General features: G+C 68.5%; 34 protein-coding genes and 2 pseudogenes. 12 read left to right on the top strand and 24 right to left on the bottom strand.

The window, feature by feature from the left end; all coding sequences use genetic code 11:
* From KBI5_RS11525 to KBI5_RS26310, 6 genes and pseudogenes are all read left to right on the top strand, one after another.
* Positions 1-273, top strand: a pseudogene (locus KBI5_RS11525) (IS110 family transposase); the annotation flags it as partial.
* Between the two features lie 92 nt (positions 274-365).
* On the top strand, positions 366-1,181 hold the full coding sequence (locus KBI5_RS11520) for a homoserine O-succinyltransferase (protein ID WP_085015221.1): 816 nt from the start codon (positions 366-368) through the stop codon (positions 1,179-1,181).
* The gene (locus KBI5_RS11515; RefSeq protein ID WP_023841229.1) at positions 1,156-1,707 is read left to right on the top strand and encodes a hypothetical protein; all 552 of its coding nucleotides are present in this window, start codon (positions 1,156-1,158) and stop codon (positions 1,705-1,707) included. Before KBI5_RS11520 ends, KBI5_RS11515 begins: the two co-directional genes overlap by 26 nt.
* Positions 1,704-2,426, top strand: coding sequence for an iron-containing redox enzyme family protein (locus tag KBI5_RS11510; protein WP_011436430.1), 723 nt, complete (start codon positions 1,704-1,706; stop codon positions 2,424-2,426). Before KBI5_RS11515 ends, KBI5_RS11510 begins: the two co-directional genes overlap by 4 nt.
* Positions 2,423-3,652, top strand: a complete 1,230-nt coding sequence (locus KBI5_RS11505) for an O-succinylhomoserine sulfhydrylase (protein WP_085015220.1) — start codon at positions 2,423-2,425, stop codon at positions 3,650-3,652. The genes KBI5_RS11510 and KBI5_RS11505 overlap by 4 nt, the downstream gene beginning before the upstream one ends.
* 70 nt (positions 3,653-3,722) lie before the next feature.
* Positions 3,723-3,890 (top strand): hypothetical protein, encoded by a 168-nt coding sequence (locus KBI5_RS26310; RefSeq protein WP_157858559.1) that lies wholly within the window; start codon positions 3,723-3,725, stop codon positions 3,888-3,890.
* A gap of 42 nt (positions 3,891-3,932) precedes the next feature.
* Here the strand turns inward: KBI5_RS26310 and KBI5_RS11500 are convergent, their stop codons facing one another.
* Positions 3,933-5,234: an MFS transporter gene (locus KBI5_RS11500; RefSeq protein WP_133057010.1), complete on the bottom strand. Its 1,302-nt coding sequence runs from the start codon at positions 5,232-5,234 to the stop codon at positions 3,933-3,935.
* 101 nt (positions 5,235-5,335) lie between these two features.
* On the opposite strand from KBI5_RS11500, the gene KBI5_RS11495 reads away from it, so the two are divergent.
* Positions 5,336-6,349 carry a helix-turn-helix domain-containing protein gene (locus KBI5_RS11495; protein ID WP_023841230.1) on the top strand — a complete coding sequence of 338 codons (1,014 nt, stop codon included), beginning with the start codon at positions 5,336-5,338 and terminating at the stop codon, positions 6,347-6,349.
* Between the two features lie 414 nt (positions 6,350-6,763).
* On the opposite strand, the gene KBI5_RS11485 is transcribed toward KBI5_RS11495, so the two are convergent.
* The 5 genes from KBI5_RS11485 to KBI5_RS11465 all read right to left on the bottom strand — a co-directional run bounded on the left by KBI5_RS11485 (position 6,764) and on the right by KBI5_RS11465 (position 11,018).
* Positions 6,764-7,366, bottom strand: coding sequence for a phosphonate degradation HD-domain oxygenase (locus KBI5_RS11485; RefSeq protein ID WP_011436426.1), 603 nt, complete (start codon positions 7,364-7,366; stop codon positions 6,764-6,766).
* Entirely contained in the window at positions 7,363-8,142 is a 780-nt protein-coding gene (locus KBI5_RS11480) for a phytanoyl-CoA dioxygenase family protein (RefSeq protein ID WP_011436425.1), read from the bottom strand. The genes KBI5_RS11485 and KBI5_RS11480 overlap by 4 nt, the downstream gene beginning before the upstream one ends.
* Before the next feature lie 93 nt (positions 8,143-8,235).
* Positions 8,236-8,901, bottom strand: a complete 666-nt coding sequence (locus KBI5_RS11475) for a GPR1/FUN34/YaaH family transporter (protein ID WP_085015218.1) — start codon at positions 8,899-8,901, stop codon at positions 8,236-8,238.
* Between the two features lie 108 nt (positions 8,902-9,009).
* A complete protein-coding gene (locus KBI5_RS11470; protein WP_023841231.1) occupies positions 9,010-9,849 on the bottom strand; it encodes a 2-oxoglutarate and iron-dependent oxygenase domain-containing protein in 840 nt (279 codons plus the stop codon).
* Positions 9,846-11,018, bottom strand: coding sequence for a cobalamin-independent methionine synthase II family protein (locus KBI5_RS11465; protein ID WP_085015217.1), 1,173 nt, complete (start codon positions 11,016-11,018; stop codon positions 9,846-9,848). Before KBI5_RS11465 ends, KBI5_RS11470 begins: the two co-directional genes overlap by 4 nt.
* Before the next feature lie 247 nt (positions 11,019-11,265).
* On the opposite strand from KBI5_RS11465, the gene KBI5_RS11460 reads away from it, so the two are divergent.
* Positions 11,266-13,479 (top strand): PQQ-binding-like beta-propeller repeat protein, encoded by a 2,214-nt coding sequence (locus KBI5_RS11460; RefSeq protein WP_198537642.1) that lies wholly within the window; start codon positions 11,266-11,268, stop codon positions 13,477-13,479.
* 159 nt (positions 13,480-13,638) lie between these two features.
* Entirely contained in the window at positions 13,639-15,783 is a 2,145-nt protein-coding gene (locus tag KBI5_RS11455; protein WP_198537640.1) for a SpoIIE family protein phosphatase, read from the top strand.
* A gap of 108 nt (positions 15,784-15,891) precedes the next feature.
* On the opposite strand, the gene KBI5_RS11450 is transcribed toward KBI5_RS11455, so the two are convergent.
* From KBI5_RS11450 to KBI5_RS11390, 14 genes and pseudogenes are all read right to left on the bottom strand, one after another.
* Positions 15,892-16,935, bottom strand: a complete 1,044-nt coding sequence (locus KBI5_RS11450) for a trypsin-like peptidase domain-containing protein (RefSeq protein ID WP_011436419.1) — start codon at positions 16,933-16,935, stop codon at positions 15,892-15,894.
* A 139-nt stretch (positions 16,936-17,074) separates the two neighbouring features.
* Positions 17,075-18,166, bottom strand: coding sequence for an enolase C-terminal domain-like protein (locus KBI5_RS11445; RefSeq protein ID WP_011436418.1), 1,092 nt, complete (start codon positions 18,164-18,166; stop codon positions 17,075-17,077).
* Between the two features lie 352 nt (positions 18,167-18,518).
* Positions 18,519-18,920, bottom strand: coding sequence for a hypothetical protein (locus KBI5_RS26985; protein WP_051623852.1), 402 nt, complete (start codon positions 18,918-18,920; stop codon positions 18,519-18,521).
* Between the two features lie 123 nt (positions 18,921-19,043).
* Positions 19,044-19,250, bottom strand: coding sequence for a hypothetical protein (locus tag KBI5_RS25250; protein WP_023841235.1), 207 nt, complete (start codon positions 19,248-19,250; stop codon positions 19,044-19,046).
* A gap of 179 nt (positions 19,251-19,429) precedes the next feature.
* Positions 19,430-20,488 (bottom strand): SDR family oxidoreductase, encoded by a 1,059-nt coding sequence (locus KBI5_RS11435; RefSeq protein ID WP_085015222.1) that lies wholly within the window; start codon positions 20,486-20,488, stop codon positions 19,430-19,432.
* Between the two features lie 43 nt (positions 20,489-20,531).
* Entirely contained in the window at positions 20,532-23,627 is a 3,096-nt protein-coding gene (locus tag KBI5_RS11430) for an FAD-binding and (Fe-S)-binding domain-containing protein (RefSeq protein ID WP_023841237.1), read from the bottom strand.
* 216 nt (positions 23,628-23,843) lie between these two features.
* Complete coding sequence (locus KBI5_RS27805; RefSeq protein ID WP_023841238.1) at positions 23,844-24,101, bottom strand: hypothetical protein; 258 nt, start codon at positions 24,099-24,101, stop codon at positions 23,844-23,846.
* A gap of 302 nt (positions 24,102-24,403) precedes the next feature.
* Positions 24,404-25,015, bottom strand: coding sequence for a wax ester/triacylglycerol synthase domain-containing protein (locus tag KBI5_RS11420; protein WP_035732345.1), 612 nt, complete (start codon positions 25,013-25,015; stop codon positions 24,404-24,406).
* A gap of 332 nt (positions 25,016-25,347) precedes the next feature.
* Entirely contained in the window at positions 25,348-26,604 is a 1,257-nt protein-coding gene (locus KBI5_RS11415) for a DUF2254 domain-containing protein (RefSeq protein ID WP_241882829.1), read from the bottom strand.
* A 133-nt stretch (positions 26,605-26,737) separates the two neighbouring features.
* A pseudogene (locus tag KBI5_RS11410) lies at positions 26,738-26,866 on the bottom strand (response regulator); the annotation flags it as partial.
* Positions 26,867-27,024: 158 nt separating this feature from the next.
* Positions 27,025-29,805, bottom strand: coding sequence for a type I polyketide synthase (locus KBI5_RS28385; protein ID WP_085015213.1), 2,781 nt, complete (start codon positions 29,803-29,805; stop codon positions 27,025-27,027).
* Between the two features lie 24 nt (positions 29,806-29,829).
* Positions 29,830-30,897 carry an OzmP gene (locus KBI5_RS11400; RefSeq protein WP_198030999.1) on the bottom strand — a complete coding sequence of 356 codons (1,068 nt, stop codon included), beginning with the start codon at positions 30,895-30,897 and terminating at the stop codon, positions 29,830-29,832.
* 131 nt (positions 30,898-31,028) lie between these two features.
* A complete protein-coding gene (locus tag KBI5_RS11395) occupies positions 31,029-35,246 on the bottom strand; it encodes a non-ribosomal peptide synthetase (RefSeq protein WP_085015212.1) in 4,218 nt (1,405 codons plus the stop codon).
* A 428-nt stretch (positions 35,247-35,674) separates the two neighbouring features.
* Complete coding sequence (locus tag KBI5_RS11390) at positions 35,675-36,010, bottom strand: TetR/AcrR family transcriptional regulator C-terminal domain-containing protein (protein WP_023841243.1); 336 nt, start codon at positions 36,008-36,010, stop codon at positions 35,675-35,677.
* A gap of 47 nt (positions 36,011-36,057) precedes the next feature.
* On the opposite strand from KBI5_RS11390, the gene KBI5_RS11385 reads away from it, so the two are divergent.
* The gene (locus KBI5_RS11385) at positions 36,058-36,705 is read left to right on the top strand and encodes a DUF4386 domain-containing protein (RefSeq protein ID WP_198537649.1); all 648 of its coding nucleotides are present in this window, start codon (positions 36,058-36,060) and stop codon (positions 36,703-36,705) included.
* Between the two features lie 65 nt (positions 36,706-36,770).
* On the opposite strand, the gene KBI5_RS11380 is transcribed toward KBI5_RS11385, so the two are convergent.
* The 4 genes from KBI5_RS11380 to KBI5_RS11370 form a co-directional block, all read right to left on the bottom strand.
* Positions 36,771-37,595: a L,D-transpeptidase gene (locus KBI5_RS11380; protein WP_235463098.1), complete on the bottom strand. Its 825-nt coding sequence runs from the start codon at positions 37,593-37,595 to the stop codon at positions 36,771-36,773.
* Positions 37,596-37,617: 22 nt separating this feature from the next.
* A complete protein-coding gene (locus KBI5_RS26305) occupies positions 37,618-38,595 on the bottom strand; it encodes a hypothetical protein (RefSeq protein WP_157902485.1) in 978 nt (325 codons plus the stop codon).
* A gap of 680 nt (positions 38,596-39,275) precedes the next feature.
* Positions 39,276-39,413 (bottom strand): hypothetical protein, encoded by a 138-nt coding sequence (locus KBI5_RS26300; RefSeq protein ID WP_157493373.1) that lies wholly within the window; start codon positions 39,411-39,413, stop codon positions 39,276-39,278.
* Complete coding sequence (locus tag KBI5_RS11370) at positions 39,406-39,612, bottom strand: hypothetical protein (protein ID WP_133057009.1); 207 nt, start codon at positions 39,610-39,612, stop codon at positions 39,406-39,408. Before KBI5_RS11370 ends, KBI5_RS26300 begins: the two co-directional genes overlap by 8 nt.
* A gap of 283 nt (positions 39,613-39,895) precedes the next feature.
* On the opposite strand from KBI5_RS11370, the gene KBI5_RS11365 reads away from it, so the two are divergent.
* Both KBI5_RS11365 and KBI5_RS11360 read left to right on the top strand, forming a co-directional pair.
* Positions 39,896-40,795, top strand: a complete 900-nt coding sequence (locus tag KBI5_RS11365; protein ID WP_011436401.1) for a MurR/RpiR family transcriptional regulator — start codon at positions 39,896-39,898, stop codon at positions 40,793-40,795.
* Between the two features lie 630 nt (positions 40,796-41,425).
* The coding region (locus tag KBI5_RS11360; protein WP_241882827.1) for a transposase at positions 41,426-41,838 on the top strand (413 nt) is incomplete at its 3' end.

The following is a 41,838-nucleotide window of genomic DNA, read 5'->3' as shown; positions in this document are numbered from 1 at the left end:
GCCGCGCACGCCGCCGCCCGGAGCAAGGACACCTACCTGGCGTCCCACCACGCCCAGGTCCGTGGCCGCCGCGGTGTCCTGAAAGCGATCGGCGCGACCCGCCACGACATTCTCATCGCCTACTGGCACATCATCGCGAACAAGACCGTCTACCAGGACCTCGGCGGAGACTGGCATGCCCRCCGACGCCGGGACCCTGAACGCCGCCGGAAGAACCTCGTCGGCGAACTGGAGAAACTCGGCTACACCGTCACCATCACACCAGCGGCATAGCCGCTACCCCAGACAGAAAGGAACACCCGCAGCACGYGCACCGAATACCGATAAGACCAGCGTTGGAAGCCCGGCTCCCAGCGCCTTCCCGCATGCCCGGAACCAGCCCCTCCGCGGTCCAGCAATTCACTCCTCAGAAGGACCCGGGCTATCCGGTGATCGAGCGGATTCTCGACCTCAGCCGGAGACGGAATTTCTTCACTGTGTTCTCCTGTCTGTCTGCGCATTTAGCCCTCCACCAGATGTGCGGCGTGYAGCGCCGCCGACTGGCACACAAGAGGGTCGGYGTGCTCGACCATCAGACCGTCGCACGACGCGGCCCGCTCACCGTCGGGCTGCCCGACGTCGTCACCATGCCGCATTCCCGATGGAACACTGTGGACCGTGACGAACTCGTCGCCTGCGGCGTGCGCCTGGAGCTGCTTACCGGTGGCTCTGACTGGGCGGTAGCGACCAGTCAGGACGGGGTCCGTCAGGTCTTCGTCCAAGGTCACCCGGAGTACCTGCCCGACATGCTGCTGCGGGAGTACCGCCGCGACGTCCGGGTCTTCCTCACGGACCCTGACGCGCCGTACCCGCCGATCCCGGAGGGCTACCTGGCCGATACCGCAAGCCGGCGGCTCGCCGCGTTCGCCCGGCGCGCCCGCAGCCAGCGCTCTCCCACGCTGGCCACACAGCTGCCCACTGTCGGGCCGCTGCCTGACGTCGCCCGGCGGTGGACCGCGGAGGCGACCGCCATGACCGCGAACTGGATCCGCAGGGTCGCCGACGGATCCACCGGGAGGATCAATGACCCACCTACCCGACCAGCCGCCGGACGGCACCAGGATGACCTGGTCCTGGCCAACGGATGTTCGTCCGTACAGTACGGACCTCGCCTCGATGCTGGCCGCGAGCGTGATCGATGACGGCATCCTCGGCTTCACCGAGCCGGTTACGCCGGCCCAGGGCGTGGGCTTCGCGGAGGACCTCGCCCGTCGGGTCGGCACAGGCGAAGCGCTCGTCCTGCTCGGCCAGGACGACGAGGGCGTCTGCGCGATGTGCGTCGTCGCCCTGAACTCGATGCCGAACTGCCGGCATCTCAGCGAGGTCAGCAAGGCATACCTGCGTCCCCGGATCCGTCGCACCGGTGCGGTGATCGAGCTCGTGTTCGCCGTCTGCGAGCGACTCGCCGACGTCGGGGTGGAGCGCGTTCTCATCGACGTCCGCGAAGGCTCCCCAGCCCACCGGGTCTGGAGCGGCTTCGGGTTCACCACCTACGGCGTGCTGGACGACTACAGCCGAGTGCGGGGCATCAGCCACCGCGGCCTTTACATGACTCACGCCGTGTCCGAGCTACAGGCCGTCACGGCCGACCGGCTGGCCCGTCGTGCCGATCCCACTCGCCGCCACACCACCCCACAAGCCGCCATCGCAGAGAGGACGAGCCGATGACGCTCCCGCGGGACAGGTTCAGGGCGTCCCTGGAGGAGACCCTGCACCAGCACCTCACCATCGCCCACCCGGTGTTCGGGCTTCTACTGGACGCGGACAACCCTCAGCCGCGTTTCCTCCAGCAGGTAGCGCTACAGGGCTACCAGCTCACCAAGCACTTCCTTACCTACGTCGAGCACCTGTTCTTCTACTGCCCGCTCCCCCGGCACAAGCGGCGCCTGCTGCACAACCTCTACGAGGAGGAGACCGGGCGGATCTCGAAGACGCGGAACCACGTCAAGCTGATGCAGGACTTTCTGCTAGCGATCGGGATCGACGACGAGACCCGGGATGCCGCCGTCGCGCTGCCGACGACCCAGGAGCTGATCGACTACCGGCTCGCGGCGGTGAAGGATCCGGATCGCTATCACGTCGGTGCCGCCGCGGTCACCATCGCGAGCGAGGGGCAGAACCTGGAGAAGCTAGGCAGCGAGAGCCGCGACATCCTGTTCGGTCGGGTGTACGGGCTCGAGCCGAGGGACCTGCTGTTCTTCTCGGTGCACCAGGTCGAGGACATCACCCACACTCAGCAGGGCCTCGACCTCGTCGCAGACCTGTGCACGACGGAGCAGATGCAGCAGGAGGCGCTCTACGCCGTAGCGCATACCTGCGAGCTGTTCTACGGCATGTACGAGGGCATCTACCAGGAATACCTGGCCGGACGGCTGCTGCCCGCATGACGCCTCCGTCCTCCAACCGTACGGCCTCCGGCACCCGCCGCGGACTGGCGACGGAGGCGGTGCGTGCCGGCCATCGCCAGTCCGTTGACGACCAGCACAGCGAGGCGCTGGTACTCACGTCGAGCTACCTGTTCGACGACTCGCACGACGCGGCGGAGAAGTTCGCGCAGCGGCGCCCCGGCAACGTCTACGTCCGGTTCACGAACCCGACGGTGCGCGCGTTCGAGGAGCGCGTCGCGCGGCTGGAGGGTGCCGAGTCCGCCGTAGCGACCGCGTCCGGGATGGCCGCATTCTTGGCGGTGTCGCTCGGGCTGCTGCGCGGCGGGGACCATGTCCTGCTTGCGGAGGGTGTCTTCGGCACCACGACCCGGCTCTATGCTCACTATCTGGACCGGTTCGGCGTCATGACGACCGTCGTTCCGGTGACCGACCCGGCCGCCTGGGCGCGCGCAATGCGTGCGCAGACCAGGATGCTCGTCGTTGAGAGCCCCACGAACCCGGTAATGGCCGTGGCCGACATCAGGTACCTCGCAGAGCTCGCACATGCCGCCGGCGCGCTGCTGCTGGTCGACAACACCCTGTGCACCCCGGTGTTCCAGCAACCGATCGTGTTTGGCGCAGACCTCGTTCTGCACTCCGCCGGCAAGTACATCGACGGTCAGGGCCGCTGCGGCGGCGGCGTTGTCGCCGGCCGCGCGGGCCTGATCTCCGAGCTGCACGGTGTGCTGCGCACCGCGGGCCCGAGCCTCAGCCCGTTCAACGCGTGGATCTTCCTGAAGAGCCTGGAGACGCTGCCGGTGCGGATGCGGGCGCACGACGCCAACACGGCGGTGGTGGCTGCCTGGCTAGCCGACCAACCGGACGTACGGGCGGTGCACTACACCGGCAGCGCGGATCACCCGCAGCGGGAGCTGGTAGCCGCCCAACAGTCCGGGCACGGCGGAGTGATCAGCTTCGAGCTGTACGGCGGCCAGCAGGCCAGCTGGTCGTTTGTCGACCGGCTTGAGCTCGTGTCGAACACGACAAACATCGGGGACACCAAGTCGATGATCACCCATCCGGCAAGCACCACCCACGGCCGGCTCACGCCGGCACAGCGCGACTCCGCCGGCGTCACCGACGGCCTGCTGCGCCTATCGGTCGGCCTGGAGGACGTCGAGGACATCGTCGCCGATCTGGCCCGGGCGTTCGCAGCGACCAGGCCTRCCGGGGCCCGCGCCCGATGAACCCGCAGCCGACAGCCCCGCAGGCGCCAGGCCAGTTCGATGAGCAGGTACTCGGTGCGCGGAGCCCTCGGTGCCGGCTACCTGGTCCGCCGGCGCCCCGGACAACGCCGTGACGAAGCTGGCCGCGGTGCTTGCCCGGCTCGCCGGGCACCGATTCCCGATCATGCTGACGCCGGAGAAGCGGGTGTTGCTGGAGACCATAAGTCGGCGGCCCGGCCCGAAACGCCACGGCGTGTGATCCCGGTTTTTCCAGGGCTCGACAGGGTGCCACGCAGACCGCTCATTGCCGGGAAGCGCCGGCGGGGAGGGCCGCCGGGCGTGGCGCGGGCAGCCGGGCGATCAGCAGGAACGACACCCCGACCAGCAGCGCCTCGCCCATCGCGACCTGCGTATAGGAGTTGTACGAGTCGGCGACCAGCGCGCCCAGCTGGCTGGAGAGAGCGGCGCCGATGCTGTGCAGCGTCCACAGCAGACCGAGGCCGGTGGCCCGGGCGCCCTCGGGCAGCACCCGGCCAATCCACAGCGTGGTCGCGACCACCGTCGCCAGATAGCTCGCCCCGAAGATGACCCCGAAGGCCAGCGAGGCGGTTACGGTCGCGTCGAAGGCGACGAGCACCATCGCCCCGCCGCGCAGCGCGTAACCGACAAGCAGGGTCTGCCGGACCCGGCCCCGGTCACACCTTCGGCCGGCGGCCAGTGAGCCAAGGATCTCGAAGACGCCCAGCATGGCGAGGGTGCCACTGACGACACCCGGGCTCATGCCATGTTCGTGCAGATCGGTGACCAGGTGAACGTCGACAAACGCCATCGTGATCCCACAGCCGGTGAACGCGACGGTCAGCGCCAGGAACACAGGGTTGGCGGCTGCCAGCCGCAACCGGTCCCCGAAGCCGAGCCGCGCGTCGTCCGCGGTCCCGGGTGTGCCCGGCGTCGCCGTAGGCGCCGGCTCGTCCTGGCCGGACAGCCGATACAGCAGCAGCGCAAGTGGGGTCAGCACGAGGAGCATCGACAGACCGGCGACGACGAAGACGGCCCGCCAGGACGCGAACGCGCCGAGCCACACCCACAGCGGCACCAGCACGATGAACCCGACAGCCGGGCCGTTCGTCATGACCGCGTACGCCAGGCCCTCCCCGCGGGCGGTGAACAGCTCGCTGGCAAGCTTTCCCAATGGAACGTACGAGAGCATCGTGAAGGCGAAGGCGCCGAGCACGCCGTAGACGGACGCGAACAGCGACACCCCCGGCGCCGCCGCGCAGATCAGGAAGGCGGCACCGGCGAGCACCGTTCCGCTGACCAGCACGGCCGCGCCGCCGAACCGATCGGCCAGCACCCCGACGACCGGGCTCGCCACCGCGATGACCACAGCGAAGACCGTCGTCGACCAGGCGAACGTCCCGCGGCTGACACCAAGGTCCACTGCGATCGGCGAGAAGTCCACTTGAATCGTGTTCTTCAACGCCGACCCGGCCAGCGACAGCGTGAACGCGAGCGTCGCGGCGAAAATCAGCGCCGTGTTCCGCCGGCTACGACCAGCAGGGGACGCGACTTCAGGTGCGTCGGCGGCGTCTCGAGTCGTCATCGGGTCCGCATCCTTCGGGTCGGCCCGGCGGGGCAGCGGCTTGCTGGACACGAGGCCAGAGTGCCGGGCGCCGAGTGCGCAGCGGAATAGGCTGTTCTGCCGTGCTGCATAAGGAAACGGCCACTCGCCACGCCGTGGTGGCCCTCGCGGTCCCGGCCACCGTCGCGATGGACCTCGCGATCCCGGCCCAGGTGTTCGGCCACCTGGACCTGGCCGAGCATTACACGTTCACGCTGTGCACGGAGCAGCCTGGCTCGCTGCCCACCACCACCGGCTTCGCCTTGGAGGTGGCGCACGGGCTCGCCGCGCTGGATGCCGCTGACACCGTCGTCGTCCCCGGGTACGCCCCACTGGTCACACCCGCACCAGGGGTGCTCGACGCGCTGCGCGCGGCTGCCGACCGCGGCGTCAGACTGATGTCGGTGTGCACCGGAGCGTTCGCCCTCGCTGCCGCCGGGCTACTCGACGGTCAGCGGGCCACCACCCACTGGGAGGACGCGGGCGACCTCGCCGCCCGCCATCCGACGGTGCAGGTGGACCCGAACGTTCTCTACGTCGACGGGGAGCGGATCCTCACCAGCGCCGGAGTGTGCGCGGGGATCGACCTGTGTCTGCACATACTGCGGCGCGACCTCGGCAGTGCCGTCGCCACCCGCGTCGCCCGCCGGCTGGTGGTGGCGCCCCATCGCGCAGGCGGCCAAGCCCAGCTGTTACGCCGCCCGGTGCCCGGTCCAAAGCCCGGCTCTGGCGGTCCTGGCAGGCTGGCCGCGACCTGCGACTGGGCGCTGGAACGGCTCGCCGAGCCACTGTCCGTCGCTGATCTCGCCGGCCACGCTGGCTACGCGACGCGCACGTTCGCCCGGCGCTTCATCGCCGAGTACGGCGTCACGCCCAGGCAGTGGCTGCTCGCCCACCGGATCGCCGAGGCGCGGCTGCTGCTCGAGGTGACCGACCTGCCGGTGGATCGGATCGCCGCCCGTTGCGGACTGGGGACCGCCGCCAACCTGCGGATCCACCTCGCCCGCGACGCCGCCAACACGCCGTCCGCCTACCGCGCCTCCTACCAGGGCCGCCCGCGCCGAGCGAGTGGGCGTGCCGACGAACTCGCCCCGTAACAGCCGGGTCCAGACGAAGTACCGGCGTGGCGTGTTCGATGAGGCGATGCTCGACGCCTGCGAACGGACGATGCGCGGCGTGTGCGCCGACTTTGGCGCGACCCTTGCCGAGTTCACCGGCGAAGCGGACAGCGACACCGTATCAACGGCGGCAGGCTCACCCCTCATTCACGGGTTGTTCACCCTGGCCCGCACCTGGCGGCAGCGCCAAGTCATATCTTGGCCGATTTCGCTGACTTCGCAATACGAAAGCGCTGGTTCCATCTACCCAACGAGCCGGGGACAGCCCATCACGAGCTGGACTTCCGCGTCGGCGGGCACGAGTATCGCCCGCGGCACGGGCCTGACCCGCACAGAACAGTACGCGTTCCTCGCCTTCACGGATGACGGGCGGTCAGGGGCCATACCCGCCTGTCAAACCACCGCGGAAGCCTCATTGACCAGCCGGCAGACAGCCGGACGCCAATGGTCAAGTTCCGGTACCGCGACGCCGGCTCGCTTGGCGTTGTCGTCCCATCGACGCAACGCGATGGCGAGGTCGGCATGTGGCAGGCAAAGGAAGGCATCGACTTCTCTGCCAGTCATCGGGCCGCCTTGGACGCGTAGGCTTCGGGTGGAGGCTACGGACAGGCTGTTGGCGTAGGCGGGGTCGGTGGCCACGAGATAGCGCTTGGCTTTGACGTGCAGCGCGACCGGAGTGCCGATATCGGGGCCGAACCATCGGGTCAGGTAGCGTGCTCCGACGATTTCGTGATGGAGGTCTTCGGCGAGGAAATTGTGGTGCGCGTCGTGTTCGTCGAGGAGGAGATGGCCGATATCGTGCAGCAGCGCGGCGACCTGCGCGGCCTGGTCATAGCCGTCGGCTTCGGCGAGGGCGGCGGTTTGCCGGGCGTGTTCGAGTTGGGTGACGGTTTCGTCGTATTGACTTTGGCCAACGGCGGTGAGGTAGGCGAACAGTTCATCGCAGAACTCGTCCGCGCCAGTGAAGGTGCCGTGGAGGAGCCGGTCGGTATTCATGCAGATTCCTCGGCGCCCCGGGCGCTGACGTGGCTGTCGCCGGTGAAGTGGCCGATGAGGCTGATTCGGTCGGTGCCGGCGGCTAGGCGGTGCTGCTTTTCCTGGTAGTAGTGGTGGCGGTGGTCACCGTCGGAGGCTGCGTTGTAGGTGAGGTAGATGGCCCGGCGACGATGTGGTGAGGTGTTGACTCCGGAGCGGTGCGGGACGTACCAGTTGAACCAGAGCAACGACCCAGCGCGGACGGGGACGGGTTTCCAGAGGAGGGTCTCGGCGAGACTGGCGGGGATGCAGCCGACATCGTCGGTGGGGAGCGGCTCGTGGTGCATGCCTTCGACGACGTCCAGGCAGCCATTGTCGGTGGTGGAATCGTCGATAGCGATCATGCAGGTGATGGTGGACCGGACAAAGGGGTAGGCGGGCGCGTCCTGGTGTGGGGCGAACCCGGCGCCGCCGGGTTCCTTATAGTTGATCTTTTCTTTGTAGAGGACGGCGGGCTCGCCGAGCAACATGCTGGCAATGTCGAGCAGCGTGCCCCGGGTGAGCAAGGCACGCATGCCGTCATGGAAGGGCACGATGTTCTCGGTGCGGCACCGCACCGAGAATCCGTCCCCGGTGGTCTCGTCGTACTGCAGCAGACCGTCCTCGCGGCCCGGCAGGGCCTCGATCTCRTCGACCCAGCGTCGCACCTCCCGCAGGCGCTCCGGGCCAAGGAAGCCGTCCATGAGAAGAACGCCACTGGCCTGCCAGGTCGTGAGGTCAAGGGAATCGGTCAGCAACGTGAGCCTCCGAGGAGCCGGTCAACCAGAACGTCTGTGTAACTCTTGTATCAAGAAGAGACGCTGTGATGCAACTTTGTTACAGCGACCGAGTCAAGATACGAGAGGCTTACCGAGAGGAAGTCCACGGCCACCGGTCTCGCTCCACATAAGATCGACATACAGGTAGACGGCGACGGCAACGAAGGCGAAGACCACGTACCCGCCGAGATGGATGAAGGTGGTGTTGGCCTCCAGGGTGCCGACGAGCAGCAGGACGAGGGCGACGTCGACCAGGCCGAGGAGCAGGGTGAAGCTCCAAGGTAGCCGTATGGTGACCAGAGTGAGCATGGCAATGGTGACCAGCCARYAGATCAGCCAGATGGCTTGCGTGTGCACGATCTGGGCATCGGGGATGYCGTACCAGTTGTGCCCGAGTCCGAGGGCGAGTGCGGCGTAGCTGGCGTAGAAGCCGAAAAAAACGGCGAACAGGCTAGCCGAGGCATTTTGCCCGAGCGCGGCGGCCCAGACGGTAGCCAGCAGCAGCCCGATCGAGGTTGCGGCGAGGATGGTCGGGATGCCGGCGGCGGCGGCCTCGGCGGGCACGTAGCCGGCGTCGACCAAGCCGAGTCCGAGCGCGCCAGCGATGGTAATCGGGATGCCGACGATGCCGGGGTTGCCTCGCAGCGGGTTCGTGACCGGTGGGTCGGGCGGGGTTTCGGCCTCGGTCAGTAGCGGTACATGCGTTGCCACCGATGCGGGCGGGGCATCAACGGTCATGGCGGATCGCCTTTCTGTTCAGGGGATGACTGGGCGCGCGTGGGAGCCGTGGGGCGCGGGGCGCGCGGGCCAGCACGAAGGCGGGTTGCGGTGTGCCGGTGGATCAGGTCAGCTCTCGGCGGCGAGCAAATCTGCGTGGTGGAGTTGCGCGACGTCGGCGTGGGCACGCAGCCGCACCTTGAGGATGTTCTCGCCGTAGGTAGCGAGGATGGGGTTGTCCGGGTCAGCGCTGTGTCCGCCCGTTGCCTGGGCGGCAAGTTCGGCGGGCAGGTCGATGGGAGTGAGGGTGGCGTCCAGGCGCGGGTTGAAGAAGTAGATAACCGAGAATCGCCGCACGCCAGCGGGTGGGCTGATGACGCGGTGGACGGTGGCCTTGAGGTAGCCGTGGGTGGCGAGCTGCAGCATTTCGCCGAGATTGACGACCAGGGCGCCGGGCAGATGCGGGACGTCGAAGAAGCATCCGTCGCGCTCCACCTGCAGTCCACCGACGGCGTCTTGCAGGACGAAGGTGAGCAGCCCGAAGTCCCGGTGGGTGCCAACGCCTTGATGATCGCAGCCAGGTCCGGACGGAGGGTAGTGGATGGCTTTGATGGTGGCCTCGCCGAGGTCGATCTCCTCGCGCCGGTCGGCCCGACCGTTCGTGAGTTCACCACCCAGTGGGGTGTAGCCACGGAAGTGTGGCGACCGGGTCATCGCGATCGCCATTCGATCGGCTTCGGGCAGAGCGAAGAACGCTCGGGTGACCTCCTCGACCTCCCGGAACAGGGTGTCACCGATGCCGTGCCCCACCAGGTAGAAGAAACCCACGTCATGGCAGGTCTCGCGCAGTCGCTCAAGGAACCGGCTGCGCACCGCGGGATCAGTGCCAGGGTCGAACTCGCGCAGGTCGAGCACCGGCAGCGCCGCGTCGTGCTCGGTCGTGCTGTGGGTCGGGGTGGTGCTGGTCATGACCACAGTCGATCGCTGGCCAGTCGAGCGCCGGCGGTGAGGGATTCGAKTTTCGCCCAGGCCAGGCTCTCGTCGACGGCGAGGAAGGTGGCGAAGGACGCGAAGCCGCAGTCGGTTCCGGGGATGACGCGCTCGCGGCCGACGATGTCGGCGAAGCGGGTGATGCGCTGGGCGATGAGTTCGGGGTGTTCGACGTAGACGCTGGAGGTGTCGATGACACCCGGGATGAGGACCTTCTGCTCGGGAATCTTCGCGTCGGCCAGCACCTGCCATTCATGTGCGTGGCGGTGATTGGCGGCCTCGAATACCAGCCCATCGGCCTTGAGCTGAATGATCGTGTCCAGGATGACGTCCAGGCCGACGTCCTTGTGGTGCGGGCCCTGGTAGTTGCCCCAGCACAGGTGCACCCGCACCCTCGCCGGGTCGATATTGCGTAGCGCGTGGTTGATCGCCTCAACGTGCACGCGCAGCCGGTCCAGGAATCCCTGCTCGGACAGGTGCGCGTACTGGATGTGCCGACCCATCGCCAGATCCGGGGCGTCGATCTGCAGGACCAGCCCGGCTGCGGTGATCGCCTCGTACTCGGCCCTCATTCCTTCGGCCAACGCGAACAGGTACTCATCCAAACTGGCATAGAACTGGTTCGGAAGATAGAGCGCGATAACTCCAGGTGACGCGGCATTCATGAACCGCTCGGTCGGCTGACCCGATCCTGCCGAGATTGAGCTGACGCCGGCTGCGAAGTTGGCCAGATCGGTATYGAGCAAGGCGGTGCCGGTGTAGCTGATCGGACCGGTACAGGTCGGTGTCGCGGTCTCCAAGCCGGCCAGGGAACGTTCGGCCATGCCAGGGTAGTCGTCCAGATCAGCGATCGACAGGCCGCCGCCCTCGGGAACGGCAACGTCCACGTCGAAACCGGTGAGGCGTTCTTTGACGTAGGTGGCGTACCCGATCTTGCTCATTTCGCCATCGCTGATCACGTCCAGCCCGACCTGCGCCTGATGGCCGACGACCACGCCAACCGCGTCCGCGATCCGCTCGGGCAGGTACTCGGCGTCCGCGACCGAGAGGGTCTCCTGTTCCCGGGCCCGGATCAGCTCGGCCAGCCCGGCCGGTCGGGGCAGGCTGYCGGTGTGCGTGGTCAGGATGCGGTCGCTGCTGAGTTTCATGACAGTTCCTCCATCAAGTGGACTAAGCGGTACAGACGGTTCCGGACAGCACCGGCCACCCGGACAGCCTCGTCGAGGCCGCCCCCTGTGACTGCGGTGGCAGCGCGAGGCCGGGTGGGGTCATGGCGGTGACACTGACAGGCCAAGGGAAACTTTATCTAAACAACATCTTACTTCCGTAAGGAAATTACATACATAATGATGCGAAGGGTTGTAAATGATCTATTGTCGGAGACTAGACTCAGGCATGCAGATCATCGGCGCCGTGCTCACCATCCACGGCAACGCGCTCGCAGGGATCGCGGTAAGCGACGGGCGGACCTGGACATTCACTCGCGACGACGGCTCGTTCAGCCTCCGCACCGTGCCGGGGCGCCCGGTCTGGGCCCGGCGCCCCAACGGCTGGACGGGCCGCTGGTGGCAGCACCCGGCAGCGGGGGAGCCGGTGCTGTTTCAGCTGCACCCAAGCCGCACCGGCAGCGATCCACAACCACCCTCGGCTCCCTCAGGGGAGCTGCGATTCGCGCACATCACGGACACGCATGTCAGCGCGATCGACGGCGACCCGTCCCAGGCGGTCGAGCTCGCCGCCCGCTACGGCGACCAGACGGACACCACCAGCGGCCTGCACCACGCGCTGCGGACCGCAGCCGACCACGGCGCGGCATTCGCCGTGATCACCGGTGACCTCACCGACCACGGCACACCCGAAGAGTTCAGGCGCGTACTCGACTCCCTCGCCGCAGCGCCGCTGCCGGTAGAGATCGTGCCGGGTAACCACGACCATTACGGCCACCGCCACCAACCCCACCCCAGCGACACCCCCCACGGTGGCGGGTTTCTCGGCGCGGCTACCCTCACCCGCTACGAGCAGGCCATGGGCCCGCGCTGGTGGTCAGCTGACCTGGCCGGCGTGCACCTCCTCGCCCTGGACTGGTTCAGCGCCTGGTGCGCGATCGATGACACCGATCAGCAACGCTTCATAATCACCGATCTCGCCACCCGAACCCCCGGGCTGCCAGTCGTCGTGCTCACCCACGACCAGCCCGACCACGACACACTCGAACTGATCCGCTACAGTGCCGCACCCGACAGCCTCCTCGCCGTCCTGTCGGGACATTGGCATGCCGACGCGCAGCGCAACGTCGGCGGCTGTCACCTGCTCAGCACGCCCGCARCCAGCTTCGGCGGACTGGACTGGTCACCACCGCAGCTCCGCCTCATCACCCTCACCCCCGGCTTGAGAACTATGGATCTACGGCACGACACGATCCCGGCGCTACCGAAACCGCCACGGTCACCGACCACGTCTCGCGCCGATGCCCCGGCCTCGCCCCGCACCACCAGCCACTCGATCGGCGCCCATCAACATCTGGGCACCCTCGCGACCATCGCCGGCACCGTCATCGCACCGAGCACCGACACCCACGGCGCAGGACACCTGACCCGCCTACACCCCTCCAACACCGGCAGTAACGACAGCCGAGTCGACGTGCTGTGGACGGTGCGCGCCGCAGACGACCCCATCACCGGCGTTCTCGCCGGCCATGACCAGATCCTGGCGTGCAGCCATGCGGGCACCCTCACCGCGCTCGCCCCAGCCACCGGCGCACCCCATTGGACCCGACACCTCCCACACCGGCAGCGACGCCGGCTGCTAGCCACCCCCATCCTCACCGCGGCGGGCCGGCTGATCGTCGGTGACGTCGGCGGCGTCACCTGCCTGGACCTCGACACCGGGGATATCGCCTGGCACCGCGACCAGCTCGGCCAGGTCGACACCCTGCTCACCTACGGAACCGGTCTGGCCACCGACCGCTTGGCCGTGCTGCCCCTCGGCGGCCCCACCCCGGGCCTGACCGCCCTGGACCTGCGCGACGGCACCATCACCTGGACCGATCCGCCCGGCACACCACCGCCCTCCAGCTCGCTGGTCGCCATTGACGGGACCGATGCGCTGCTGCTCCGTACCGCCGGACCCACCCTCGAGCGGCTGAACCTCTCCACCGGCCAGACTCGGTGGCGCACCACCCTGACCGGCCGCTTCTCCACAGCCGCTCCCCTGGTCACCGACGAGGCAATCGTGCTCGTCACCGGCGACGGCATCGCGCACCGGCTCGACCCGGATCACGGCGGCATCCTCGACCGCCAGCACCTGCACGGGCTGCGCCCCGCCTACGGTCCCTACCGGTCCACTGGTACCGGCGCGCCCACCACTGCCGTCCATACCCCACTCGGACCGATGATCGTGCTGCTCGATGGCAGTATCTGGCAACTGGACAGCCCCGCTGGTCCGCTGCTGGTCGGCGACGTCGCGGCGCCCGTCACCACCCAGCCTGTCCTGCTCGGATCGAACACCCTCGTCGTGCTCAGCACCGACGCGGTCGTTCACCTGCTCGACATCAACGCCACCGCAACCCGCCCCATGCTTGCCGGTCCGGCATCGCGGTCTGCCTCATGACCAGCGCCATCCGCAACCGAATTCTGGCACCTACCCGCGGGACCGCCACCCACCGTAGTCCCAGGCCTGATTTGATCCTAAGTTCCTGGGTATTAGACCAGGAGATGATCATTCCACACAGGGGGATGTGATTTAATGACGTCTGAGCCGAGGAGAACCTTGTCGGACGTTTCGTCRGACTACGCACTGGATGCCGGTTTCGATTCGCTACTGGGCACGCAACTGATCGATTTCAGTCCGACGGCGATGGTAATTATCGATCCGGATCTGCGGGTGCGACGGAGCAACCGGTCCTTTCGGGAAATATACGGCCTGTCTCCCGAGCAACTGGCGGGAACATCCATCCCCGAGCTGCTGCCGGATATGGACCCGCGGGTGTGGAAGCTTGCCCGGTGGGTCCTGGCCAGCGGTGAATCAGTTGAAGACACGGAGATCATCGGCAGGAGCGTGGCTTTCCCGCAGGAGGAACGCACCTGGCGCTTTTCGCACTTTCCGCTCCGGGACCGTGAGGGGGTGCCCGCGGCGGTTGGCGTGACGCTGGTCGATGTGACGGATCAGCGCCGTGCCGAGCGAAAGCATGCGGAAGCAGAGCGGCGACTGCGGCTGCTCACCCGGGCGAGCACACTCGTCGGGCGATCCCTGGAACTGGACGCCACACTGGCGAGTATAGCCGATTTTATGGTACCGGAATTCGCCGACACCTGCAGCGTGTACCTGCTCGACGAACCCCTTGACACAGACGCCCGACCGGAGCTGTTGGAATTGCGGCGCGCCATAAAAACACGCGTTTCCGGTCCGCCCCTGCAAAGTTGCGACATCCCGTTCTCAGCCGCCGGAGAGATCCTTTACTGCCACCGAAACTCTCCGATCTACCAAGCCTTTGCGTCGGGTCGCCCGTTTCACCACGCGGCCGACGATGAATCGTTGATCAGCGGATATCAGACTCCTGGATTCCTCGACTACTTCCGGCGGCTGCTGCTGCGTTGGGGGATCGCGGTGCCCCTGCTGGTGGGGCGCTACTTTCATGGGGTCATGGTTGTACATGTCGGCGTTTCCGGGCGTACCTACACCGACGACGACGTCGAGATGGCCGCCAACCTTGGTGGACGTATCTCAGCCGCCATCGCCAATGCCCGCGCGTACGCTCGCGAGCGGGAGGTTTCTGTCACGCTGCAGCGCAGCCTGCTTGCACCCGACATCCCGGCCGTGGCCGGAATGGACATCGCCTGGYGGTACGAGCCGGGCTCCCTTCCCGGCCGGTCGCCCTGCGCCGAGCCGGGTCCGCCGATCGACGCCGAGGTGGGCGGGGACTGGTTCGACCTCATCCCGCTCTCGGCGGGTCGGGTAGCTCTCGTCATCGGAGACGTGGCCGGCCGCGGTGTGACCGCCGCCGCCGTCATGGGTCAACTCCGCACCGCCAGCCGGGCGTTCGCCTCACTCGATCTGCCCGCCGACGACGTACTCACCCACCTGGACAACCTTGCCCAGACCATCGGGGCAGGGCCTGACGGTGCCTTGGCGAGCTGCGTCTACGCGATCTTTGAGCCCACCACCGCGACGATAGTCCTCGCCAACGCCGGCCACCCCCCTCCCGCCCTGCGTGATCCCGATGGCCGGGTCCGCCTCCTGACCGGCGGGGGCGGCGCGTTTCTCGGTGTCGGCGGGCAAGTTTTCGTCCAGACCTGCTACCCGTTCCCCGTCGGGGCGACGCTCGCGCTCTACACCGACGGCCTCGTCGAGTCACGCGATATCGATATCTTCCAGGGAATCGGCCGGCTACAGCACGCTCTCGCGGACGCCGGCACCGCGGACGCCACCGCCGACCGGCTGATGCGCCTGGTCGATCAGGCCAATCGAGACGACGACGTGGCGCTCCTGCTCGTCCGGGCCGCCGCGGCCATCAACACTCGCACCCTTACCATCCCTCTCACCCTCGACCTCAGGGCCGTCGGACAGGCTCGCCACGCCGTCAACGCCGCGCTGCGTCGCTGGCAGCAGCCCGAAACCATCGAGACCGCGGAACTACTGGTGAGCGAGATCGTCACCAATGCGATCCGCTATTCCCGAGTCCCCGGCGAACTCGTGCTCCGCAGCGTCCCGACGGCCCTCTACATCGAGGTCTCCGACAGCGACAGTCACCTCCCCCGTGTCCTCCACCCCAACGAGCAGGAAGAACACGGTCGTGRCCTGATCCTCGTCGATGCACTCGCTGCCCGGTGGGGCACCCGCCCTACCCACTCCGGCAAGACGGTCTGGTGCCAACTCGACACCGGCACTGACACCGGCCCGGAAATCTTCACCTAGATCTCGTCCACGAACCCGCTGTCCCCAGGCGCGTGACGGCGCGTCGATGCATCCTCGGAAGCCCCGGGCCGAGCCCCGAGGTGGGACGCCGCATCGGCGGCGAAGCTCTCAGCCGGGCCGGTCGGACACCCTGACCTGCACTGTGTGGTCCCTGCCGTCTCGGTGGACGCCTAGCGTCACCATGTCACCCGGGGATACCTCGCGCAGCCTGGCGGAGAACTCCCCGGCGGAGGCGACCGACTTGCCGTTAAAGCTACGGATGACATCACCGGGTAGAACACCTGCCTTGCCCGCGGGCCCGCCGCGCACGACGGCCAGCACGAGCGCCCCGGCACGCACGTCCAGTCCGAGCCGCTCAGCGATCGCCGAGGTGAGGGTGGCGAGCTGGACRCCAACGAAGGCGTGCTTCACGGTCCCGGTGCGCAGCAACTGCTCAACGGCGTCAACCGCGGTCGCGGACGGTATCGCGAAGCCCAGCGACGAGGCTCCGGTCGACGGTGGGATGTAGGCCTCGTTGATGCCCACGACCCGGCCCTGGCTGTCCAGCAGCGCCCCGCCGGAGTTACCGGGCGAGATCGCCGCATCGGTCTGGATAAGGTCCACCAGCGGCCGCCCCTGCCCACCCTGCTGACCGGATACGGGCAGGTTCCGGTTCACGCCGGAGATGATCCCGGCGGTGACGCTGTTCTCGAATCCCAGCGGGCTGCCGATCGCCACCGCCAACTCGCCCACCTGGGGCAGATCCTTACGGAACGTCGCGGCGGGTAGGCCGGTCCGGTTCACCTTCACCACGGCGATGTCGCTGATCTCATCGGCGGCCTGTACCCGACCGGCCACCCGGCGGCCGTCGGCGAAGGCCACCTCGGCCTTTCCACCGGATGCCTGGGCAATCACATGCTGGTTGGTGACGATGACACCGTCGGCGCGGTAGACGATGCCGCTGCCCAGCTCGTTCCCGACCAGGATGGTGACAACGGACGGCTCGACGTCGGAGACGATGCCCGCAACGGCGCCGAGCCCGGCTCTGTCCGCGGCGGCGGCCCGGTCCGCCGTCGGCGAGCCGGGCCCGCCGCCAGTACCGCAGCCGGTGGCGCCCACCAGCATCGCGGCAGCGGCGACGATCCCACTGATCCAGCCGGTCAACCGGCTCACGCTCCTGCCATACCCGCCAGAAGCTCCTGCCATACCCATCAGAACAGCCCGAACGCACAGCGGGCGGGGCCGGCGCACACAGCCCAGCGCATCGACCCGTCCGGCCCGGTGCTGTGGTCCGCCTCGCCGTACGCCGCGGTCATCGGACCCGGAACCGTTCGGCGTCCCGCTGCCGCACCGACAGGCCCAGGCCGCACCGCGACCGATCCGGGACCAGCGTCCCGTCCGGCCGCGCATCGAGGACCCCGTCGAACAGCAGATGTTCGACCCGGACGTGGTCGTGGAAGTACTCGAGGTGCCGCAGATGCCACACCGCGGTGCAGGCGTGCACGCTGACCTGCGGCGCACAGTGGGCGGACAGGTCGATCCCCCGCGCGTCGCACAGCGCCGCCGCCCGCAGGAACCCGCTGATGCCGCCGCAGCGGGTGACGTCCACCTGCAGGCAGTCGACAGCACCCGCGGCCAGCATCCGTTCCAGACCGGACAACGTGTAGCCGTACTCGCCGGCCGCGATGTCCATCCCCGCCGGGCCRCGGTCCCGCAGCAGCCGCAACCCCTCCAGGTCGTCGGAGCTGACCGGCTCCTCGAACCAGCGCACATCCTGCTCCGCGAAGATCTCCGCCAGCATCAACGCCTGCTTGCGGCTGTACGCCCCGTTCGCGTCCACATAGAGCTCGACGTCGGATCCGACTGCCCGCCGGGCCACAGCCACCCGCTTCCGGTCCTCCGCCGGGTCCCGGCCGACCTTCATCTTCACCCGCGGGATACCCGCCGCCGCCCAACCCGACAACTGATCGCAGAGCTGGCTGTCCGGATAGGACGTGAAGCCGCCACTGCCGTAGATCGGGACCCGGTCGTGCACCGCGTCCAGCGCCACCACCAGCGGGACACCGAGCAGCCGCGCCTTGAGATCCCACAGCGCTATGTCCACCGCCGAGATCGCCTCTGCGGCCATGCCGGGACGGCCGATGTTCCGCACCGCCGCCTGCATCGCCGACCAGCAGGCACCGACCCGCAACGCGTCCCGGCCAGTCACCACCGCCGCCAACTTTCCCGCGACGACATCCGCGGCAGCGAGATGGCAGTAGGTGTAGCCCAGACCGGCCTGGCCGCCGGTCCGGACCGTCACCACCACCAGGGTGACGGAACCCCACTCCAGCGTCCCGTCCGACTCGGGCTGCTCGGTCGGCACCAGGTAGGCGGCGACCTCCACGCTCTCAACCGCTGGCATGCCTGCTGTCTCCCCGAAACCGCGGCCCGCCACGCCTACCCGGTCGCCCAGGCTGCTGCCCCGGGACGGGGTGGGCGAGGTTGGCTTCCGTGGCCACGGAAGATCCGCCAGGCTCGCGGGGCTGGGCGGCCCTCCGGCACGAAATCCTCCTCCGAACGTTCACCTTGGCTGGCGAAGCCAGGAGACAACCTCGGCCCCCGCGACCCGCCGGTCACCTCAAGGCACCGGCGGCAGCCGCACCAGCCTTCGGCGGGACCGAGTCACCAGGGCGGTGCCGGCTCTGCCGGCGAGCGCCCAGGCGGTACTGCGAGACTTGCAGGCCAGTCTGATCAGCCAGATCCGGACAGGCTGGCTATGGCTGGCGGCAGCGCCGATGCTGGGCGGCTGCGCCCTCGGTCTGGCCGGGGCCGTCGCCCGCACCCCGCGCGGCCCGTCCCCTCGCCGCGGAGACCTCCTGCAGGGTTGGCTGCTCGGCCGCGAACGCTGACGCCGCGAACGCCGACGCCACCACGGAGTCGGCCAAGGCCAGCCGGCGGTGCCCGGGAACGGCCGCGGCGAAAGCGAGCATGCTCGCGGCATGCAGGCAGTCCGCAGCGACGCCAAGCCGGCCCGGCGGTAGCAGGCTCTGGACGAGATGGCGGGCTCCCAGCACCCGCACGGCTGCCGGCCGGGCGCGGCTGGAGGAGTGGCCGCCCGCGGCCCGCAGAACCAGCCCGGGCTGCGCCACCAGCAGGATCCCCCACCCGGTCCGCATGGCCCTGAGCGCCGCCCACCCGGTCCGACCGATCCGCCACATTGTTGGTCCCGCACATTGTTGGTCCCGCGGCTGGTTCCAGGCCGCGGGACACCGCCTCGGTTGCCACGATCCGTACCGTGGTCAGGTCCCCTGTTCGGACCGCTCCCGCTGCTCGTGGCCTTCGGCTTCCCTCTCGTGGGCCTGAGCCTGAGCCCGGGCCTCTTCCGCCTCGCGCTGCTCCCGGCCCTTCTCCTCCTGCTGCTGCCCCTCCTGCCGCAGCCCTTCGCTGCCGGTCACATCGGCTGCCGCTTTCTTGATCTTGCCTTTCGCCTCTTCGAATGCGCCCATGAGTGAGTGTTCCCTCCTGACTGACTTTTTTGGCAATCTTGGTGCCACCTACGGCGGCCGATCTGCACGGGCCGCCAAGGTAAGCGTTCCCACCTGGGCGGACGTTCTCCCCTACCGCTGGGATTCGTCAGGCAACCGAAAGATCAACAGGCTGGCCCGGCGCGCCCGTCGCCGGCCCCCTACCGGTGCCGGGGCATCCGGTCGGCCCCGACTCCCATGCCGGCCCCGACTCCCATGCCGGCCGCGGTGACCACGGCGGCCGCGGTGACCACGGCGGCGAGCACCCCGCGGCGGTGCTGGCTGAGCCAGAGTTCCGGGCTGTGGGCGTGGGCGCGGTCGTCGAAATCGCCGTGCGCGCCGTGGTCGCCGGGCACCGGGTAGAAGATGTTCTCGCCGAGCATCGGGTTGTGGTCGTCGGGTGCCTGCTGGCTGGCGTAGCCGGTGCGGGCGAGGTAGCGGTCCAGCAGGGCGGGCGCGATCCGGTTGCCAAGGATGGTGGCGACGGTGGAGACGCCGACCCACATGCTGCGCCGTGGGTGCTCGGCCGCGTGGACCACCGCACGCGCGCCCACCTCGGGCTGGTAGATCGGCGGGACGGGCCGCGGGTGGTGACGCAGCCGGGAGCACACCCAGTTGAACTGGACGGTGTTGAGCGCGGGCATGTGTACCATCACAACCCGCACGTTGCTGCCGTCGTGCAGCAGTTCGGTCAGCACCGACTCGGTGAAGCCGACGATGGCGTGCTTGGCGCCGCAGTAGGCCGACTGCAACGGGATACCGCGGAAGGCGAGGGCGGAACCCACCTGGATGATCACCCCGTGGTCACGTGCCATCATGTGCCGCAGCGCCGCACGGGTTCCGTTGACATGGCCCAGGTAGGTGGTGACTGTGGCGCGTTCGAACTCCTCCGGGGTGATCTGGGGAAAGGGAGCGAAGACGCTGGCCATCGCGTTGTTGACCCAGACGTCGACCGGCCCCAGCTCCGCGCGCGCCCGCTCGGCGGCCTCCTGCACGCCCGCGGCGTCGGCGACGTCCGCGGGCAGCGCGAGGCCGCGCCGGCCCGCCGCCGCCACGTCCGCTACCGCACCGGCCAGACCATCCTCGCCACGGGCCAGGACACCCACGTCGTAGCCGCGGCGCGCGAACTGCCGGACGATCGCCCGACCGAGCCCCGCCGAACCCCCGGTGACCACCACCACTCCGCGCCGGCCGCCCGGCTGGTCAGCTGATCTCCGCATCATCCCTCCGTCCAGTGCCGCGATACGTCCAGTGCCGGGATATTCAGTGGTCACGGATCCGCTGTCCCGCGGCGCGGGCGGCCAGGCCGCCTGCGGCCGCCGCGGCAACGCCGAGACCGGGCAATACCGCCAGCGACGCGGCCCGTGGCGACGAGGGCCGCTCGACAGCCTGCTCCGGCCGGGCTGCCGGCACGTCGCCGAACCGGGCCATGGCCACCACTTCGGCGAGATGGACGGCCTGCCGCCCACCGGCCTCGCCCTGCTCGATCTGTGTGCGGCAGCTGAAGCCGTCCGCCAAGACCAAGGCGCCGTCGGGCGCGTCGCGCAGGGCGGGAAACAGCACCCGCTCCCCGCAGGCCTGTGACACGTCGTAGTGGCCCCGCTCGAAGCCGAAGTTGCCCGCGAGTCCGCAGCAGCCCGAGTCCAGCACCCGCGGGTCCATCCCCATCTCGCGCATCAGCGCGGTGTCCGCGTTGAAACCCAGCACCGCGTGCTGGTGGCAGTGGGTCTGGACCATCGCGGGCCGGCCCAGCGACGGAGGTTGCCAGCCGGGCGTTCGGTCGTACAGCAGCTCGGCGAAGGTCAGGGTCTGCTGGCGCAGCCGGGAGACGTCGGGGTCGCGCGGGAACAGTTCCTCGGCGTCTGAGCGGAAGACCGCCGTACAGCTCGGTTCGAGCCCGACGATCGGCGTCCCGGCCCGCAGGTACGGATGCAGCAGCCGGGTCGTGCGCCGCAGCACCCGCTGCGCGGTGGCCAGCTGGCCCGTGGAGATCCAGGTCAGGCCGCAGCACACCGTCCCGCCGGGCGTCACGACCCGCCAGCCGGCGTCCTCCAACACCTCGATCGCCGCCTGCCCGATGTGCGGGTGGAAGCGGTTGGTAAAGGTGTCCGGCCAGAGCACCACCTCGCCCCGCCGGCCGGATCCTCGCGGCCCGCGCCGGGCGTACCAGGCCTGCAGGGACTCGGACGCGAACGGCGGGATGGCCCGTGCCCGGGCCACCCCGCCGGCGAGCTTCACCAGGTCGGTGAGCCCGGGCGCGGTCGCGAGCGCGTTCACCGTCCGGGGCGCCAGGGAAGCGAGCCTGGCGGCCAGCGGCAGCCATCCCATCGAGTAATGAGCCAGCGGCCGGATGCGCCCCGCATAGTGGTGGGCCAGAAACTCGGCCTTGTAGGTGGCCATGTCCACGTTCACCGGGCAGTCGCTCTTGCAGCCCTTGCAGGCCAGGCACAGGTCGAGCGCGTCGCGCACCGCTGTCGAGCGCCAGCCGTCGCGGATCGGCGAGTCCGGGTGGCCCGCCAGCATCTCGAACAGCAGCCGGGCTCGGCCCCGAGTCGAATGCTCCTCCTCCCGGGTGACCATGTAGGACGGGCACATCACACCGCCGCCCTCGCGGCGGCAGCGGCCGACCCCGACGCAGCGCAGCACCGCCCGGCTGAAACTGCCCCCGTCATGTGGGTAGCGGAAGAAGGTCTCCGTCTCGGCGGGTTCCCAGTCCGCGCCCAGCCGCAGTTTGTCGTCAATCGGATAGGGAGCCACGACCTTGCCGGGGTTCATCCGGTTCCCCGGATCGAAAATCGCCTTGAACTGACCGAACGCGCGGACGATGTCCGCGCCGAACATCTTCGGCAGCAGCTCGCCGCGCTGCTGGCCGTCGCCGTGCTCCCCGGACAGCGACCCACCATAGGAGGCGACCAGGTCCGCGGCCCGTTCCAAGAACTCCCGATAGCTGCCCACCCCAGAGGCGGTGACCAGGTCGAACGGGATCCGGCTGTGCACGCAGCCCTGCCCGAAATGGCCGTAGAGCGACGCCTCGGAGAACCCGAACTCGCCGTACAGCTTGCGTAGGTCGCGCAGGTAGTCGCCGAGCCGGTCCGGGCTGACCGCGCTGTCCTCGAACCCGGGCCAGGTATCCGGCAGGCCCGGCACCCGGGTAGTCGCGCCCAGTCCCGCCTCCCGCACCTCCCACAGCTCGGCCTCCCGGGCCGGGTCGTCGAAGAACGACGCCACCGGCGGATGCGGCGAGGAGCACAGGTCGTCCAGCATCGCCCGGGCCTTGCGGTCGGCCTCCTCGGTTGTCTGGCCGCCGAACTGCACGAGCAGCCAGCCGGCCGATCCCTCGGGCAGCAGCGCCAACGCCTCCGGGTACAGGTGCTTCTCCCGCTCGAAGTGGATCAGCCTGTCGTCCAGGCCCTCCAACGCGATCGGGTCGTGCGGCAGCACCCGCCGTACCGCGTCCCCGGCCGCGGCGATGTCCGGGTAGCCGAGCACGACCAGCGACTGTGCCGGCACCACCGGCACCAGTTCCAGCTCGGCCCGCAGCACCGTGACCAACGTCGACTCGCTGCCGACCAAGGCCCGCGCGACATGGAAGTGCTTTTCTGGCAGCAGGCTGTCCAGGTTGTAGCCGGACACCCGCCGCGGCACCTCCGGATAGCACCGCCGGATCTCGGCCAGATAGTGGTCCCGCAGCTCCCGCACCTGCCGGTACACCTGCGCCCGACGGCCTCCCGCACGCACGGTCTCGACATACTCATCGTCGGATGTCTCCCCCACCCACATCCGGGTCCCGTCATACAGCAGCACCTCCAGGCGGGCGATGTTGTCCACCACCTTGCCGGCCCGCTGTGCCGTCGACCCGCACGAGTTGTTCCCGATCATCCCGCCGAGGGTGCAGTGGTTGTGCGTGGCCGGCTCCGGCCCGAACCGCAGCCCATGCGGCGACAGCAGGTCGTTGAGATGGTCCAGTACAACGCCCGGCTCCACCACGCACCGCCGGCCATCCGGATCCACCGACAACAGCCCGGTGCAGTACTTCGACCAGTCAATCATCACCGCCGCGTTCGTCGACTCCCCCGCCAGGCTCGTCCCCCCACCCCGCGACAGCACCGGCGCGTCATGCTCCCGGCACACCGCGACCGCCTCGGCACCCGCCTCCACCGACCTCGGTACCACCACCCCGATCGGCACCTGCCGGAAATTGGACGCGTCCGTCGAATACGCCCCCCGGGTGCCGGCGTCGAACCGCACCTCACCATCCACCCGCGCCGCCAGATCCCGCTCCAACGCCGCCGCRCTCACACCACCAGAACGCATCGCCCGGACCCGCCGTACCGGGTCAGGAAGCCGGACCGCGGTCATATCGGCCGCCCCGCGCCCATTCCCGCGCCAGGCCTGATCCCCAGGTCGATCGGGAAGTCGCGCATACCCACCCCTCTCCTGCGAGCGTCCCGCACCGACTCTCCGTCAGGCACTCTCCGTCAGGCACTCGACAGGCCACCGCCTCGGCCATTCCCGCACCGGCGACCGGCCAACCATCCGCCCCCACCCACGGCCGCTCCCGGCTACACGCCGTCCTTACGGGTCACCGGCATCGCCCGGGCGACGCCAGCCGCGGCCAGCCCACTCGATCGAGATTGGGCGCCCCTGGTAGCCGGCCGAGGCGGACCCCGTCCCAGGGGCGCGCGCCGGGGCGCTCACCTCGCGACGCAGCTGGTCCAGCCCGGCGGACAGCCGCCCGGCCAGGTCCGCCGTCGGCGGCACAAGGCTGGGATCCGTCGTCACCGAGAGGCAGAGTTCGTCCTGCCAGCCGAGTGCCCCCACCGCAAGCGGCACGCCTTCGGCGAGGGGGGACCAGCGGGTAGGTGTCGAGCAGTGGCAGGCCGACGAACTCCCGCGGGCCCGCCGCGCCTGGAAGGTTCGATACGATCATTCCAATATGCCGACCCTGATAGACGCTGCGAGCCGCGGGTCCGCGCAGCGGCGCCGGCAGGGCACCTATCACCCGCAGGGCCGCGCCGGCCGCGAGGATCCGCCCCGGGCGCCGCGCCCGCCGGCCACCGGCGGTAATCGCCCGCAACCGCCAGGACACTGGCATCGGGTCGAGCGGCAGGTCAAGCTGCACCGCCGTGGTCGCGTTACCCAGGTCGTCGCCGATGGCGGTGCCTGTCGTGCGCAGAGAGATCGGCGTGATGGCACGGACCGCCGCACCGCACGGCTGGCCCTGCTCGGCCAGCAGCTGGGCCAGCCTGTGCCACCATGGCGAGCAGGACGTCGGTCACGCGGGCGTTCGCGGCCCGCGCGACTGCCCGAACCTCGGGCAGTCGCAGCCGCACCATCCGCACCCGGCGAGCCGGTCCCGATCGCCCAGACCAGGGGAAGGGGGGCGCGGCTCCGTCCAGCCCGAGCCGCACCATGCCGGTGGTCACGGCCGCCCATCGCGCGGGCGCGGGCGAGGCGGACAGCGAATCCGGCCGCACGGCTCCGGGCTGCCGGGTCACCTCGCGGACATGCCAGGACAGGTCGATACTCCGGGCCAGTTCCCATCTGTAGCCGGACAACGGCCCCGGCGACACGACTCGTCGCAACATCGGGGGAATATCCGCCAGGCGCCGAGCGACATGGGCGCGGATGTCGGCGAGCGTGGGCGAGGAGCTGCCGGGGAGGAGTCTCAGAACCGCGACGCCCCCGACCTGCTGCGGGCTGCGGGGGCCTTCCACCTCGAGGAAGAAGGCATCGGTCGCGGGCATTCGGCGCCGTTCCCGCGGCTGGCTGTATCCCGGCCCCTCCGGACGAGCTCGCGCCCCCGCCCCGCCGGGGCCTGCAACTCACCTTCCTGATCATGATGGCTCCCATGGTGGCCGCCGGCCTCGTCGGTCTCCGGGCGCTACGCACCTATCCCCGAGACGTCACCACAGCCGCGCAGTACGAGGACCGCCACCACTGACCGCGGCAACCGCCAAGCATCCCCGATCGCACACCTCATCCATCAGCACACCCATCGGCGACGTTCACCGGCGGTGAGAAGGTGACGTCTGGGCAGTCACGGGAGGGGATGCAACGGGACATCTAGCCGTCCCGGTCAGCCTTTCCTGGCGGCGAGGCGGCGCTCCAAGCGGGTGACGCGGCAAGCGATGCGCGCCCGGTGCTCAGGCCGAGCCTGCTCGTACACGTCGCGCAGCATGAGGCGCAGCCGGGAGAGCACCCGTGGGGAGTCCTGCGCCCACCGGCTAATGTCGTCCACGCCGATCCGCAGGTAGTCCTCGAGATCGGGTTCCGGCACCACGAGCCGCGGCTGGCCGTCCCGGTCAGTATGGGCCCGGGGCGTCAGGTGCCGCGTGACAAGCCGGCGTAGCAGATCATGCACCTGATCGACCGCCGCCACCGCGGTCGTATGGTCGTTCATGGCTGGTGACAGGGCGCGTTCCGCGATATCGGCCAGCTGCCGGAAGCCGAACGCAATGTCCTGCTCCATGCTCCGCTCGATCTCGATATCCACCGCGTCAATCACGGCCTGCCGGTCGAGGTCTCCGCGGAGGCCGTCGGCGGGGCCATCGTGCACGGTGAACAGCGGCATCCCGGCAGCAACGAAATCACCGATCTTTGGCACGAGCACAACCAGACAATTAGCCTGCGAGGCAGCCCGAACCACCGGTCGGTCTCGCACCACGGCGATAATACCGTTCCGCGGGGCGCTTATGATCTTATATCTTGGGCTGCGCGCGGCCGTCGGCAGAGGTACCGAGGATACGGAGCCGACGCCATCGAAGCGGYGAGCGATGCATCGGCGGGTCTGCGTGCCGATCGAGGCCAAGATCTGCGACACCCGGACCGCATTGGTCACGTGGTGGATATAAGCGATGAAGAGCACAACGCTGATGAGTACCAGCAGAACCGACAGAGTGACAGCCGTCCGCGGCACAAACGACCGGGCCGTGTCCGCGCCGCGGACCGAGCGCAGGACCGCCAGCGCATAGACGAAAGTCGCAACGAAGACACCCAGTGCCAGTTGGGTGAGGCGATCCTGAAGGAAGGTCCGCAGCACCCGAGGCGAGAACTGGCCACTGGTCAGCTGCAGCGTCACGATCGTGATCGAGAACACCAGCGCGGTAAACGAGATCATGGAGGAGGCGACCGCGGACAACACGGATCGTGCACCGTCCGGCCCGCCGCTGAACAGGAACGGCAGCGCGGCGGACAGCCCCCGCTCATCCAGCCAGGGAACCGAAACGGCAAGACCAACCGCCAAGGCGGTACACAGGGCCGGAATCGTCCAGAAGCTGGTCCACAGCCGGCGCGCGCGGGACCGCCACATGCCTTGTTGCCGCGCGGACAGCATGGCCAGGAGATGCCCGTCAGCTGCCCGGCTGACCCGCAGGTGAGGCGCGCGTCGCGGCCGTCCCGAAGGACCACCCCCTCCGCGCAACGGATCTCCAGGGGGCCGACGGTCAGCGCCCGCGGCTCACCAGGCCCGGCAGGTCCCCTGAGGTACGCAGGCGACGGCACACCTCCAAACCATCCATGCCCGGCAACATCAGGTCGAGCAGAACGGCGTCCACCGGATGCGCGGCAACCTCCACCAGGGCCGCCTCGCCCGTAGCCGGCTATCGTCGCCCCGCCCAAGCCGTTACCATCGACCTTCCCACCCAGCAGATGAGCCACCCTTGCGGGTGCGGGTTGGCTCTCGGGATGCCGAGACACGACACGTCGAACGACACCGGCGGCCTGTCCCGGAGGCATCCGCGCCACGGACCGCCGGCTACCCCGTCAGGGTGCCTGGGCCGGTGCCGGGCAGGTCCTGCGATGCCGCCAGCTTTTCCACGTAGGCGCGGATAGTCGGATGATCGGTGAAGACCGAGGCCCGGACGTCCTGCTCCAGCTCGGCACCCAGCCGTGCCGCGATCTCGATCAGATTCAGCGAGTCCAGCCCCAGCGTGAAGAGGTTCTGATCCGGGTCCACCTGTGCCGCATCGTCCAGTCCGAGCATTTCCGCGACCTGATGTTGGATGAAATCGATGACAAGTGCGGGTCTCTCGGCGTCCCGTGCCGTCTCCACTCGGTCGCGCAGCGTCCCCTCCGCCGGCGCGGGGCCGGCATCGGTTCCTCCGGCAGTCGCCGGAAACGCGTGCTCGTCCGCCTCGACCCAGTAGCGCCTGCGCTGGAACGGGTAGGTCGGCAGGGGCACGCGCCGATGTCCCTGGCCAGCATGCAACGCCGACCAGTCGAGGCTGACGCCGCTTGTCCACAGGCGCCCCGCGGTCGCCAGCCACACGTGTCGGGCGTCGTCGTCGGGACGGGTGCCAGCGTCGGGACGGGTGCCGCGCGGGTCCATCTCCAATGGCACAACCTTCCGCCCGGATGATGTCTCGCGCCGACCGTCGAGCAGGAGGGCGAGACGTTCCTCGGCGTCGGGAGTCTCGTCACGCGGCCCGACCCAGCCCGCCGACGGCACCGGCGCACCCACGTCCAGCCAACCGTTGACTGCCGCGGACCACACGGGGTACCGGGGGGCCGCTGGCGTGAGGTTGCCGGCCGGCTCGCCGTGCGCCTGCGCCCAGGCCAGCCCGAGCGCGGACTCGAGGGGGAAGATCCCGGCGAGGCAGGCGGCGACCAGATCGCCCGAGCCGAACCCCACCAGCGCGCTCGGACGCACACCACATGCCGTCCAGAGCTCGGCGAGAGCGTACTGCCCGACGAAGGCGGCGACGGCGTCGCCATGCCGCGCACGCAACAACGACGCCGGGTCGGGTGTCCGCGGCCTCACCCCGAGAGTCTTGAGGGCCACCGCGCACCGGTCGACCGCGTCGCGGAACACAGCGACGTCGCGGTATACGGCGGCGTCGCGGTACAGGCCGGCGAGAGGGGTGTCGTCGCCGTTCTCCATAAGACGGTGCGCGAAAACGAAGACTACGTCGGCCTCGCCGTCGGCAACCTGCCCGGTGGACACGCGGTCGGGCTCCCCGAGCGCGAGCGTCAGTGCGGCGTCGTGGACGTCCCGGCACACCAGCGCCCGTCGGTACGCACGTGCCCGGCGTCCCACCGCGAGCGTGTACGCCACGTCGGCGAGGTCGAGCGTCTCGCGGTGCACGCGCAGATGACGCGCCAGATTCTCCGTTGCCTCCTCGAGCGCCGCGACCGAGCCGGCAGAGATCATCAGCAACTGCCAGCCGTCCGAAGGCGGCACCCCGGGCTCGCGTTCGCGGGGCGGCGGCTCCTCAAGAATCACATGGGCGTTCGTGCCGCCAATGCCGAACGAGCTCACGCCGGCACGTCGCGGGGCTGTGCCCGATGCCGGCCACTCCTGGGACTCCGTGGCGACGCGGAAGGGATTGGCGTCGAAGTCGATGTCGGGATTGGGTTTTTCGAAGTGCAGGCTCGGCACGATCCGCCGGTGTCGCAGCATCAGCGAGGTTTTGATCAGTCCGGCGATCCCGGAGGCCGCGTCCAGGTGGCCGATGTTGGTCTTGACCGAACCGATGGCGCACCGGGCGCCTGCCCCTGTCTGCCGCAGGAACACGTCCTGCCGCAGGAACACGTCGGTCAGGGCGGCGAGCTCGACCGGGTCCCCGAGCGGGGTGCCGGTACCGTGGGCCTCGACATAGGTGATCGTCTCGGCGGCGCAACCGGCAAGAGCCTGAGCCTCGGCGATCACGGCGGCCTGGCCCTGCACGCTGGGAGCCGTGTAGCCGGTCTTCGCGCCGCCGTCGTTGTTGACCGCGCTTCCCTTGATGACCGCGTGAATCCAGTCGCCGTCGGCGAGCGCGTCGGCCAACCGCTTCAGGACCACGATGCCGACACCGCTGCCGAGGATCGTGCCCTGCGCTCGGGCGTCGAAAGCCCGGCACCGGCCGTCCGGCGACAGGATCATTCCCTCCTGGAAAAGGTAGCCCTCGGCCTGTGGCACCTTGATATGGGCCGCTCCGGCCAACGCAAGATCGCACTCTCCGCCCAGCAGGCTCAGGCAGGCCAGATTGACGGCCACCAGCGAAGTGGAGCAGGCGGTGTTCACGTTCACCGCCGGGCCCCGCAGGTTCAGCTTGTAGGCCACGCGCGTCGCCAGGAAGTCCTTGTCGTTGCCTATCATCAGCCGGTAACGTTCCAGCGTCGACCCGTGGCGGAAACGGCCGGAGAGGTTGCGTAGAAGGTAGGTGTTCAGCCCGGCGCCGGCATAGATACCGATCGGTCCGGGGCAGGTGTCCGGGTTGTAACCGGCGTTCTCAAGCGCCGTGAGCGCGCATTCGAGGAAGTGCCGTTGCTGTGGGTCCAGGAGCTCCGCCTCCTCGCTCGTGATCCCGAAGACCTCGGCGTCGAACATCTCGATGTCGGCCAGTATCTGCCCGGCCCGCACATAGCGCGGGTCCGCCACGAGTGCGGGGCCGACGCCGGCTGYCAGCAGTTCGGCCTCGGTGAAGAAGGTGGTGGTCTCACGCCCGTCACACAGATTCTGCCAGAATTCCTCGACGGTATCGGCCCCGGGAAAACGGCACGCCATCCCGATAATAGCGATGTCGGAATCCCGGACGTCGTCTGGTCGTTCCATCGTCTCCCCCTTCAGCGCAGACTCTCAGTCGAGTCGGATGCCCATGTCCGCGGCCACGGTACGCAGGTCGAGGAAACTACGGGCGACATACCGGGCGGCGTCCTCGCCGGCATCAAGCTGCTTGAACACCTCGACGAGGGCCTCCTCGTGCGCGCCGGGGTCCCCCTCCCCTGCCGCGATCTCGAACACGATCGCCCTGAGTCGGTCCTCGACCTCGGCCACATCGACCGATCGGGGGAACTTGACACTGTAGGTGGACCGGTCGTAGTCCTTGTTTCGGTTGACCGCCCGCACATAACTCGACGCGTTCAGCTTGTAGAACATACAGCCCCAATTCCTGAACGAGTAGTAGTTGAGTAGCGGAAAAAGCGTGCAGTGGGTCTCGAATGGCGAGGATTCGTAAATTCCTTTCGCCTTCAGCTCCGCGACGATCCGGTCGGGGTCGTATTCGTCGCGTAGGGCGACGAAGGGAAAGACAATCTTCGGCAGCTCACGCTCGTCGGCGAACAGTAGTTCCTCCAGCCCGCCCGAGAAGAACTCGCCGGTCCGGTCCCGGCCGAAGATCTGGTAGAAGTTCTTAACGATCTTCCGGACGTTCGACTCCATCGTGAGCGTCTGTTGCGGGTCCGCGCACAGGATGATGTAGGGGATGTTGTTCCGCCACGCGTGCAGGATTGCCCGGATGACAAAGAATGACCGGCACGAGACACAGGGAAGTTTCTCGTCCAGGTACTTACCCGGCCGCTCCGGGACCGGTCGGTTGAACACCTCCCTCATCATGTCCTTTATCTTGTCGGACCGGTCGGTGACGAAGGTGGCCGGGATCCTCTCCTGGGCAAGCCGCATGTTCGCTGCGGCATGGCTGCTCTCGAAGGGAATTTCGAAGGTGTAGGAGACGACTCTTTTATGGTACTCGTTCACGAACTTGTCCAGCATGTACGTGCTGTCCTTGCCACCGCTGTACATCAGCAGGCAGTCGTAGGGACCACGCTCGTTCGGCCCGCTGTTCGCGAACTCCTCGTAGGTTCTGGACACGTAGGTGAAGTTCTCGAACATCTCGACCGCGACGTCGAGGCTACACAGGTTGCACACGCCATCATTGTCAAGTGATATTCCCGGATGACCAGCGTTCAGTGAACAGATCTTGCAGCGGACCATTCCTCACCTTCCCAGCCGAGTTTTCGAACGCGTCGCCGACGGGCCCGCCTCATGCGCCGGGTGCCTCATGCGCCGGGTGGCTGGCGGGAGCTGAGACCACCACGTCTGCGCCTGAGGCCCGCGAGTGCTGACCGGGAACGCCCCCCGGATTCTTCGGGTGCCCCAGCTCGTCCGGGAGGGTGTGGCGCGCCGGATCCGGCGTCACCGGACCGGCGTGGCGCAGCGGTGGACAAGTATGCCGCCAGTCCCCGGACAGTCGGATAGGCGAACATGTCGACCCGCGTAAGCGACTCGGACAGCTCCGCCTGAAGCCGGATCAGAACCTGCATGAGCAGCAACGAGTTACCGCCGGCGTCGAAGAAGTTCTCGTCGATTCCGACCTCCGGCACCCCCAGGACACCCCGCCAGATGCTGGCGACTGCCGCCTCGAGCTCGCTACGGGGCAGGACCCGCTCTCCGCCTGCGGGCGGGAGAACCTCAGGCGGCCCCGGTAGGGACCGACGATCGATCTTGCCGTTGGCTGTCAGCGGCAGACGTGTCACGGTCACGAACGCAGCCGGGATCATGTAGGGAGGTAGTCGGGTACGTAGGTACCGCCGGAGTTCCTCCGGCCGCGCGCCGAGGCCGGATTCGGCCGAGACGAGGTAGGCCACCAGCTGGCGGTTACCGGGGGCGATGTCGCGTGGGCAGACCACCGCCTCAGCGATGCCGTCATGCCGGCGCAGAGCTTCTTCGATCTCACCGGGTTCGATGCGATATCCGTGCAGCTTGACCTGGTTGTCGACCCTGTGGAGGTAGTCAATCCGGCCGTCGGGCAAGTGGCGCACGATGTCCCCGGTCCGGTACATGACGGCGGACTCGTCCGGTCCGAACGGGTCTCGGACGAACCTTTCCCGGGTGAGCTCCGGCTCGCCGAGATAGCCCGCGGCCACCCCGTCCCCACCGATGTACAGCTCGCCGGGTACCCCGGGCGGCACCGGCTGAAGCCATCTGTCGAGGACGTAAAACCGGGTATTGGCGATCGGTCGCCCGATCGTAACCTGCCGACCCGGCTCCACGCGGTCGACCGAGGACCAGATCGTCGTCTCGGTCGGGCCGTAGAGGTTCCACACCTTCGCAACCCGCGCGAGAAGGCCGTCAGCGAGGTCGCGAGGCAGCTGTTCGCCTCCGCACAGGGCCGTCAGGCCACGGTCACCCTCCCAGGCCGCGGCGATCAGCATCCGCCAGGTCGCCGGGGTCGCCTGCATGACCGTCGGGCGGCTCCGCTCGATCCGTCTCCGCAGTTCGAACCCGTCACTGGCGACATCGGCGGGTACCACCTCGACCTGCCCGCCTGTCACCAGCGGCAGGAGAAGCTCGAGGTAGGCGATGTCAAAGCAGACCGTGGTCACCGCCAGCAGGCGGTCGTACTCGGTAAATCCTGGAGTCCGCGCCATCGAGCACAGAAGGTTCGTCAGGGCCCGGTGGCCGACATCCACCCCCTTGGGCCGGCCGGTCGACCCCGACGTGTAGATTACATAAGCACGACCCTCCGGTGACCCTCGGTCATATTTTTCCTCGTCAGATTCCTCGTCATGTTCCTCGCCCGGACCGCCCCCGGCTGTCGCGATCACATCCCAGTACTGATCGAGCGTGACGACGGTCGCCGGGCAGTCCCGGACATCGGGCTCCAAACTCGTCCGGGTGAGCAGCAGTGTCGACCCCGAACTGGTGAGCATCTGAGTGATGCGGTCGGGTGGATACACCGGATCCAACGGCACAAAGGCCGCTCCGGATTTCATCACGCCGAGTACAGCGACAACAATTTCTTCCGACCGCTCGAGGTAGATGCCGACAAGGCTGCCGGGACCGATGCCGTGGCGACCGAGGAACGCGGCGAGGCGCGTCGACCGTCGATCAAGTTCGCCGTACGAGAGACTGCGATCAGAGCAGACGACGGCGGGTGCCTCGGGACGGCTACGTGCCTGCCGTATGAACAACTGATGCGCGCACAGGTCGCGCGGGTAGTCGGCGTCCGTGTCGTTCCAGGTGACAAGCACACGTTGCGTGTCCTCGGGCGACAATAGCGGGAGCTGGGTCAGATCGGCCGTCGCGGAGCCCGTGAGGGCCTCGAGGAACGCGACGAACATGGAGCGCATCGTGTCGGCCGCACCAGTTTGCAGGACGTTCTCGGCGATGAGCCAGCGGCATCCCTCACCGTCTCGCGGGATCTGCGCGAACAGCACGGTCGCGGACCGCGGCTCGGCAGCGACATCGAGATTGTCAACCAGCTCGACGGCGACCGGCATGCCGCGCTCGGCCCATGGCGCGCACGCACGTAGCTCCGCGTGACGAACCCCTAGGTCGCGGGGGTGGCCGCTACGCCCGCTGAACAGGCGGAGCTGCCTGGCCACCTCACGGCGGAACTCCAGGAAACCCCGGCTCTCGTTGAGCGAGGGCACCCGGAACGGCCGATGGCGGGCAAGCGGTATGCCATCCCCGCCCGAGGCGTCGGATTCGGCTTCCCACGACAGGTCGACGTCCGGACCGTCCGCACCGCTGAATCGAACCAGGAAGGCCAGCAGCACCGTGAGCAACCATTCGGACCTATCGCGCCCCCGGCCGTCACCATCCCGTGCGGCCATCTTCTCCTCCACGCCGGCGAGATCAGCGGGGACGGGGAATCGGATATCCCGGTACCGGTGCGGCGGATCCGCGACCGGATTACGGCGCGGGAGGTCGAGCGGCTCGACGGACATCAGGCGCCGTACCCAGTCGGTCTCGTGCTCGACAACTCCAGCCGGCTCCCCCGGCTCCCCCGGCTCCCCCGGCTCAACCGGCTCAACCGGTCCGACCGGCCCGGCCAGTCCCTTCGTCCGCCGGCCGGCCAGCTCCTCCGGGGCAAGTTTCGGAAGCGCACCGAGGGGGACCTCCGGGGCGGCAACCATCGCCTCCAACAACCGCCGAACCTGGGATCCCATCCGTTCTACCGTCTTGTCGGTGAAACGGCGGCGGTCATAACCGATCCTGAGGATGAGGCGGTGGTCGTGGTTCGCATAGAGAGTGAGCGGGTAATTCGTCTGCTCCTCCAGACGGAATTCCCGGTGCCGCCAGGAACCCCCCAGCGACCGCAGCCGGGTAGCAGGCAGGTAGTTCTCAAAGATGAGCAGACTCTCGAACATCGGGAGCGAGGCCGGAATATCACTCCAGGTGTGGATACGGGTCGGCGAGGTGTGCTCAAACTCTCGCAGCGCCAGCTGATGCCGTCGCAGCCGCTTCAGCAGCTCGATCACGGTCATCGTGCTCGGGGCGACGACGCGGAATGGCAGCGTATTGAGAAAGAGACCAAGCATGTCCTGGGCGCCGTCCAGGAATCCGCGACATGCCCGGGTTGTACCGAATACTACGTCATGGCGGCCACTGAGCTGTTGCAGGAGGACCGTCCACGCCGCCTGCACGACGTTATTAGCGGTTACCTGTTGCTCACGGACCAGGAGTTCCAGTGCCCTGGTCATCTCTTCCGAAAGCTCGGTCTCCACGGCCGTCAGGACGTTCTCACCGGGGTCGGGGACGCGGACCACGTCGACGACGAATGGCGTGGGCTCCGTAACACCAGCCAGATCGGCACGCCAGAACGACTCCGCTGCGACAAGGTCCTGCTCGGCCAGCCAGGCGACGTAGTCCCGGTACGGGCGCGGACGGGGACGCTCGGCCCGGCGCCCGACGAGCAGGTGATCGTACCGTTCGAAGAGTTCCGCGCTCACCATGAAAAGGGAGCGCCCGTCCATCAGTGCATGATGGGTCGTCCAGACGAACTCGTATTCATGATTATCCATGCGGAAGACCGCGAACCGCATCGGGGGCCCGGCCGCGAAATCGAAGGACCGGCGCTTGTCATCGTCGAGGTATTCGCGCAGGCTCTGTTGCCGAGTTGCGCTGTCCAACTGCCTCCAGTCCCGCGCGGGCAAGGACACATCGACATCACTGCTGACCACCTGGCTCGGACCGTCCGGATGGTCCAGCAGAAGCCTGGTCCGCAGCATCGGATGCCAGTCGAACAGGTCCCGCAGTGCCTGCTCGAACACCGCCAGATTCAGCTGCTCCCGCAACGTGAACAACTTCTGCAGAACGTAGAATCCCTCGCCGGGAGCGCTGCCACTGTGCAACAGCATTGYGTGCTGCACCGCCGACAGCGGAATCCTTTCCACGTCTCCGCCCGACCGCACGGCTCCCGACCCGAGGCGGCGCGCGCTCGTCGGCGCCACCGGACCTGGCGAGGTGCCGCGCCCTTCCGGGTTGTGCATATCGAGCCTCTCGTAACGTTGGGTCGACTTTTCCGACCGGAGGTCTGGCCCCACGGCGAGGCTATGTGGAAAGCCGACCTGGCCCAGACTACTGGAATTCGAAACGGCTTCCTCTCGTCGCCACGAGCAGGTCAACCTGCCGAGCACCACTTTCAACCGGTACTGTGGCCCACGCCACGAAGGTCGTCAACACTTATTACACAGCGCTATCGATTCATTCGAGATGGCGATCGAGCAGCACCGAACAGCGGCTTTATCCACCTTCATTCCGACGCCATTCCGACGCCATTCCGACCGATTCATTGGCCGTTCACCGCCCGGCCAGGAGGTACCGCTGAAATCCCGACAAGATTTTCGATGCGGACGCGCGAGAAGCGCCACTGAAAATATCCCACAGCCTTGACTCCGCGCCGACGAACTGCCCGCGCTCAGGGGTCAATGAGGCGTTCGATGCCGTCAAGGACACGGTCGAGGCCCCAGCTGAACTGCTCGGTGGTGACGTAGGCGGCCAGCACGTCAATCTGGCTGGCGGTGCGTGGGTAATGCTCGACGGGCACGGCAGCGAACGCGTCACGGCGGGCGGCGATCCGCTCCGCCTCGGTGGTTCCCGGCTCGTGCGGCTCGGCGGCCTCCAACGCGATGGCGCCCAGCACATACACGATCAGCAGATATGCGGACCGGGCCGCGTTCGCCGCCGGCACCCCGCCGTCGGCCAGCGCCGCGAGCAGCCGCTCGTTGAGCGCGAGCGCGTTGGGGCCGTCCATCGGGCCACCGAGTCGTCCTTCCGTCCTTCCATCGAGGCGGCACCGGCCTGGTCTGGACCTGGTTCGCGACCGGCTGGACCTACGCTCTGCTACTACCGCCGACGCTGCTGCTGCCCACGGCCCTCGGTCGCCGGGACGATCCCGTCCTGCGCGCCGCGACCTGGGTCGGCTCCGCCGCGATCGTGCTCGCGCTCGCCGGATTCCTGCGCTGGGTTTTCGTCGTGCCGCCGCTGGCACGGCAGTACATGGCCGGCGACACGACGACCCGAGCAGCCGTCGACGCCGCCTGGCTCGCACAACACCAGCTCGGCGGCGCCCTGCTTGGCGAGCACCTCGGCCAGACGCTCGCCATCGCCTGGTCGACGACGATCTCCGTGATCATCCTCCGCCGCCGTCTGCTTCCCGCCGCTGTGGGCATGCTGGGCCTGGTCGCAAGCGCCATCTACCTGCTCAACCAGGGCGACATCCTGACCACCGCGATCCCCGGGGTCCCCGCATGGGAATCGGCGGGCTTCCTCGGCTCCACACTCTGGTGGAGTATGGATCGCCACCCTCGGCTTCGCGCTCCTGCGCCGGCATCCACCCAGCCGACCCCGCAGAACCGGCTCTGCCCCGCGGCCAGCCGCTGCCGGGCTGCCGGGCTGCCGGGCTGCCGGGCTGCCGGGCTGCCGGGCTGCCGGTTCAGCCTTGAGTAATTCAAGATCGGCATCGGGGTCTGTCGCATCCGCGACAGACCCCGACGAGGTCGAGATGGGACCGGTCAGGCGACGATGTCGACCGGCGTGCCCAGGGGCAGCATGCCCGCCAACCAGGTGATGTCGCTGTTACTCAGGCGGATGCAGCCGTGGCTGACGTCACGCCCCAGCGTGTGGGGCTGGTCGGTGCCATGCAGACCGATAATCGGAGCATGGCCTTCGAAGGAGGCCAGTGAGGTGGAGAAGCCCGAGAGGCCGAAGGCGAAGGGCCCGTAGGGTCCGGTCGGATTCCGCGGCCGCAGCAGTTCGGTCAGGTAGTACCGCCCCCCGGGGGTCGGCGTGTCCGTGGTTCCGACCGCCACCACGAACAGGGATATGAGCGTGTTCCCGCGATACAGCCGCAACTGGTGGGCTCCGCGGACGACCTGCAGGTGATAGGCGGTGGTGCTGGCGCGGACCTGGTCGTCCCTGATCCATCCGCGGCTGCCGTTGGGCCATATCGGCAGCAGGACCTGCCACCATCCGGGCAGTCTCGCCGTGACGAGAAAGACCCGTGGCGCGCCCGCCTCATTCGGGTTACTCAGCCGCGACGCGGGCCAGGTGGACATGGGCGTTGGGTAGACGTCCACGCCGGCGACGGTCGCGGTCAGAATCGTGTTCACCGCCTCCGGCTCGGCCGCCGCGCCGCGAGAAGACCTGGCGGTTACCGAAGACCTGGGGATGGCCGAAGACATACCGGTGGCCGAAGAGCCGGCGCCGATGCCCTCACCACCGACCGCGCAGGCGGCCGGGAACAGCAGCCCGCACACGGCGACCATCAGCGCGGCCGACGCGCGCGGCGCCGACAAGCCGGCGGGTGGTCGAGGCCGCCGGGTGCCCGCGTCCGTCACCTCTGTCATCCCATAGAGCCGGTCATCCCGTGAAGGGGACGGTGTTCGTCGTGATCGGCGTCGCCGGTACCGTCGTGCCGGTACTGGTGCCGGTGCCGCCCTGCTGCCCGGGCGAGCCCTGTGGTGTCGTGCCGCTGGTTACGGGTGATGTCGAGCCCGTCTCCTGGGCCGGGGCTTCTCCCGTTCCGGGAGCCTTCGCGGTACCGGGGATCTGTCCGCCACCGGTCGACTCCCCAGTACCGGGAGTCTGTCCGCCAGCAGAGGCCTGTCCGCCACCAGAGGCCTGTCCGCCACCAGAGGCCTGTCCGCCACCAGAGGCCTGCGGGTACGAGGGCGCCTCGCCCCGCGTGCCCGGCACGATACCGGCTCCCGGGGCGACGGGGCCGGTGCCGGTAGGACCGGTGCCGGTAGGACCGGTGCCGGTAAGGCCGGTAGTGGTGGCCGCGGTCGACGGGCCCTGTCCGCTGGCCGGCACCGGCCGACCGTGGGTCGACACACCGATCGTCGGCAGCTGGGGTGAGGGGTTCCACGACTGGTCGAACACGCGGGCCACGACGAGGGAGGAATGCGTGTCCAAGGTGCGCGAGGCACCCGCCGCCAGCACCCCGTTGCCGCCCCGCCCCTCCTTCGAGAACCAGCCGAAGGCGACCGGATGATCGGTGACGTTCTTCAGCGTCCACGAGACCATGCCGTGCCCGCCTGCCGATCGCAGGTCGAGCGACCGCAGGTGGCTCTGGATCCGGTTGATGTCGGCCGCCCCGATCGAGTAGGCGCGGAACAACGGGTTGATCTGCGCGACGATATGAGGCGGGGTCGGGTTGACGACGACGTTGTCGATACTCACGTCGAGATCTGGCCGCAGGGCGAAGCCGCCCGGGAGCGTGACCTGACTGGAACCGGGCACCCCGTCGGGGAACGCGGCACCGGCTGGACCGGCCACGGCGGCGGCCAGGGCGCCGGCAGCACCGACGGCGGCAAAATACATTTTTCGCGAGCGCATGGCGGGACGCCCCTTCCCTGCGTAATTTATCGGCGTACGTGTACGTTGAATCGCCCTGGCGACAGTACTCTGCGACGTCCTCGTGCTACCCCGCACGATCTCACCAGGTACCCCGTCCGGGCTAACACGGCGGCGGGAACCGGGCGCGGACGGTCCGTCCGTGCCGTGTGTGCAGAGGATTTTTTCGTACCCACCAGGAGGCGCCGGCGAAAGTTGTTCGGCCGGTATCTTCCGACTCACCTGTCCTCACCAGGACAGGTGAGGACGGCGATACGATTATGTCGGGCTCTCCGAACGGGCCAGGTACGCGGATGTGGTGTGCAGGACGATGGCCGCCAGCGCGCCGGAATGGTGGGTGCGGTAAACGAGGTYGGCCTGGGCCGGGTCCACCCGGCACCGCCAGAACCAGGAGGGTGATAAGGAGGGCTACGCAGAACTCGGGGAATAGAAATAGAGCRCCCAGATCACGGAGAATTCCGTCCGACGGGTCGGGAGCGGACGCCGGTGGTCGGTGTGCAGTACTCGCCAGACCCTGGAGTTGGCGACGGCCCGGGTTGTGCCCGGTCAGGTGCTGTTCTCCCGAGTACAGTTCCGGATCGGAACTGTACGACCGACACGGCAGCAGGGACCCGTCCGCCACGGTGGCCGTCCCCCGAACTCGGCCGCGATGCGGTCGATGCTCAGCGGGTGAGTCGCAGTACGCGTCGGGTGCGGGGAACGGCCCGGTTGGCGGCGGGACGCTGGTCATGATCGGGTGCCTTCGGCGGGATGGGCCTGGCCCCGGCGGTCGCGTCGAAGCCACTCAGGCGCTCAGGCACTCAGCCGCTCCTTGACGTAGGTGGCATAGACGATCTTGATCATCTCGCCATCGTTGCCGACGTCGATGCCGACCTCGGCATGGCGGCGCACCGCCTCGGCGGCCGCCTGGCRGATGGTTCCCGGCAGCCGCTGTGCCCGCTCCGGGGTCGGGTCGTGATGCTCCCGCTGGAGCACCTCTTCGGCCAGCATCCTGGGCACGGCAGGCTGCCGACGTGGGCGGTCACGATGCGGTCGGTGCTCAGCTTCATATCTCTCCTCGCTTACGGCAGACGGTCAACGGGCTCAGCGGGGGCAGGGCTGAGAGACGGAGACAGAAGGAAACATCCTCTTAACGGAATGCATTAGATGGATAGAATTTTCATACAGTATGATTTCTACCAAAGGAACAGATCTTCATCCGGCCCATGCGGCAGATGACAGCGCACCACCGGCAAGCTGGAAGCCGAAAAGCGCGAGGATGGTGACGACGTTGGGAGAGACCATGACCGGACCGACGGCCGTCGAGACGATCGACGAGCCCGCCCAACCCACCCCCGGGCCGGGCGGCACCATCGCGCACCTACGCGCCTGCCTGCCGACTCTCACTCCCAGCGGTCGCAAGATCGGCCAGCTGATCCTCGACGACCCGAGGGAGATCGTTCACCTCACCGTCACCGATCTCGCCGACCGGACCGGCACCTCCGTCGCGACCGTGGTCCGGTTCTGTCAGGATCTCGGCCTCAAGGGCTTCGCCGACCTCAAAATTCGTCTCGCCGGCGAAGCGATTCCTCCCGAACGCGGCCTCCACGAGGCCGTCACCCACGCCGACTCCCCTGCCACCATCCTGGAAAAGATCCTCCACAGCACCGAGTCGGCCCTGTCCGAGACCACCCGCACCGTCGACCGCGCGGCATTCACCCGCGCGGTCGACGCCCTGCAATGCGCTGACCGGGTCCTGCTCATCGGCGCGGGGACGTCCGCCCCGCTCGCCCAGGACGCCGCCTACCGCTTCCGCACTCTCGGCCTGCTCGCCGAAGCCCCCGCCGACGCCCACGTCCAACACGTGGCCGCGCGCCTGCTGCCTCCCGCCTCCGCCTGCCTGGCCATCAGCCACACCGGGCAGACCCGCGAAACCCTGGCCGGCGCCGCCGCGGCGCGCGCGGCAGGGGCCACGACCATAGCCCTCACCAGCTTCTTCCGATCCCCCCTGACGAGGCTGGCCGACGTAGCCCTCGTCGCCGGCAGCAGCGAAACAAACTATCGAGTCGAGGCCATGAGCAGCCGCATCATCCACGCGACGGTCCTCGACGCCCTGTTCGTGGCCGTCCACCTCGCGCAACCCGACCGCGCCCAGAAAGCCCAGGAACTCACCGCCGAGGTACTCACCGAACACCGGATCTGACACCCGAGATCACGGAGGTGAACCCGCGGAGGGTGACGGCGAGGGTGGCCATGGCGAGGGTGGCCATCTCCCGGTCCGGTACGGCGGTGATCTGATCGTTCTCGTTGACCGGAAAACGGTCCAGCGGTTGGCTGGTTATACACGGTCGAGACGGCCAGCGAGACGGCCAGCGAGACGGCCACGGCAGGCCGGCGGCGGTAGCGGCGGTCCTCTCACCCCGCGCTGACCGCACGAACTACGCAGACCGTGTAAACCGTGCGCCGGCCTCCCACCGCACCCGCTCCTGCGGTGACCACGATCCTTCGACTGGCCTTCGGCCGGCGAATCTGGGACCTGACCTCGTGAACGCTCGTGAGTGTTGGCGGTCATCACGTTCGCCGGCCGTGTTGTCCTCGACCGGGCACCCAGCGTCCTCGACAGGGCACCCCGCCGGTTGGCCTTCCCCTGGTAGGACACTTACGAGGAGACCTACGCGGAGCCCTCATTCAGGACCGGCCTCGGCGGGTTGATCACGTGCTACTTCTCCGTTCGGGCCAACCCGACGGGCACCGTGTTCAGGTGGACGAAGGACGACCGGCGTGAAGGCGTTGCGGGCGTACCGGTTCGCGCTCGACCCGAACAACAACCAGCGTGCCGGCCGACGACCGGCATGTGAAGCTGCCCCGGATCGGCCGGGTGAAGGTCCGCGAGCCGATGGGCGCGCTGACCGGGCGGCTGGCGAATGGTCGGGCCCGCCTCCTAGGCGCCACGGTGTCGCGCACGGCCTGCCGCTGGTTCGTATCGTTCACCGTCGAGGTCGAGCGGGAGGTTCCCACCGGCCCGTCACGGCGGCAGCGTGCCGCCGTGACGGTCGGTGTCGACCTCGGGGTGCGCCACCTCGCCGTCCTGTCGACCGGTGAGACCGTGGCGAACCCGAAGCCGCTGGCCCGGTCGCTGCGGAAGCTGCGCCGCGACGGGCCGCACAAGCTCACCACCCGGCTCGCGACGTCCCACGAAACGATCGTGGTGGAAGACCTGCCCGTGGCCGGAATGGTCCGTAACCG

The sequence above is a fragment of the Frankia sp. KB5 genome, from assembly GCF_002099325.1.
GTDB classification, from domain to species: Bacteria; Actinomycetota; Actinomycetes; order Frankiales; family Frankiaceae; genus Frankia; species Frankia casuarinae.
Note: the sequence above shows the minus strand (reverse complement) of the source record. Positions and strands in the feature narration are given on the sequence as shown.

Excerpts from the sequence above, each read along its gene's own strand:
- KBI5_RS11515 (WP_023841229.1), top strand. The coding sequence starts at position 1,156 with ATGCTGGCCGCGAGCGTGATCGATGACGGCATCCTCGGCTTCACCGAG.
- KBI5_RS11510 (WP_011436430.1), top strand. The coding sequence starts at position 1,704 with ATGACGCTCCCGCGGGACAGGTTCAGGGCGTCCCTGGAGGAGACCCTG.
- KBI5_RS11500 (WP_133057010.1), bottom strand. The coding sequence starts at position 5,234 with ATGACGACTCGAGACGCCGCCGACGCACCTGAAGTCGCGTCCCCTGCT.
- KBI5_RS11485 (WP_011436426.1), bottom strand. The coding sequence starts at position 7,366 with ATGAATACCGACCGGCTCCTCCACGGCACCTTCACTGGCGCGGACGAG.
- KBI5_RS11470 (WP_023841231.1), bottom strand. The coding sequence starts at position 9,849 with ATGACCAGCACCACCCCGACCCACAGCACGACCGAGCACGACGCGGCG.
- KBI5_RS26985 (WP_051623852.1), bottom strand. The coding sequence starts at position 18,920 with ATGCGGACCGGGTGGGGGATCCTGCTGGTGGCGCAGCCCGGGCTGGTT.
- KBI5_RS25250 (WP_023841235.1), bottom strand. The coding sequence starts at position 19,250 with ATGGGCGCATTCGAAGAGGCGAAAGGCAAGATCAAGAAAGCGGCAGCC.
- KBI5_RS11435 (WP_085015222.1), bottom strand. The coding sequence starts at position 20,488 with ATGCGGAGATCAGCTGACCAGCCGGGCGGCCGGCGCGGAGTGGTGGTG.
- KBI5_RS11420 (WP_035732345.1), bottom strand. The coding sequence starts at position 25,015 with ATGCCCGCGACCGATGCCTTCTTCCTCGAGGTGGAAGGCCCCCGCAGC.
- KBI5_RS11390 (WP_023841243.1), bottom strand. The coding sequence starts at position 36,010 with ATGGACGGCCCCAACGCGCTCGCGCTCAACGAGCGGCTGCTCGCGGCG.
- KBI5_RS26305 (WP_157902485.1), bottom strand. The coding sequence starts at position 38,595 with ATGCGCTCGCGAAAAATGTATTTTGCCGCCGTCGGTGCTGCCGGCGCC.
- KBI5_RS11365 (WP_011436401.1), top strand. The coding sequence starts at position 39,896 with ATGACCGGACCGACGGCCGTCGAGACGATCGACGAGCCCGCCCAACCC.